The sequence below is a fragment of the Rhodoferax sp. RT4P68 genome (assembly GCF_056521305.1).
Genome location: NZ_JBWMBB010000020.1, coordinates 1 through 57671 on the forward strand (window position 1 = coordinate 1; position 57671 = coordinate 57671).

50 protein-coding genes and 1 tRNA gene (1 of these 51 running past the window's edge) are annotated in these 57671 nt (G+C 66.6%); 39 read left to right on the forward strand and 12 right to left on the reverse strand.

Going from position 1 to position 57671, the window contains the following annotated elements; translation table 11 throughout:
* Positions 1-328: aldehyde dehydrogenase family protein (locus tag AC099J_RS29345; protein WP_479618857.1), on the forward strand; the 328-nt coding region annotated here is incomplete at its 5' end.
* Positions 329-394: 66 nt separating this feature from the next.
* On the opposite strand, the gene AC099J_RS29350 is transcribed toward AC099J_RS29345, so the two are convergent.
* Positions 395-1945, reverse strand: a complete 1551-nt coding sequence (locus AC099J_RS29350) for a glycine betaine ABC transporter substrate-binding protein (RefSeq protein ID WP_479618858.1) — start codon at positions 1943-1945, stop codon at positions 395-397.
* A gap of 197 nt (positions 1946-2142) precedes the next feature.
* Between AC099J_RS29350 and AC099J_RS29355 the strand changes: the two genes are divergently transcribed.
* Positions 2143-3306, forward strand: coding sequence for an ROK family protein (locus AC099J_RS29355; RefSeq protein WP_479618859.1), 1164 nt, complete (start codon positions 2143-2145; stop codon positions 3304-3306).
* Between the two features lie 21 nt (positions 3307-3327).
* On the opposite strand, the gene AC099J_RS29360 is transcribed toward AC099J_RS29355, so the two are convergent.
* The 4 genes from AC099J_RS29360 to AC099J_RS29375 form a co-directional block, all read right to left on the reverse strand.
* Complete coding sequence (locus AC099J_RS29360) at positions 3328-6222, reverse strand: response regulator (RefSeq protein ID WP_479618860.1); 2895 nt, start codon at positions 6220-6222, stop codon at positions 3328-3330.
* Between the two features lie 211 nt (positions 6223-6433).
* Positions 6434-7759: an IS1182 family transposase gene (locus AC099J_RS29365; protein WP_479618861.1), complete on the reverse strand. Its 1326-nt coding sequence runs from the start codon at positions 7757-7759 to the stop codon at positions 6434-6436.
* An 11-nt stretch (positions 7760-7770) separates the two neighbouring features.
* Entirely contained in the window at positions 7771-9048 is a 1278-nt protein-coding gene (locus tag AC099J_RS29370; protein WP_479618862.1) for a cache domain-containing protein, read from the reverse strand.
* 144 nt (positions 9049-9192) lie between these two features.
* Positions 9193-9828: a GntR family transcriptional regulator gene (locus tag AC099J_RS29375; protein ID WP_479618863.1), complete on the reverse strand. Its 636-nt coding sequence runs from the start codon at positions 9826-9828 to the stop codon at positions 9193-9195.
* A 199-nt stretch (positions 9829-10027) separates the two neighbouring features.
* On the opposite strand from AC099J_RS29375, the gene scpA reads away from it, so the two are divergent.
* The 9 genes from scpA (at position 10028) to AC099J_RS29420 (ending at position 19688) form a co-directional block, all read left to right on the forward strand.
* On the forward strand, positions 10028-12193 hold the full coding sequence (scpA, locus tag AC099J_RS29380) for a methylmalonyl-CoA mutase (RefSeq protein ID WP_479618864.1): 2166 nt from the start codon (positions 10028-10030) through the stop codon (positions 12191-12193).
* A gap of 33 nt (positions 12194-12226) precedes the next feature.
* A complete protein-coding gene (locus AC099J_RS29385; protein ID WP_479618865.1) occupies positions 12227-12580 on the forward strand; it encodes a hypothetical protein in 354 nt (117 codons plus the stop codon).
* Positions 12577-12993: a type II toxin-antitoxin system VapC family toxin gene (locus AC099J_RS29390; RefSeq protein ID WP_479618866.1), complete on the forward strand. Its 417-nt coding sequence runs from the start codon at positions 12577-12579 to the stop codon at positions 12991-12993. The genes AC099J_RS29385 and AC099J_RS29390 overlap by 4 nt, the downstream gene beginning before the upstream one ends.
* A gap of 5 nt (positions 12994-12998) precedes the next feature.
* Positions 12999-14024 carry a methylmalonyl Co-A mutase-associated GTPase MeaB gene (gene meaB, locus AC099J_RS29395; RefSeq protein WP_479618935.1) on the forward strand — a complete coding sequence of 342 codons (1026 nt, stop codon included), beginning with the start codon at positions 12999-13001 and terminating at the stop codon, positions 14022-14024.
* 28 nt (positions 14025-14052) lie between these two features.
* Positions 14053-15585 carry an acyl-CoA carboxylase subunit beta gene (locus AC099J_RS29400; RefSeq protein ID WP_479618867.1) on the forward strand — a complete coding sequence of 511 codons (1533 nt, stop codon included), beginning with the start codon at positions 14053-14055 and terminating at the stop codon, positions 15583-15585.
* Between the two features lie 75 nt (positions 15586-15660).
* On the forward strand, positions 15661-15984 hold the full coding sequence (locus AC099J_RS29405; RefSeq protein WP_479618868.1) for a helix-turn-helix transcriptional regulator: 324 nt from the start codon (positions 15661-15663) through the stop codon (positions 15982-15984).
* Positions 15985-16097: 113 nt separating this feature from the next.
* A complete protein-coding gene (locus tag AC099J_RS29410) occupies positions 16098-18146 on the forward strand; it encodes an acetyl-CoA carboxylase biotin carboxylase subunit (protein WP_479618869.1) in 2049 nt (682 codons plus the stop codon).
* A gap of 10 nt (positions 18147-18156) precedes the next feature.
* A complete protein-coding gene (locus AC099J_RS29415; RefSeq protein ID WP_479618870.1) occupies positions 18157-19215 on the forward strand; it encodes an alkaline phosphatase D family protein in 1059 nt (352 codons plus the stop codon).
* The gene (locus tag AC099J_RS29420; protein ID WP_479618871.1) at positions 19212-19688 is read left to right on the forward strand and encodes a VOC family protein; all 477 of its coding nucleotides are present in this window, start codon (positions 19212-19214) and stop codon (positions 19686-19688) included. Before AC099J_RS29415 ends, AC099J_RS29420 begins: the two co-directional genes overlap by 4 nt.
* Here AC099J_RS29420 and AC099J_RS29425 read toward each other — a convergent pair whose 3' ends face one another.
* On the reverse strand, positions 19689-22658 hold the full coding sequence (locus AC099J_RS29425; RefSeq protein WP_479618872.1) for a hybrid sensor histidine kinase/response regulator: 2970 nt from the start codon (positions 22656-22658) through the stop codon (positions 19689-19691). It abuts the gene before it with no gap.
* A gap of 37 nt (positions 22659-22695) precedes the next feature.
* Positions 22696-23202: a putative pterin-binding protein gene (locus AC099J_RS29430; protein ID WP_479618873.1), complete on the reverse strand. Its 507-nt coding sequence runs from the start codon at positions 23200-23202 to the stop codon at positions 22696-22698.
* Between the two features lie 231 nt (positions 23203-23433).
* Here AC099J_RS29430 and AC099J_RS29435 point away from each other — a divergent pair, with 231 nt between their 5' ends.
* From AC099J_RS29435 to AC099J_RS29445, 3 genes are read left to right on the forward strand one after another with little or no spacing between them, the layout of a single operon-like run.
* Positions 23434-25260: an FAD-dependent oxidoreductase gene (locus AC099J_RS29435; protein WP_479618874.1), complete on the forward strand. Its 1827-nt coding sequence runs from the start codon at positions 23434-23436 to the stop codon at positions 25258-25260.
* Positions 25257-27167, forward strand: coding sequence for a 2-oxoacid:acceptor oxidoreductase subunit alpha (locus AC099J_RS29440; RefSeq protein ID WP_479618875.1), 1911 nt, complete (start codon positions 25257-25259; stop codon positions 27165-27167). Before AC099J_RS29435 ends, AC099J_RS29440 begins: the two co-directional genes overlap by 4 nt.
* Positions 27164-28219, forward strand: coding sequence for a 2-oxoacid:ferredoxin oxidoreductase subunit beta (locus AC099J_RS29445; protein WP_479618876.1), 1056 nt, complete (start codon positions 27164-27166; stop codon positions 28217-28219). The genes AC099J_RS29440 and AC099J_RS29445 overlap by 4 nt, the downstream gene beginning before the upstream one ends.
* A gap of 79 nt (positions 28220-28298) precedes the next feature.
* On the opposite strand, the gene AC099J_RS29450 is transcribed toward AC099J_RS29445, so the two are convergent.
* Both AC099J_RS29450 and AC099J_RS29455 read right to left on the reverse strand, forming a co-directional pair.
* A complete protein-coding gene (locus tag AC099J_RS29450) occupies positions 28299-28955 on the reverse strand; it encodes an RnfABCDGE type electron transport complex subunit B (protein WP_479618877.1) in 657 nt (218 codons plus the stop codon).
* 19 nt (positions 28956-28974) lie between these two features.
* On the reverse strand, positions 28975-30381 hold the full coding sequence (locus AC099J_RS29455) for a polyhydroxyalkanoate depolymerase (protein ID WP_479618878.1): 1407 nt from the start codon (positions 30379-30381) through the stop codon (positions 28975-28977).
* Between the two features lie 147 nt (positions 30382-30528).
* On the opposite strand from AC099J_RS29455, the gene AC099J_RS29460 reads away from it, so the two are divergent.
* Positions 30529-31758, forward strand: coding sequence for a nucleoside recognition domain-containing protein (locus AC099J_RS29460; RefSeq protein ID WP_479618879.1), 1230 nt, complete (start codon positions 30529-30531; stop codon positions 31756-31758).
* 48 nt (positions 31759-31806) lie between these two features.
* Here AC099J_RS29460 and AC099J_RS29465 read toward each other — a convergent pair whose 3' ends face one another.
* On the reverse strand, positions 31807-33003 hold the full coding sequence (locus tag AC099J_RS29465) for an amino acid aminotransferase (RefSeq protein WP_479618880.1): 1197 nt from the start codon (positions 33001-33003) through the stop codon (positions 31807-31809).
* Between the two features lie 140 nt (positions 33004-33143).
* On the opposite strand from AC099J_RS29465, the gene uvrB reads away from it, so the two are divergent.
* From uvrB to AC099J_RS29515, 10 genes are all read left to right on the forward strand, one after another.
* Positions 33144-35240 carry an excinuclease ABC subunit UvrB gene (uvrB, locus tag AC099J_RS29470; protein ID WP_479618881.1) on the forward strand — a complete coding sequence of 699 codons (2097 nt, stop codon included), beginning with the start codon at positions 33144-33146 and terminating at the stop codon, positions 35238-35240.
* A 212-nt stretch (positions 35241-35452) separates the two neighbouring features.
* Positions 35453-35989: a Fe-S cluster assembly transcriptional regulator IscR gene (gene iscR / locus AC099J_RS29475; RefSeq protein ID WP_479618882.1), complete on the forward strand. Its 537-nt coding sequence runs from the start codon at positions 35453-35455 to the stop codon at positions 35987-35989.
* A 37-nt stretch (positions 35990-36026) separates the two neighbouring features.
* Positions 36027-37247, forward strand: coding sequence for an IscS subfamily cysteine desulfurase (locus AC099J_RS29480; RefSeq protein ID WP_479618883.1), 1221 nt, complete (start codon positions 36027-36029; stop codon positions 37245-37247).
* A 30-nt stretch (positions 37248-37277) separates the two neighbouring features.
* Positions 37278-37691, forward strand: a complete 414-nt coding sequence (gene iscU / locus AC099J_RS29485; protein WP_479618936.1) for a Fe-S cluster assembly scaffold IscU — start codon at positions 37278-37280, stop codon at positions 37689-37691.
* Position 37692: 1 nt separating this feature from the next.
* The gene (gene iscA, locus AC099J_RS29490; protein ID WP_479618884.1) at positions 37693-38016 is read left to right on the forward strand and encodes an iron-sulfur cluster assembly protein IscA; all 324 of its coding nucleotides are present in this window, start codon (positions 37693-37695) and stop codon (positions 38014-38016) included.
* Positions 38017-38106: 90 nt separating this feature from the next.
* Entirely contained in the window at positions 38107-38652 is a 546-nt protein-coding gene (gene hscB, locus AC099J_RS29495; protein WP_479618885.1) for a Fe-S protein assembly co-chaperone HscB, read from the forward strand.
* Positions 38653-38656: 4 nt separating this feature from the next.
* The gene (hscA, locus tag AC099J_RS29500) at positions 38657-40531 is read left to right on the forward strand and encodes a Fe-S protein assembly chaperone HscA (RefSeq protein ID WP_479618886.1); all 1875 of its coding nucleotides are present in this window, start codon (positions 38657-38659) and stop codon (positions 40529-40531) included.
* On the forward strand, positions 40532-40870 hold the full coding sequence (fdx, locus tag AC099J_RS29505) for an ISC system 2Fe-2S type ferredoxin (RefSeq protein ID WP_479618887.1): 339 nt from the start codon (positions 40532-40534) through the stop codon (positions 40868-40870). It abuts the gene before it with no gap.
* Positions 40871-40872: 2 nt separating this feature from the next.
* A complete protein-coding gene (gene dnaQ / locus AC099J_RS29510) occupies positions 40873-41586 on the forward strand; it encodes a DNA polymerase III subunit epsilon (protein WP_479618888.1) in 714 nt (237 codons plus the stop codon).
* Positions 41587-41612: 26 nt separating this feature from the next.
* Positions 41613-41687 (forward strand) — tRNA-Val (locus AC099J_RS29515).
* Positions 41688-41764: 77 nt separating this feature from the next.
* Here AC099J_RS29515 and AC099J_RS29520 read toward each other — a convergent pair.
* Complete coding sequence (locus tag AC099J_RS29520) at positions 41765-42526, reverse strand: PP2C family protein-serine/threonine phosphatase (RefSeq protein WP_479618889.1); 762 nt, start codon at positions 42524-42526, stop codon at positions 41765-41767.
* A gap of 140 nt (positions 42527-42666) precedes the next feature.
* Between AC099J_RS29520 and AC099J_RS29525 the strand changes: the two genes are divergently transcribed.
* Both AC099J_RS29525 and AC099J_RS29530 read left to right on the forward strand, forming a co-directional pair.
* Positions 42667-42822: a YdcH family protein gene (locus AC099J_RS29525; protein WP_479618937.1), complete on the forward strand. Its 156-nt coding sequence runs from the start codon at positions 42667-42669 to the stop codon at positions 42820-42822.
* A 6-nt stretch (positions 42823-42828) separates the two neighbouring features.
* On the forward strand, positions 42829-44895 hold the full coding sequence (locus AC099J_RS29530; RefSeq protein ID WP_479618890.1) for an ATP-dependent DNA helicase: 2067 nt from the start codon (positions 42829-42831) through the stop codon (positions 44893-44895).
* Here AC099J_RS29530 and AC099J_RS29535 read toward each other — a convergent pair.
* The gene (locus tag AC099J_RS29535; protein ID WP_479618938.1) at positions 44858-45643 is read right to left on the reverse strand and encodes an outer membrane protein assembly factor BamD; all 786 of its coding nucleotides are present in this window, start codon (positions 45641-45643) and stop codon (positions 44858-44860) included. The two genes, AC099J_RS29530 and AC099J_RS29535, sit on opposite strands and share 38 nt — an antisense overlap.
* A gap of 35 nt (positions 45644-45678) precedes the next feature.
* Between AC099J_RS29535 and AC099J_RS29540 the strand changes: the two genes are divergently transcribed.
* The 12 genes from AC099J_RS29540 to der form a co-directional block, all read left to right on the forward strand.
* On the forward strand, positions 45679-46686 hold the full coding sequence (locus tag AC099J_RS29540) for an RluA family pseudouridine synthase (protein WP_479618891.1): 1008 nt from the start codon (positions 45679-45681) through the stop codon (positions 46684-46686).
* Positions 46687-46818: 132 nt separating this feature from the next.
* Complete coding sequence (scpB, locus tag AC099J_RS29545) at positions 46819-47544, forward strand: SMC-Scp complex subunit ScpB (protein WP_479618892.1); 726 nt, start codon at positions 46819-46821, stop codon at positions 47542-47544.
* A complete protein-coding gene (locus tag AC099J_RS29550) occupies positions 47541-49040 on the forward strand; it encodes a pseudouridine synthase (protein ID WP_479618893.1) in 1500 nt (499 codons plus the stop codon). Before scpB ends, AC099J_RS29550 begins: the two co-directional genes overlap by 4 nt.
* 153 nt (positions 49041-49193) lie before the next feature.
* Positions 49194-49619, forward strand: coding sequence for a nucleoside-diphosphate kinase (ndk, locus tag AC099J_RS29555; RefSeq protein ID WP_479618894.1), 426 nt, complete (start codon positions 49194-49196; stop codon positions 49617-49619).
* Between the two features lie 93 nt (positions 49620-49712).
* Positions 49713-50870 carry a dual-specificity RNA methyltransferase RlmN gene (rlmN, locus tag AC099J_RS29560; protein ID WP_479618895.1) on the forward strand — a complete coding sequence of 386 codons (1158 nt, stop codon included), beginning with the start codon at positions 49713-49715 and terminating at the stop codon, positions 50868-50870.
* A 3-nt stretch (positions 50871-50873) separates the two neighbouring features.
* The gene (gene pilW, locus AC099J_RS29565) at positions 50874-51710 is read left to right on the forward strand and encodes a type IV pilus biogenesis/stability protein PilW (RefSeq protein WP_479618896.1); all 837 of its coding nucleotides are present in this window, start codon (positions 50874-50876) and stop codon (positions 51708-51710) included.
* Positions 51703-52572: a helix-turn-helix domain-containing protein gene (locus AC099J_RS29570; RefSeq protein ID WP_479618897.1), complete on the forward strand. Its 870-nt coding sequence runs from the start codon at positions 51703-51705 to the stop codon at positions 52570-52572. The genes pilW and AC099J_RS29570 overlap by 8 nt, the downstream gene beginning before the upstream one ends.
* Before the next feature lie 2 nt (positions 52573-52574).
* Positions 52575-53861: a flavodoxin-dependent (E)-4-hydroxy-3-methylbut-2-enyl-diphosphate synthase gene (gene ispG / locus AC099J_RS29575; RefSeq protein ID WP_479618898.1), complete on the forward strand. Its 1287-nt coding sequence runs from the start codon at positions 52575-52577 to the stop codon at positions 53859-53861.
* 56 nt (positions 53862-53917) lie between these two features.
* Positions 53918-55204 carry a histidine--tRNA ligase gene (hisS, locus tag AC099J_RS29580; protein WP_479618939.1) on the forward strand — a complete coding sequence of 429 codons (1287 nt, stop codon included), beginning with the start codon at positions 53918-53920 and terminating at the stop codon, positions 55202-55204.
* Positions 55205-55218: 14 nt separating this feature from the next.
* A complete protein-coding gene (locus AC099J_RS29585; protein WP_479618899.1) occupies positions 55219-55881 on the forward strand; it encodes a YfgM family protein in 663 nt (220 codons plus the stop codon).
* On the forward strand, positions 55878-57008 hold the full coding sequence (gene bamB, locus AC099J_RS29590) for an outer membrane protein assembly factor BamB (protein ID WP_479618900.1): 1131 nt from the start codon (positions 55878-55880) through the stop codon (positions 57006-57008). The genes AC099J_RS29585 and bamB overlap by 4 nt, the downstream gene beginning before the upstream one ends.
* Positions 57009-57017: 9 nt before the next feature.
* On the forward strand, positions 57018-57671 hold the 5' portion of the coding sequence (gene der / locus AC099J_RS29595) for a ribosome biogenesis GTPase Der (RefSeq protein WP_479618901.1). The gene runs 684 nt beyond the window's last position; the window shows 654 of its 1338 coding nt (coding positions 1-654); its start codon is at positions 57018-57020; its stop codon lies beyond the right edge, outside the window.

Here is a 57671-nt window from a genome sequence, read left to right on the forward strand (position 1 = left end):
CGGCAAGGACATGCGCATCAACCGCGAAGAAATCTTCGGCCCGGTGGCCAGCGTGATCCGCGTGAAGGACTACGAAGAAGCGCTGGCCACGGCCAACGACACCGAGTTCGGCCTGTCCGCCGGCATCGCCACCACCAGCCTGAAGCACGCCACGCACTTCAAGCGCCATAGCCAGGCCGGCATGGTGATGGTGAACCTGCCGACGGCGGGGGTGGACTACCACGTGCCGTTCGGCGGGCGCAAGGGGTCAAGCTACGGCCCGCGCGAGCAGGGCAAGTACGCGCAGGAGTTCTTCACGACGGTGAAGACGGCTTACACGCTGGCCTGAGCAGGGATCGGCCATGCACGGCGCGGCTGCTTCGGCGGCCGCGCCGTTTTGCGTTGGTGCATACGCTCAGGTGCGCGTGGCGGACCGGGGTGGTGCCACACGGCGGCGCCGGCGCAGCGCGTATTCCAACAGCTCGAACACTGCCTCGCTGAGCAGCGCGAGCCCCGCAGCCGGCACGGCGCCGGCCAGCAGCAGCTGCTTGTCGTTCAGCGCCAAGCCGGTGACGATGCGCTCGCCGAAGCCGCCAGCACCGATGAAAGCCGCGATGGTCGCGGTGCCAATCGCAATCGTCGTGGCCGTGCGCACGCCGGCGATCAAGGTCGGCAGGGCCAGCGGCAGTTGCACCAGCTGCAGGTTCTGCCCGGGCGTCATGCCCAGCGCCGTGCCGGCCTGCTTCAAGCCGTCCGATACATCGGCCAGGCCCGTGACGGCGTTGCGCATGATGGGCAGTAGCGCATACAGCGTCAGCGCGATCAGCGCCGGCAGCGTGCCGATGGCGCCTAGCGCCGAGATCAGCACCGCCAGCAGCGCCAGCGAGGGCACGGTCTGCAGCAGGCCGGCCGCGCCCAGCACCAGCGCGCGCAGCCGCAGGTGCGGGAACACCGCGATGGCCAGTGGCACGCCGATCAGCGTGGCGATGCAGACCGAGGCCACCACCAGCAGCAGGTGCTGGCGCGCCAGGCGCCACAGGTCGTCGCCCAGCAAGCGGGCCAGGAAGCCGGCGCCAGCATCCGGCGCGTTGGCGCCGCCAGCCAGGAAGTCGCGCGCGATGCGGTCGAAGGGCTGGCTCTGCAGCTCGGCGCGCGCATTCATCGCGATCATGGCGCGCTCGTCGATGCGGCCTTCGAGCTTTCGCAGCGCGGCCCAGGCCTGCGGCAGGCGCTGCGGCAGATCGGCGCGGTGCAGCACGATGGCGTCATAGCGCGGAAAGTAGGCCTTGTCGTCCAGCAACACGCGCAGGCCCAGGTGGTCGATCTTGGCGTCCGTCGTGTAGATGTCGATCACGTCGATCTGCCTGGCCGTGATGGCGTCATAGGCCAGGCCGTGGTCCAGCCCGGTCGGCTGCTGCGGCAGGCCGTAGTGGGCCGCGGCACCGCGCCAGCCGTCGGCACGGCCGATGAACTCGTTGGACAGGCCGAGCTTGAGCGCAGGGTGGCGCGCCAGGTCGCTCAGGGTGCGCACGCCCAGGCGGTCGGCGTCGGCCGCGCGCATGGCGAAGGCATAGCCATCGTTGAAGCCCAGCGGTATGGCGGCGGCCAGGCCCAGTGGCGCCAGCTGCGTGTTCATCTCCGGCAGTGTCAGCGGCTTGGGGCTGCGCAGGATCTCCAGCGCGATGGTGCCGGTGTATTCGGCGTACAGGTCGATGGCGCCCGAGCGCAGCGCCTCGTAGACGATGGCCGTGTTGCCCAGGCCCTGGCGCACGGTGGGCGCGCTCTGCAGTTGCGGCGCAGCCGTTTGCGCCAGGATTTCCGCGAGGATGTAGGACTCGGTGAAGCGCTTGGAGCCGACACGCAGCGCGCCTTCGTCGGCGGCGGCCGCTTGGCCGATCCACAGGCAGCAGCAGGCGAGCGCAGCCCACAGCAGGCGGCCGAATGGGGTGCAGGGGTGGGGTCGCATCGGCGGCAGTGTAGGGCGGGCGTTCTGCGCGAGCGCGTGCGCCCCGGCCCGCATACGGCACCGTCCTACACGCAAATGCGCGGTGCACAGATGCCGGGCGCGCCTGCGGCCTTGCACACGCGCGGCCGATGCGGGGGGACGATGGCGCCATGCCAGCCCGCGCGACGCGGCCGTGCACCAACAGGAACGCCGCATCCATGACCAAGACATCCGCAGGCCACAAGAGCAACAAGCGAGGGGACGACAAGAAGGGCGCCACGCCGGCAGCGAAACGCAAGCCCAAGACACGCCACGCGCCCAGCGTGGTGGGGGCTCACCACGGTGTCCTGGAGCTGGCGGATGTGCACATCGCCGGCTACAACCTGGAGGTCAGCGACGAGGACGGCTTCGTCGGTGACCGCGCCAGCCAGACGGCCTTTCGGCGCCTGCTGGACGACTGGCGCAAGCACTACCGCGACGAGGGCCTGGCCGATCCGCTGGGCGATGTGCCTTCCCGTCAGCTCAGCAAGAAGGTGCTCGACCAGGCGCTGCGCGGCAAGTCGACACCCGAAGCGGGCGACCTGGTGCGCTCGACCATGGAGGAGTTCGCCATCGGGCTGGTCGAAGTTATCCAGCGCTTCATGCGACAGAAGGCCTGGGACGGTGTGCAGCGCATCGTCATCGGCGGTGGCTTTCCCGAGAGCGACGTGGGCGAGTGCGCCATCCTGCAGACGGCGGCGCTGTGCCATGTGGCCGAAATCCCGGTCGAGCTGGCGCGCCTGCGCCACGAGGTGGATGACGGTGGGCTCATCGGCTGGGTGCACCTGGCGCCGCCGCACTTCGTCGAGCATGCGGACGCACTGCTGGCGCTGGACATCGGTGGTACCAACGTGCGCTGCGGCATCGTCGAATTTCGCGCGGACAAGGCGCCCGACCTGTCGCGCGCCCGCGTGGTGCGCCGCACCAAGTGGCGCCATGCCGATGACGAGCCCAGTCGCACGGCGCTGGTCGCCGGCCTGGTCTCCATGCTGAGCGAGGCCATCGCCTGGGCCGAGCGCAGGAAGATCCGCCTGGCGCCCTTCATCGGCATCGCCTGCCCGGGCCTGATCCGCGAGGACGGCACGATCGCGCGCGGCGCGCAGAACCTGCCTGGCAACTGGGCGGCCGACACCTTCCACCTGCCAACGGCGCTGCGCGAGCAGCTGCCGGTGATCGGCCGCGAGGCGACCCAGGTCATGGTGCACAACGACGCGGTGGTGCAGGGCCTGTCCGAGCTGCCGTTCATGCGCGATGTGAAGCGCTGGGCCGTGCTGACCATCGGCACCGGCCTGGGCAACGCCAGCTACATCAACCGGCCTGCGCGCCCGCCGTCGAACGGTTGACGAGAGGCCTGGCGCAGCGCCTCAGGGCCCGGCCGCGCCCGCTGGCGCCGTGGCCTGCCGCAGCATCTGCAGTGCGGTGTCGAAATCGTAGTTGCCGATGGCGGCGTCGAACGCGCCGAAGCTCTCGCCAAAGGCCGCCTGCAACGCAGGCCGATGGGCGGTCAGCAGTTCGGCGGCCTCGGCATCGTCGTCCTGCAGCATGCGCGTCAGTTGCTGCAGCACCGCCGGATCGAGCGGCTGCGCTGCGTCGGCTGCCCCTGCGCTGCCGGGGCCTGCGGCGCCCGCGCCTGGGGCAGGCAGCTGCTGCCGCAGCGCGTGGACGATGGCTTCAAGGCGGACGCGCGTCTCCGCAAGCCGCGTCGCCACGGCCGGCAATGCCAGGCGCTCGCGCAAGGCTTGTTCCAGTTGGTCGGCAGATTGCTGCAAGGCCGTGGCGCCGATGCTGCCCGCAACGCCCTTGAGTGTGTGCGCCACCCGCTCGGCGGTGGCGGCGTCGCCAGCCAGCAGGGCCTGCTCCACACGTTCGGGTGCATCGTGCTGGCCGGCCACGAACTTGGTTAACAACGCGGTGTAGAGCGCTGGCCGGTTCAAGGTGCGCCGCAGGCCGGCGGCCATGTCCAGCCCCTCGATGGGTTGCAAGGCTACGGCAGCCGGTTCGGGTTGTGGTGCTTCGACCGCCCGAACCGGTTCGGCCATGTCGGCCCGTGGCTTGACCCAGCGCCCCAGGGCTTGCCACAGCGCATCGGGCTCGATCGGCTTGGTGACGAAATCCTGCATGCCTGCCTGCACGCAGCGTTCGCGGTCGGCCGGCATGGCGTTGGCGGTCATCGCCAGGATCGGCATGGCGTCATGCCGAGGGTCGGTGCGCAGCGCGCGCGCGGCCGTGACGCCATCCATCACCGGCATCTGCATGTCCATCAGCACCACGTCGTAGGCCGGCGTGCGTTGGCTGTGCGAGAGCACCAGGTCCAGCGCGACCTGGCCGTTGTCTGCCAGGTCGACGTCGAAGCCGGCGCCCTGCAGCAGCTCGGCGGCCACCTGCTGGTTCAGGTCGTTGTCTTCCACCAGCAGCACGTGGGCGCCGCGCAGGCCGCGCAAGGCGTCCAGTGCAGCGCTGCGCCGGCGCTCCTTGGCGGGTGGCGGGGTGGGGGGCGCAGGTTCGGCCAGGGCGATCTGGCCGGCCCGCATCATGGTGTCGAACAGCACCGAGGCGCTCACCGGCTTGAGCACCAGGTGGTCGATGCCGGCCTCGTGCGCGCCGCGGATCACTTCTTCACGGCCGTATGCGGTGACGATCACCATGGTGGGCGGGCGCTCCAGCCCCAGCGCGCGGATGCCGGCAGCGGCCTGCAGTCCATCCATGCCGGGCATGCGCCAGTCCAGCATGACGAAATCGAAGGGCCGGCCGTCGGCCGCCGCATCGCGCGTGGCAAGGATGGCCGCGCGGCCGGACGGCACGGACTGCACGGTCAGCGACATCGCCTGCAGCATCTCGGTCAGCACCTGGGCGGCGTGTTCGTTGTCGTCGGCCACCAGCGCGCTGCGTCCCCGCAGGTCGACCATCGGCGGCGGCACCCGCGCCCGGCGCTCGCCCAGCCCGAGCAGCGCGGTGAACCAGAAGGTCGAGCCCTGGCCGGGCACGCTGTGCACACCCACCTCACCACCCATCAGTTCGGCCAGCTGCTTGCTGATGGCCAGGCCCAGGCCGGTGCCGCCGTATTGCCGCGTGATGGAGCTGTCGGCCTGCTCGAAACTGCGGAATAGCCGGCTCACCTGCTCCTCGCTCATGCCGATGCCGGTGTCGCGCACTTCGAAGTGCAGCAGCACCCGCGGCCCCGGATGCGGCGCGTCGTCGGCAGGTGAATGGAAGCCTATCACCCGCACTTTGATGCCGATCTCGCCCTGGGCCGTGAACTTGATGGCGTTGCCGACGTAGTTGATCAGGATCTGCCCCAGCCGCATCGGGTCGCCGATCAGCTGCTGGGGCACATCGGCCGCCACGTCGAACACCAGCTCGAGGTTGGACGCCGTGGCCTTGTCGGCGATGACGTCGGAGACGGTGGCCATCATGGCGTCCAGTTCGAACGGCGTGTGCTCGATGTCCAGCTTGCCGGCCTCGACCTTGGAGAAGTCCAGGATGTCGTTGAGGATGCCCAGCAGGTGCTGGCCCGACTGCTGGATCTTCTGCACGTAATCGCGCTGGCGCGGGCTCAGATCGGTGCGCAGCGCCAGGTGCGACATGCCGATGATGGCGTTCATCGGCGTGCGGATCTCATGGCTCATGTTGGCCAGGAAATCGCTTTTGGCCTGGTTGGCGGCGTCGGCTTCGTCGCGCGCGCGCACCAGCGCCGTGATGTCCACGTGCACGCCGGTCACGTGCGCGGCGCGGCCGTCGGCACTGCGCCGGATGCGCCCCACTGTCTGCGCCACACGCAGGTTGCCATCGGGCAACACGATGCGGAACTCATCGCGGTGCGTGTCGACCGTGGGGTCGCTCAGCGCCTGCAGAAAGGCGGTGGCGGCGCGCTCGCGGTCGTCCGGGTGCAGCAGCGCGTTCCACTCGGAAAACTGCTTGATCTGGGTGCCGGGCTCGACGCCGTAGATGCGCTCCAGTTGCGGTGTCCAGTAGTGCACGCCGGTCTCGAAGTCCAGGTCGAAGAGGCCAATGCCACCGGCATCCTGCGCCACCTGCAAGCGCTCGCTGGCGTGCCGCAGCGCCTCTTGCGTGTGCTTGAGGGTGCTGACGTCCACGGTCACGCCGACCAGGCCGGCAACCTGGCCGTCGCGCCGCTTGACCGCACTGGCCGAGTACAGCGTGGTGTGCATCTTCCCGTCGGCGAACCGCAGGGGCTGCTCGCGCGTGAAGGTGCCGCCACTGTCGAGCAGGGCGAGCTGCTCGTCCTGCAGGTGGTCCATCAACGGCGCGTCGGCGGCGCTGACTTCTGGCGCACTGCGCCCTAGGAGTATGCGCGGCAGAAGCTTTTGACCCGGGATCTGGGCGCGGTGCCCAGTTCTTGGCCGAGTTGCGGCAGCGCCAAAACGTCAGCGTCTCGTTGGAGCAGTCCTTTGAGGCATCAAACAGCGCATAGGGGCTCCCATGGGGGCCGATGCGTGCCCCCCCTTGGCCTCATCTGGCCCTCAAGCCACTCATGCGCCGCAGGTTCAGCGCCAGGCACACGAGCTTGAACTCGGCCTGGACCTTCTCCAGCCCACGCAGGCTGAACTGCCTGAACCCCAGCACGTTCTTGATCCACCCGTTGGGCGCCTCCACGATCCACTTCCTCTTGCGGTAGGCCGCCTGGCCCTCAGGAGTTTTCAGCTTGGCATCCATCTGTGCCGTGTGCGGGTACTGCTTGGCGTCGATCTGCAGCTCCTGCTTGCCTTCGCGCCCCAGCGCCACGATCAGCTCACTCGGGCTGTCCTTGAGTTGCTCGAACACCGCCTCCGAACGGAAGCCCGCATCGGCCAACACCTGCCGTGCGTCTTCGCCAAGGTTCGCTTTCACCGCCACCAGCAGCACCGGCAGACGGTCACTGTCCGATGCGTTGTTGCTCAGCTCGGCCGCCACCACGATCTGCGCCGTCTCGTCCACTGCGGTATGGGCGTTGTAGCCGTAGTCAAAGCCTCCGCCGGCGCGCTTCATGATCCGGCTGTGCGTGTCGGTGAAGCTCTCCTGGGCGCTGTCCTTGGGAATGCCGAAGTCGCGCTTGTAGCGCCCCCCTTTGGGCTTGCCGTTCTTGTCGCGCGGCTTGCGTTCGTCGTCCTTGCTGCGCCCGCCAGCCACGTCGGCCTCTTGCTGGCGCTGCTCCAGCCGCAGCTTGGCAGCCGTGATCGCCGCCAGCCGGTCTTCTCTGCGCTTGATCTCGCCGGGGATGTCCAGCTCGGGCTCGTTCTTCTCCAGGTCGTCGGCAGCCTTGGCGCGGTTGAGCAATCCGTCGATCTGCTCCTTCAGTTCGGCCTCGGCCTTGACCATGCGCTCGTAGCTCATGGCCTTGTGGCGGCTGGCGTTGGCCTTGAGCTTGGTGCCATCGACGGCCACCGTGCCCAGCTTGACCAGGCCGCATTCACGCGCCAGGCGCACCACCTGCACGAACAAGTCCGCCAACTCCTGCAGGTGCAGCGCACGGAAGTCCGACAGCGTGCGATGCGCGGGATAGTTCTCCGCGGCCAGCACGCGCAGGGCCACGTCTTCGTGCAGCTTGGTGGCCAGCTTGCGCGAACTGAAGGTGCCCGTGGCGTAGCCATAGATCAGCACCTTGACCATCATGGCCGGGTGGAAGGGTTGGTTGCGCGGGCCGCCCTTGGCATACCGGGCGTGAAATGCGCGCAGGTCCAGGCTGTCTACGCTGTCGCTGATGAAGTACGCCAGGTGCCCCTCGGGCAACCAGTCTTGCAGTGCGTCGGGCAGCAGGCGTTGTTGTTGGGGCTCGTAGGGGAGGTAGCTGGCGGGCATGCCTGAATTTATCAAGCCCGCCCTCCGGCGTCACGCTCTGCCGCGCAGACTCCTAGCACCTGCTCGGGTCGCAGACCGAATACCTGCGCGAACGCTGTGTTGATGCCGAGAAAGCGCGCCTGCCGGTCCTTGTAGAAAAGGGGCATCGGCACGGCATCGATGACCGACTGCAGAAAGGCCGTGTGCTCCTCGCCGATGCGCAGCGCTTGCTGGCGGTGGTGCACCATTTGCGAGAGCGCGCGGCTGACCAGCAGGATCAGCAGCAAGCCGAGCAGGGCGACGACGCTGGTGACCACCGCGTGCAGGCTGCGCATGCCGGCCACGCCGTCCAGGGGTGCCAGCGCGATGAGCTGGTAGTTGCCCACTTGCAGCGGCTCGCGCTGCACGAGGTGAGGCTGTTCGTCGATGATCCAGTGGTTCGCGTGCAGCGCCTGCGCGGGTTGCCGGGCGGCGAGCTGCGGGCCAGCCGGGTTGGGCGGCGCCGTCGGCGCGCCGGCAGCTGGCTGGCTGAGAACATCGGCACGCAGCTGCATGAGCCGCGCCTCGGACGAGGCCAGCACCAGGCCGCGGTCGTCGACGATGAACGCCGTGCGCGGGCCCGACAGCAGTTGGTTGACTGCGGCCGTGTCGTGGCGGATCACCACCGCACCGGTGGCCCCGTCTGCCCCCTCGACACGCGCAGAGGCGTGCACGCCGGGCTTGTCGCCCTCCCGTCCGACGTAGAAGCGCCGGCTCTCGCCGCCGACCAGCACCTCGTAGAAGTACTCGCGGTCACCGTAGCTGGCACCGAGCAGGCTTTGCGGCGCGTTCGGCGCGTCGCTGCTGGCGACCACGGTGCCCGAGCGGCTGACCAGGAAGACCTGGCTGTAACCCAGGTCGCGCGTCAAGCGCTGCAGCCGCTCCCCGGCGCTGGTGACGAGCGGCCGGCTGGACAGGACGGCGGCGCGCTCGGCGGGCGTCTGGGCCGCGTCGAGAGCAGTGTCGTCCACGGCCTGCCGCGCGATCTCGATGACATCCGCCTGGTTCGCCACCATGCTGGCCAGGCTGGCGAGCTCGACGAACATGCGGTTGATGACCCGGGCGGTTGCAGCGGCGTCTCGCGCGGCAACGGTGGCCGTGCTCTCGACATGGTCGGAGACCAGCCTTTGCGACGCGAGCGTGCCCACCAGCGCGGCCGCCGCGAGCCACAGCAGCACGGCGACCACCGTCCAGATCCGCAAACGCCGCAGGCCGCGTTGGCCGGCATCAAGGGGAGCGGTATCTGGCGGGGTGCCGGGCACGATGGGCATCCCTTATTCTGCATGGTGTGGCGATGCGCACGATGCGCACGATGCCCGCGATGTGCGGCGGGGCTGCGCGCACTGCCGTGTGTCGGGAACCAGCGGCGCGGCCCGATGCGGCTGGTCCGCAGCCGTGCGTGACGTGCGGCCGCGCTACCTCGCCGCGTCGCGACCGTGGCGAAAGTGATCGTGCATGTGGGCGCGGGCCGCTTCGGGGTCGCGGCGCTGCAAGGCGTCCATGATCAGCCGGTGCTCATGCAACGAGGCCGCAATGCGGCCGCTCTTGTGCAGCGAGGTGATGCGCACCAGCTGCATCAGCTTGCGCAGGTCTGCCACCATCTGGTCGCGGCGGCGGTTGTTCGAAATCGCCAGCAGCCGCGCGTGAAAGCGCACGTTGACCGCGAAAAAGGCGTCGCCGCTGTCCTGGGCAGCTTCGAGCTCGGCGTGCAGGGCGCGCAGTTCGGCCAGTTGTTCTGGTGTAGCGTTGCGCGCGGCATCGGCCGCGGCGTCAGCCTCCAGCAGGCCCAGCAGGTGGTAGACCTCGTTGAGGTCGGCTTCTGACACCTCGGTCACGTAGGCGCCGCGCCGCACCTTCATGGTGACCAGGCCCTCGGCGGCCAGCACCTTCAAGGCCTCGCGCAAAGGCGTGCGGCTGATGCCGTATTGCTCGGCCAGGCGCAACTCGTCGATCCAGCTGCCAGCGGCCAGTTCGCCGCTGCAGATGCGCTGACGCAGCGCCTCGGCCACGTCTTCGTAGAGCGCGCGCGGGGTCAGGGTGACAACGTTCATGCAGTCGTGCCGGATCGGATGGGAAGATGTCGAACGAAAAAACTTTGCATCAATAATTATGAATCATATAATCTTTGCGCTGTGTGTCCATCCGGTGACGCCTCGGTCGACGACGGCTGCCTAGCATCTCGGCGTCTTCTTCCGGTGGCTCCCGCCTGCCACCTCTGTGCCGCCCTTGATCTCTAAACGGTTGACGTCCATGCCTTCTGAATCGCCCTCGTTCGCCCCCGCTTCCCTGGAAGCCTGGGGCCGTGCTGCTGCCAAGTCGGCCCCTGGTGGCGATGTCGCCGCGTTGAACTGGCTGACACCCGACGGCATCGCCGTCAAACCGCTCTACACCGCTGCCGACCTGAAAGGCCTGCAGTACACCGACACCTTGCCCGGGTTCGAGCCCTACATCCGCGGCCCGCAGGCCACGATGTACGCGGTGCGGCCCTGGACGATTCGGCAATACGCGGGCTTCTCCACGGCGGAGGAATCCAACGCGTTCTACCGCAAGGCGCTGGCCGCCGGCGGGCAGGGCGTGAGCGTGGCGTTCGACCTGGCCACGCACCGGGGCTACGACAGCGACCACCCGCGTGTCACGGGCGATGTGGGCAAGGCCGGCGTGGCGATCGACTCGGTGGAGGACATGAAGATCCTGTTCGACCAGATCCCGCTGGACAAGGTCAGCGTCTCCATGACCATGAACGGCGCCGTGCTGCCCGTGCTGGCGGGCTACGTGGTGGCGGCGGAAGAGCAGGGCGTGAGCCAGGACCAATTGAGCGGAACCATCCAGAACGACATCCTGAAGGAGTTCATGGTCCGCAACACCTACATCTTCCCGCCCGAGCCGAGCATGCGGATCATCGGCGACATCATTGCGTACACCTCGCAGCACATGCCGAAGTTCAACTCGATCTCGATATCGGGTTACCACATGCAGGAGGCCGGTGCGAACCAGGCGCTGGAACTCGCCTTCACGCTTGCCGACGGCAAGGAATACGTGAAGACCGCGCTGGCCAAGGGCCTGAACGTGGACGACTTTGCCGGCCGTTTGAGCTTCTTCTGGGCCATCGGCATGAACTTCTATCTCGAAGTGGCCAAGATGCGTGCGGCGCGCCTGCTGTGGTGCCGCATCATGAAAGAGTTCGAGCCCAGGAACCCCAAGAGCCTGATGCTGCGCACGCACTGCCAGACCTCTGGCTGGAGCCTGACGGAGCAGGACCCGTACAACAACGTGGTGCGCACCACCATCGAAGCCATGGCGGCCGTGTTCGGCGGCACGCAGAGCCTGCACACCAACGCGCTGGACGAAGCCATCGCGCTGCCCACCGAGTTCAGCTCGCGCATCGCGCGCAACACGCAGCTCATCATCCAGGAAGAGACCCACATCACCAGCGTGATCGACCCCTGGGCCGGCAGCTACATGATGGAAAAGCTGACCCAGGACATGGCCGACAAGGCCTGGGAAATCATCGAAGAAGTCGAAGCCATGGGCGGCATGACGCGCGCCGTGGACTCGGGCTGGGCCAAGCTCAAGATCGAGGCCGCGGCGGCCGACAAACAGGCGCGCATCGATTCGGGCAAGGACGTGATCGTGGGCGTCAACAAGTACAAGCTCAAGACCGAGGACGCCATCGACAGCTTGTCGATTGACAACGTGAAGGTGCGCGACGGCCAGATCGCGCGGCTGAAGAGCATCCGCGAGAAGCGCGATGCGGCCCAGGTGCAGCTCACGCTGGATGCGTTGACGGCTGCGGCCGAGAGCAACACGGGCAACCTGTTGGCGCTGTCGATCGACGCGGTGCGCGCCCGCGCCACGGTCGGCGAGATCAGCGACGCGCTGGAGAAAATCTTCGGCCGCCACCGCGCCGACACGCAGAAAGTGACCGGTGTGTACGCCGCAGCCTACGACTCGGCCGAAGGCTGGGATGCGCTTAAAAAAGAGATCGACGACTTCGCCGAAGCGCAGGGCCGCCGCCCGCGCGTGATGATCTCCAAGCTGGGGCAGGACGGGCACGACCGTGGAGCCAAGGTGGTGGCAACGGCTTTCGCCGACCTGGGCTTCGACGTCGACATGGGGCCGCTGTTTCAGACGCCCGAGGAATGCGCGCGCCAGGCCATCGAGAACGACGTGCATGCGGTGGGCGTCTCCACGCTGGCGGCAGGCCATAAGACGCTGGTGCCCGCCATCATCGAAGAGCTGAAGAAGCAGGGCGCGGACGACATCATCGTGTTCGTGGGCGGCGTGATCCCGCGGCAGGATTACGAGATGCTGTACGAGGCGGGCGTGAAGGGCATCTATGGCCCGGGGACGCCGATTCCGGCCAGCGCGAAGGATGTGCTGGAACAGATTCGCAAGGCGACGGCGGGCGTGGTGTAATTCGGTAATACCGTATTTCACCAGGAGCTGACCATGGCCGTTTCTGTTCGGATGGACCCCTTGATGGAGAAGGAACTGGAGCTTGCCGCCAAGCGCAAGGGAATCACCAAGTCGCAGTTCATCATCGATGCGGTCGAGCGTGCGCTGGGGCGCAAGGATCCGTTGGCATTGCTGCACCAGGTCAAGGAAGAGTTTGCGCCCTACCGGGTGGAGCAGGCCGCACGAACCACCGCTGTCGGCGCCGAAGAAGCGTCTGATGCCAATGGCGGCGATCCAATGCGCGGGAGGTTGCGCGCGAAGTTGCGCGCGCAATACGCGGCGCACCAGGAAGACTACGCAGCCTATTTGGCGGCCAAGGCGGCGGGTCAGGAGCCACCCATCCCATGACGCCGGTGTTGCTGGATGCCGGTCCCTTGATCGCCCTGTTCGACGAGGGTGATCCTTTTCACCCGCACTACCGGACGCTGCTGGGTGATGCGAGCCGACCGCTGAACCTGTACACGACCTGGCCCTGCGTGGTCGAGGCCAGTCACATGCTGGGCGACGTGGAGCGGCTGGAAATGCTCAAGTGGGTGGGCTTGGGTGGCGCGCAGGTGTTTCCTTTCGATGCGCCCGCCGTCTTGGACATGGTGGGGTGGATGCTGCGCTATACCGAGACGCCACGCACACGGATGGACTTGGCCGATGCGTCGCTCTTTTGGCTTGCGCATGAAAGCGGCGTGACCACGATCTTGACTGTCGACGTCCGCGACTTCTCGCGCTACCGCCTGCCCGACGGGCGCGCCTTCGAGATCCTGTGAGCCGCATGCCCGTCGCCATTCCCTGGGCTGAGGCCCTGCTGCACGGCACCGGTAGCGTGCAGCGCCGCGCCATCGCCAAGGCCATCACGCTACTGGAGTCGACGCGCACCGACCATCGTGCGCAAGCCGACGCGCTGCTCACCACCTTGCTGCCGCACACGGGCCGCGCGTTCCGCCTCGGCGTCTCCGGCGTGCCCGGCGTGGGCAAGAGCACCTTCATCGAGGCGCTGGGCCTGTACCTGATCGGCCGGGGCCACCGCGTGGCCGTGCTGACCATCGACCCATCCTCCACCGTCTCGGGTGGCTCCATCCTGGGCGACAAGACGCGCATGGAGCACTTGTCGGTGCACGAGCGCGCCTACATCCGGCCCAGCCCATCGTCGGGCACTCTGGGTGGCGTGGCCGAGAAGACGCGCGAGGCCATGCTGGTCTGCGAAGCCGCAGGCTACGACATCGTCATCGTCGAGACCGTGGGCGTCGGCCAGAGCGAAACGGCGGTCGCCGCCATGACCGACATGTTCGTGCTGCTGCAACTGCCCAATGCCGGGGACGAACTGCAGGCCATCAAGAAGGGCGTGATGGAGATCGCCGATCTGGTCGTCATCAACAAGGCCGACATCGACCCCGACGCCGCCACGCGCGCACAGGCGCAGATCATCTCGTCGCTGCGGCTGCTGGGCATGCACGGCAGCGCCGGCCATGCGCAGCACGACGAAACGCTGTGGCACCCCAAGGCCATGCAGCTCAGCGCCTTGCGCAACGAGGGCGTGGACCGCTTCTGGGACAAGGTCGAGACCTTTCGCGCTTTGCAGACGGCCAATGGCCGGCTGCAGACGCGGCGCCAGAAGCAATCCCTGGCCTGGATGTGGGAACGCATCGAGACCGGGTTGAAGCAGGCCTTTCGCAGCCACCCGCACGTGCGCGAGCAGCTGCCGGCGATGGTGGCAGCCGTCACCGAAGGCCGCGTCGCCGCATCCACCGCCGCGCGCGCCCTGCTGGCCGCGCAGACGGCAGACACCGCCCCCATCTGAAGAACACCGAGCACTGGAGAGCAAGCACATGCAGGACATCCTGGAACAACTGGAACAGAAGCGCGCCCAAGCCCGCCTGGGCGGTGGCGAGAAGCGCATTGCCGCGCAGCACAAGAAGGGCAAGCTGACCGCGCGCGAGCGGCTCGAGCTATTGCTGGACGAAGGCACTTTTGAAGAGTGGGACATGTTCGTCGAGCACCGCTCGGTGGACTTCGGCATGGCCGAGCAGAAGATCCCCGGCGACGGCGTGGTCACCGGCTACGGCATGATCAACGGGCGCCTGGTGTTCGTGTTCAGCCAGGACTTCACCGTCTTCGGCGGCGCGCTGTCCGAGGCCCACGCCGAGAAGATCTGCAAGGTGATGGACCAGGCGATGAAGGTCGGCGCACCGGTGATTGGGCTCAACGATTCGGGCGGCGCTCGCATCCAGGAAGGCGTGGCGTCCCTGGGCGGCTATGCCGACGTGTTCCAGCGCAACGTGATGGCCTCGGGCGTGGTGCCGCAGATCAGCATGATCATGGGCCCCTGCGCCGGTGGTGCCGTTTACTCGCCGGCCATGACCGACTTCATCTTCATGGTGAAGGATTCGAGCTACATGTTCGTCACCGGCCCCGAGGTCGTGAAGACCGTGACGCACGAAGAAGTCACGGCCGAAGAGCTGGGCGGCGGCATCACGCACACCACGCGCAGCGGTGTGGCCGACCTGGCGTTCGAGAACGATGTCGAGGCGCTGATGATGCTGCGCCGGCTCTACAACTACCTGCCGCTGAACAACCGCGAGAAGCCGCCCGTGCGCATGTCTGGCGACCCGGCCGATCGCCAGGACATGAGCCTGGACACGCTGGTGCCCGAGAACGCGAACAAGCCCTACGACATGAAGGAGCTGATCACCAAGACGGTGGACGATGGCGACTTCTTCGAGATCCAGCCCGAGTACGCCAAGAACATCGTGGTGGGCTTTGCGCGCATGGAAGGCCAGACGGTCGGCATCGTCGCCAACCAGCCACTGGTGCTGGCCGGCTGCCTGGACATCAAGAGCTCGATCAAGGCGGCACGCTTCGTGCGCTTTTGCGATGCGTTCAACATCCCGGTGGTCACCTTCGTCGACGTGCCGGGCTTCATGCCGGGCACCAGCCAGGAGTACGGCGGCATCATCAAGCACGGCGCCAAGCTGCTGTACGCATATGCCGAGTGCACGGTGCCCAAGATCACGGTCATCACGCGCAAGGCCTACGGCGGCGCCTACGACGTGATGAGCTCCAAGCACCTGCGCGGCGACGTGAACTTTGCCTGGCCCAATGCCGAGATCGCGGTCATGGGCGCCAAAGGTGCGGTGGAGATCATCTTCCGCGAAGACAAGAGCGACCCCGTCAAACTGGCTGCGCGCGAGGCCGAGTACAAGGCCCGCTTTGCCAACCCGTTCGTGGCTGGCGCGCGCGGCTTCATCGACGACGTGATCCTGCCGCACGAGACGCGCCGGCGCATCTGCCGATCGCTGGTAATGCTGCGCGACAAGAAGCTGGAAAACCCGTGGCGCAAGCACGGAAACATCCCGCTGTGACCACCAACCCAATTGTTCTTGCTTGAACCATCAAACCAGTTTTAGAGGTTTAATTGTTCTTTTGGGAGCCATTGATTGCTGGAGCTTCAGTCCCCCGAAGCGATCTGCCGCATGCTGGGCGAGCGCATCCGTGCGCTGCGCCTGGCGCGCAATATTTCACAACAGGAACTGGCGCAGATGAGCGGCGTATCGCTGTCCACCGTGCGTCGGTTGGAAGCCAGCGGGCAGGGCAGTCTGCAGTTGGTGGTGCAGGCCGCGCAGGCCCTGCATGCCACGCAAGGGATGGAGCATCTCTTCGCAATGCCGGCGCGCAGCATCGCCGAGGCCGAGGCCGCCGTGCAGCTGACGACTCGCCAGCGCGCGCGCAAGCCGCGCCAGGCGCAGCGCTCGGGCGGGTGACGCAGATGGCCGGCATCACGCGACGTTCCCATCCGGCAGTCCACGCTGCGCAGCCTGCGGGCACGTGTCTGCGTGTCTGGCAAGGACTTTGATTCTTTCAAGAAGAGGTAAGCATGTTCAAGAAGATCCTGATCGCGAACCGTGGGGAGATCGCTTGCAGAGTGATCAAGACCGCCAAGAAGATGGGCATCCTGACGGTGGCCGTCTACTCCGACGCCGACCGCTACGCCCGCCACGTGGAGTTGGCCGACGAGGCCGTGCACATCGGCGCTGCGCCGTCGCGTGAGAGCTACCTGCTGGCCGACAAGATCATCGCCGCGTGCAAGCAGACCGGCGCCGAGGCCGTTCACCCGGGCTACGGCTTCCTGTCCGAGAACGAAGCCTTCTCCAAGCGTGTGGAGGAAGAAGGCATCACCTTCATCGGCCCCAAGCACTATTCGATCGCGGCCATGGGCGACAAGATCGCCTCCAAGAAGCTGGCGAACGAGGCCAAGGTCAACACCATCCCGGGCTGGAACGACGCGATCGCCTCGGCCGAGCGCGCGGTGCAGATCGCCAAGGACATCGGCTACCCGGTCATGATCAAGGCCAGCGCGGGCGGCGGTGGCAAGGGCCTGCGCGTGGCCTTCAACGACAGGGAGGCGCTGGACGGCTTCACCGCCTGCCAGAACGAGGCGCGCAACAGCTTTGGCGACGACCGCATCTTCATCGAGAAGTTCGTCGAGCAGCCGCGCCACATCGAGATCCAGGTGCTGGGCGACAGCCACGGCAACGTGATCTACCTGAACGAGCGTGAATGCTCGATCCAGCGCCGCCACCAGAAGGTCATCGAAGAGGCGCCGTCGCCCTTCATCAGTGACGCCACACGCAAGGCCATGGGCGAACAGGCTGTGGCGCTGGCCAAGGCCGTGCGGTACCAGAGCGCGGGCACGGTCGAGTTCGTGGTCGGCAAGAACCAGGACTTTTATTTCCTGGAGATGAACACGCGGCTGCAGGTGGAGCACCCCGTGACCGAGTGCATCACCGGCGTGGACCTGGTGGAGCTGATGATCCGCGTGGCGGCCGGCGAGAAGCTGCCGCTCACGCAGGCCGATGTGAAGCGCGATGGCTGGGCCATCGAATGCCGCATCAATGCCGAAGACCCGTTCCGCAACTTCCTGCCATCCACCGGCCGGCTGGTGCGCTTCGCGCCGCCGCAGGAGACCATGTTCGCCGCCGACACCGAGCACCTGCAAGGCGTGCGCGTGGACACCGGCGTGCAGGACGGCGGAGAGATCCCCATGTTCTACGACTCGATGATCGCCAAGCTCATCGTGCACGGGAGGGACCGCAATGAAGCCATCGCCAAGATGCGCGAGGCGCTGAACGGTTTCATCATTCGCGGCATCAGCAGCAACATTCCGTTCCAGGCGGCGCTGCTGGCGCACCCGAAGTTCGTGGCGGGTGACTTCAACACGGGCTTCATTGCCGAGCAGTACGCCAAGGGCTTCCATGCCGAAGACGTGCCGCACGACGATCGCGATTTTCTGGTGGCGCTGGCGGCATTCGCGCACCGCCGCTACCGGGGCCGCGCCAGTGGCATCACGGGCCAGATGGCGGGACACGGCATCAAGGTCGGTGAAGAGTTCGTCGTCGTCGCGCTGGGTGCCGATGGCCACCACCAGTCCACGCCTGTGCGCGTGAGCGGCTTCGATGAGGAAACGCGCGCCAGCACCGTGCAGGTCGGCGCGCGCACGTACCAGCTGTCCAGCGATGCGCGCCTGGGCGCAGTGCGGCTGACCGGCACCAGCAATGGCGAGCCTTTCAGCGCGCAGGTGGAGCGCGGCGCGCAGAAGAACCCGCTGGCCATCCGCGTGTCGCACAACGGCACGCAGCTCGACGCCCTGGTGCTGTCGCCACGCGCGGCCGAGCTGTTCACGCTGATGCCCTACAAGGCGCCGCCGGACATGAGCCGCTATGTGCTCTCGCCCATGCCGGGCCTGCTGGTCGACGTGGCGGTGCAGGTCGGCCAGAAGGTGCAGGCCGGCGAACGCGTGGCCGTCATCGAGGCCATGAAGATGGAAAACGTGCTGTTCGCCGCGGCCGACGGCGTGGTCGGCAAGGTGCTGGCCGCCAAGGGCGAGAGCCTGACGGTGGACCAGCCCATCGTCGAATTCGTCTGAGGTCGGGCGCGTGAGCCTGCTTCGCCGTGACGTGCTGGCGCTCGGCGCGGCCGCCGCGCTGCCGCTGGCGCCAGCATGGGCGCAGCAGAGCGCGCCCGCGCCCTTGCGCCGCATCGGCTTTGCATCGTGCATCCACCAGGAGCGGCCGCAGGACGTGGTGGACCATCTGGCTGGCCAGCGCTTCGACCTGTTCTTGTTCGGCGGCGACAACGTGTATTGCGACGCCCCGTACACCCGCGACAAACTGCACGCGGCCTACCAGAAGGCGGCGGCCCAGCCGGGCTATGCGGCCCTGCGTCGCAACACTGCCCACCTGGCCGTCTGGGACGACAACGACTACAGCCCGCGCGATACCGGCGCGGACTTCCCGTTCAAGCATGATTCCAAGGAAGAGTTTCTGGCGTTCTGGCAACTGCCGCAGGACGACCCGCGCCGCAGCCGGCCCGGCCTGTACCACGCGCAGACGTTCGGCCCGCCGGGACAGCGGGTGCAGGTGATCCTGCTGGACACACGCTGGTACCGCTCGCGCATCGAGCGCGCGGCGCGGGTGCAGCGTCTGCTGGGCGATGGCGGCTATGTGCCCGACCCCGATCCGGCCAAAACCATGTTGGGCGATGTGCAGTGGGACTGGCTGGAGGAGCAGCTGCACCAGCCGGCCGAGCTGCGCCTGATCGTCTCCAGCGTGCAGGTGCTGGCCGAGGGCCATCGCTGGGAGTCCTGGGCCAACCTGCCCACCGAACGCGAGCGCCTGCTGCGCCTGATCGGCACGACGCGTGCCAACGGTGTCGTGCTGCTGTCCGGCGACCGCCATTTCGCCGCGCTGTACCGGCGCCGGGAGGGCGCGCCCTATGCGCTGACCGAGCTCACGGCCAGCGGCGTCACACACAGCTGGGCCGAACCGACGGACCAGCCCGGCAACCGCATCGGCGAGCCCTTCACCGGAATGAACTACGGCCTGCTCACCATCGACTGGGGCGCACGCAGCGTGCGCCTGGCCGCGCACGACGGCCAGGGCGCGGAGCGCCTGGGCCAGACCCTGTTCTTCGACCAACTCAAGGCTTCCACATGAACCGTCCCTTCCAGGTATTGGGTATCCAGCAGATCGCCATCGGCGGGCCGGACAAGACCCGGCTGCGCACGCTCTGGGTGGACATGCTGGGCCTCTCGGTCACGGGCAACTTTCGCAGCGAGCGCGAGAACGTGGACGAAGACATCTGCGCCATCGGCGCCGGCCCGCACAAGGTCGAGGTCGACCTGATGCAGCCGCTCGACCCGGACAAGAAGCCTGCGGTGCACACCACGCCGCTGAACCACGTGGGCCTGTGGATCGACGATCTGCCGCGTGCCGTGGAGTGGCTGACGGCCCAGGGCGTGCGCTTTGCGCCGGGCGGCATCCGTCAGGGCGCAGCGGGCTACGACATCTGCTTCCTGCATCCCAAAGCCAACGAGGCGTTTCCCATTGCAGGCGAGGGCGTGTTGATCGAACTGGTGCAGGCACCGCCCGAGGTGGTGGCGGCGCTGGCGCTGGGCGCTGCGGTCTGATCAGGCAGCCACGGCGGCGCGCAGCAGCGTCGCCGCGCGGCTGAAGTCATAGGCATGGATCGCCGAGGCAATGTCGGCGCGCGCCTCGCCCAGCACAGAGTGCAACACAGCGTCGGACCGCTTGAACAGGTCGATCGCCTCGGCATCGTCCTGGGCGAGCAGGCTTTCCAGCCGCGCGAGCAGGTCGCGCACGGTCTGTCTGTCTTCGACCAACGGGGCTTCGGTGACCCGTGCGGGCGGCGCCAGCACCGGACGCAGTGCCTGCAGCAGGGCGTCGCACGTGTCTTCACAGGCCTGTAGCAGGGCTTGCTCGTGCGCAGCGTCTTCCTGCGGCGCTTCCAACGCCGTTTCCACCTCCTGCGCGCAGTGGGCCACGGCGTCTGCGCCAATGGTGGCGGCCGTGCCCCGCAGCGTGTGCATCAGCCGGCGCGCTTCGGTGCGCTGGCCGGCCGCCAGCGCGGCGCGGGTGGCCCGCACGGCACTGCCCTGGCCATCGACGAACCGCTGCAGCAGGCCCTCGTAGGTCGTGCGCTTGTGCAGTACCCGGCGCAGACCGCTGGCGGCATCCAGGCCGGGCACTGCTGCCAGTGGATCGTCCAGCTGCAACTGCACGACGGGCACCGGCGTCACGACGGCCGACGCCGGGCTGCGCGGGGCCAGCCACAGCAGCATCTGGCCGAACAGTTCGGCCGGGTCGATGGGCTTGGCAATGTGGCTGTTCATGCCGGCGTCCAGACAGCGCTCGCGGTCCCTGGCCATGGCGTTGGCGGTCATCGCCAGCACTGGCAGCCTGCCCCACCGCGCTTCGCGGCGAATGGCGCGCGTGGCGTCCAGGCCGTCCATGACGGGCATCTGCATGTCCATCAGCACCAGGTCGTAGGCCTGGGCGTTCAGGCGGTCCAACGCGATGCGGCCGTCTTCGGCGGTGTCCACGATCACGCCGACGGCCTCCAGCAGTTCGGTGCCCACCTGGCGGTTGAGGTCGTTGTCGTCCACCAGCAGCACGCGTGCGCCGCGCAGGCGCGCGAGCTCGCCGTCGTCCGTCAACCGTGCGTGGACCGGCGTCTCGCGGGCGGGCAGATCGGTGGACAGCGCGCGCATGGCGGTGTCGAACAGCATCGAGGGGTTCACCGGCTTGAGCAACAGCAGCTCCACGCCGGCGCTCTGTGCGGCCACGACCAGTTCGTTGCGTCCGGGTGCCGCCACGATCACCGGCTTGGGCGGATCGGCCAGGGCGCCCAGGGCAACTGCGGTGGCCACGCCATCCATGCCGGGCATCTGCCAGTCCACGAAGGCGATGTCGAATGCCTGGCCGGCGGTGGCGGCCCCGCGGGCCAGTGCCACGGCGCTCTCGCCGCTGTCGGCTTCGGTCACCACGAAGCTCATGCGGCGCAGCATCTCGCACAGCACCGCGCGCGCTGCGGCGTTGTCGTCCACGACCAGCATGCGCCGACCGCGCAGATCGGGTGTCGGCACCAGCGACAGTGGGGCGTGCAGGCGAACACCCACGCGCGCGGTGAACCAGAACACGCTGCCCTGGCCTGGCGCGCTGCTCACGCCGACTTCGCCGCCCATCAGCTCGGCCAGGCGTTTGGAGATGGCCAGCCCCAGCCCGGTGCCCCCGTGCTTGCGTGTGGTCGAAGGGTCGGCCTGGTGGAACGACTGGAACAGCCGCTTGAGCTGCGCCTCGGTCATGCCGACGCCGGAGTCCCGCACTTCGATGCGCAGCAGCACCGAGCTGGCGTCGATGGGCGTGTGCCGTACGCGCACCACGACCTCGCCCTGCTCGGTGAACTTGACGGCGTTGCTGGCGTAGTTGATGAGGATCTGCCCCAGGCGCAGCGGGTCGCCGCGCAAGGCCGCCGGCAGTGTCGCGGGGCCAGGGTCGAAGACCAGCTCCAGACCTTTGGCGGCAGCCTTCTCGCCGATCAGGTCGGCGACACTGTCCAGCACCGTCTGCAGGTCGAAATCAACGGTCTCCACTTCCAGCTTGCCGGCCTCGATCTTGCTGAAGTCCAGGATGTCGTTGATCAGCGCCAGCAGGTGCTGGCCTGAGCGCTGGATCTTGCGCGCGTAGTCGCGCTGGCGCGTGGTCAGCTCGGTGCTGAGCATCAGATGGCTCATGCCGATGACGGCGTTCATCGGCGTGCGGATTTCGTGGCTCATGTTGGCCAGAAAATCCGATTTCATCTGCGAGGCCGCTTCTGCGCGTGTCTGTGCGGCGCGCAGCTCGGCCTCCTGTGCGAGCAGCGTCGCGTTGACGGTCGCCAGTTCGGCGGTGCGTGCCTCGACCCGTGCCTCCAGCGCTTCTTCGCTGCGTTTGAGCGATGCCAGCAGGCTGGACTGTGTCTGCAGGGCCTGCGCGTTGGCCCGCGTGCGCTGGGTGAACTGGCGACCCATCGCGACGGCCAGCAGCAGCGTCAGCAAGGCCTGAAACACCGTGAGGCCGACCGCCTGCACCGTCTGGCGCCGAATCTCGGAGTTGCGGTGGTCGGCCAATTTGGACGAGGCGCGCGCGGCTGCCAACGACAGCTCGCGCACGGTGTGACGCAGCGACCGGAACTGATCCTGCAGTGCGAGCAGGCTTGCACTGCCGACGTCGGGTGGCGTGGCGGCCAGCAGCTGGACGTCGCCTGCTGTCACGAATGCATGCAGCTCCTGCAGGGAAGTGGTGTAACTGGGGTCGGCCTGCATCAGGTTGCGCGATGTACCGGACTCGGCATCGCGGATGCGGCTCACAAACAAGTCATAGCGCAGCTGCAGCTGGGCGTGGGGAGTGTCCGGCAAGCGCAACAGGTAGGCGTTCAGCGCACTGTCCAGGCGCTCATACTCCACGTTGAGTTGCACGAATGCCCACAGCGCACTGAAGTCGCCGCGTCGGCTGACCTCGGAGAGATCGCGGTACTGGCGGTATTGGACGACGCCGATGGCAAGGTAGACCAGCGCCAGGCTGGCGATCAGCAGGCGCAACAGGTGCTTGCTGCGGGGCGTACGAATGGCCGGACTCCTAGTGCACCTGCATCTGGATCAGCTGCCAGGCGGCGCGGCCGTAGTACAGCTCGGTCCTCAGCTCGGCGTTGGAGTCGAATGGGTAGACGATGCACAGCGGGCCCTTGTCACGCACCGTCATGGGCTTGCCGTTCATCAGGCGTGCGGCGATCACGTCGTGCTTCGACACGTCGGCGAACGGGATTTCCGTGCGGTAGTCGTTCAGCGCGATGGCCAAGATCGTGGTGCCGCTGGCACCGGCGGCGGCCAGCACGTCGCGCAGCAGGGGGCCGGTCACGCGCACCGGCTCGCTGAACCATGGCAGGCGCGTCGTGAAGGTGTGCTGCGGCAGGTGTTCGAGCATCGCCATGTCAAAGACTGCACGCGCCCCCACGTTCGGTTTGGAGACCTTGCCGCTGACCGTCAGCACCACCTCGCCCGAGGGCACCGTCTGTGCCGCGGCAAGACCGAAGGCCAGGCACAACAGCACAACGAGCGAGCGCCGTGCAGACAAGGGGTTGGACATCGGTTTCTCCCGCGCTGGACAAGTCTGTCTACCACTCGGTGGACAAATTTCCGCAACTTTGTGGACTATATCGACTCGACGCGTCCTGTGGGAGCCCGCATCCCCTAGTGCGTGTGAGGCGCTAGCGCGGATGCGGGATTCACCGTAGCGGGCACCGCGCAGGCCCGCATAGACTGGTCTGACCAGTAGGCCACATCAACAGACCCTTGGCTGCTGGGCAAGGAGAGCAGATTGCAGCCAACGCGAGAAGTCAGTCCGTCTTATTTCCATCAAGTTGTCGACTGCCAGTGGGCCTGCCCCGCCCATACCCCCGTCCCGGAATACATCCGGCTGATTGGCCAGGGTCGCTATGCCGACGCCTACATGGTCAACTGGGTGTCCAACGTCTTTCCCGGCATCCTCGGTCGCACCTGCGATCGGCCCTGCGAGCCTGCGTGTCGCCGAGGCCGGGTCGAGCAGGGCGCGGCCGGCACACCCGAGCCGGTGGCGATCTGCCGCTTGAAGCGCGTGGCCGCCGATATGAAGGGTGACGTGGCGCAGCGCATGCCGGCGGTGGCGCCGCCCAACGGCAAGCGCGTGGCCTGCATCGGCGCCGGTCCGGCGTCGCTGACGGTGGCGCGCGACCTGGCCCCGTTGGGCTACGAGGTGACGCTGTTCGATGCCGAGGCCAAGGCCGGCGGCTTCATCCGCTCGCAGATCCCACGCTTTCGGCTGCCCGAGGAGGTGATCGATGAGGAGACCGGCTATGTGCTGGACCTCGGTGTGCGCTTGCGCAGTGGTGAGCGCATCGATTCGATGGGCGCCCTGCTGGCGCAGGGGTACGACGCGGTCTTCGTCGGCTGCGGCGCGCCGCGCGGGCGGGATCTGGATCTGCCGGGCCGGCGCGAGGCGGCAGCGCAGATCCACCTGGGCATCGACTGGCTGGCTTCGGTCTCGTTCGGGCACGTCACCCGGATCGGCAAGCGGGTCATCGTGCTGGGCGGCGGCAACACGGCGATGGACTGCTGCCGCTCCGCGCGCCGCCTGGGCGGCGAGGACGTGATGGTGGTCGTGCGTAGCGGCTTTGAAGAGATGAAGGCCTCGCCCTGGGAAAAGGAGGACGCGCAGCATGAAGGCATTCCGTTCCTGAATTTCCACGTGCCCAAGGCGTTCGAACACGAGGCGGGCCGACTGACCGGCATGCTGTTCGAGCGCGTGCGCGCCGAGCGCGACGGCCAGGGCCGGCGCCACCTGGTGCCCACTGGCGAGCCAGACGTGCGCATCGCGTGCGACGAGGTGCTGATCGCCGTGGGCCAGGAGAACGCCTTTCCATGGATCGAGCGTGACTGCGGTATTGCGTTCGATCGCCATGGCCTGCCGGTGCTGCATGGCGACAGCCTGCAGTCCAGCCTGCCGCGCGTGTTCTTTGGCGGCGACGCGGCGCACGGGCCCAAGAACATCATCACGGCCGTGGCGCATGGCCATGCGGCGGCGGTCTCGATCGACCGCTTTCTTCATGGCGAGGATGTGCAGCGCCGCCCGGCGGCGGTCGGCAACCTGGTGTCGGCCAAGATGGGCATCCACGAATGGAGCTATGACAACGCCACATCGCACGAGCGGCGCTTCCCGGTGCCATGGGAACGGGCGGAGGTGGCGCTGGCCAGCATTCGGGTGGAGGTGGAACTGGGCTTCGATGCTGCCACCGCATTCAAAGAGGCCAGCCGCTGCCTCAACTGCGATGTGCAGACCGTGTTCACCCAGGAGGCCTGCATCGAATGCGATGCCTGCATGGATGTCTGCCCGATGGACTCCATCAGCTTCACCGCCCCGGGTGACGAGGCGGACCTGCGCACGCGGCTGAAAGCACCGGCGTTGAACCTGGCGCAGGACTTGTACGTCTCGGCACCACTGAAGACCGGGCGCGTCATGGCCAAGGACGAGGACCTGTGCCTGCACTGCGGGCTGTGCGCCGAACGCTGTCCGACCGGCGCCTGGGACATGCAGAAGTTCGTGCTGCAAACGCCCCCGGCCGGCGCCGGCTGTCGCGATGCGGCGATGCCGCAGGCGGAGGCGGCATGACGCAGCAACACACGGCGCAGCAACTCACGGCGCAGCAACACACGGCGCAGCACCACACGGCCCCGCGCATCGAGGCGGTGAACGATTTCGTCGTGAAGTTCGCCAACGTGAACGGGTCGGGCTCGGCATCGGCCAACGAACTGTTCGCCAAGGCCATCCTGCGGATGGGCGTGCCGGTCAGCCCGCGCAACATCTTTCCCAGCAACATCCAGGGCCTGCCGACCTGGTATGAGGTGCGCGTGAGCGAGGCCGGGCACCTGGGTCGGCGCGGTGGCATCGATCTGATGGTGGCGATGAACCCCCAGACCTGGGACGACGATGTGGCCGAGATCGAACCGGGCGGCTATCTGTTCTACGACAGCACGCGGCCGCAACCGGCCGACAAGTGGCGCAGCGACATTTCGGTCATCGGCATGCCGCTGACCGAGATCGCCAACGCCGTGTACGCCGATCCGCGCCAGCGCCAGTTGTTCAAGAACATCATCTACGTGGGGGCGCTGTCGGTGCTGCTGGGCATCGAGGCCGAGGTCATCGAGCAACTGTTCGTCGAGCAGTACAAGGGCAAGGAAAAGCTGCTCGACTCGAACAAGCGCGCCTTGCACCTGGGCCGTGACTTCGCGCGCGAGCACCTGGAAGCGCCGCTGCCAATCTGCGTGCGCCGCGCCGACCAGGTGGGCCAGCGCATCTTCGTGGATGGCAACAGCGCCGCGGCGCTGGGCTGCGTGTATGGCGGGGCGACGGTCGCGGCCTGGTACCCGATCACGCCGTCGTCATCGGTTGCCGAGGCTTTCCAGAGTTACTGCGCGCAATACCGCGTGGAGGCCGAGACCGGCTTGCACCGTTACGCGATCGTGCAGGCCGAGGACGAGATCGCCTCGATCGGCATGGCGGTGGGCGCCGGGTGGAACGGCGCGCGCGCCTTCACCGCTACGTCTGGCCCCGGCATCTCGCTGATGACCGAGTTCATCGGCCTGGCCTACTTCGCCGAGATCCCGGTGACCATCATCAACGTGCAGCGCGGCGGCCCTTCCACCGGCATGCCCACGCGCACGCAGCAGGCTGACATCCTGGCCTGCGCCTATGCCTCGCACGGCGATACCCGGCACGTGCTGCTGCTGCCGCAAGACCCGACCGAGTGCTTCGAGCACGCGGCGGCCGCGCTGGATCTGGCAGACCGTCTGCAGACCCCGGTGTTCGTCATGAGCGATCTGGACATCGGCATGAACCAGCGGCTGTGCCAGCCCTTCGCCTGGGACGACGCGCGGGTGTACGACCGCGGCAAGGTGATGACGGCGCAAGAGCTCGAAGCCGGCCGCGACTTCGGCCGCTACAAGGACGTGGACGGCGACGGTATCGCCTGGCGCACCTTGCCCGGCACGCACGCGAGCCGAGGCAGCTACTTCACGCGGGGCACGACGCGCGACGCCTATGCGCGCTATTCCGAACTCGGGCCGGATTACATCTACAACGTCGAGCGGCTGCAGCGCAAGTTCCGCACAGCGGCCAACCTGGTGCCCGCGCCGGTGGAGCGGCCGGCCGCGGAGGCGACGCGGTTCGGCGTGCTGTATTACGGCTCGACCAGCCCCGCCATGGACGAGGCGCTGCAGGTGATGGCGGCCCAGGGCGTGCACGTGGATGCCATGCGGCTGCGGGCCTACCCGTTTGCGGACAGCGTGGCGCAGTTCATCGCGGCGCACGACCAGGTATTTGTCGTGGAGCAGAACCGCGACGCGCAGATGCGCAGCCTGCTGGTCGACGCCTTCGACATCGACCCGGCGCGGCTGGTGCGCGTGTTGCACTTCGATGGCACGCCGATCACTGCCCGCTTCATCGTCAGCGCGGTCACCGGGCGCCTGCCGCGCCATGGCGCCGCCACGTTGCCCCATGGGTCGGAGGCTTGCGCATGACCTACCTGGCCAAACCCCGGCTGCACCACCCCAGCCTGGCGAAGAACAAGGTCGGCTTCACGCGCCGCGACTACGAGGGCAAGATCTCCACGCTGTGCGCCGGCTGCGGTCACGATTCGGTGTCGGCGGCGATCATCCAAGCCTGCTGGGAGCTCGACATCGCGCCGCACCGGGTGGCCAAGCTGTCGGGCATCGGCTGCAGTTCCAAGACGCCGGACTATTTTCTCGGCGCTTCGCATGGCTTCAACACCGTGCACGGGCGCATGCCCTCGGTGTTGACGGGCGCCAACTTGGCCAACCGCGAGCTGCTGTACCTGGGGGTGTCAGGCGACGGCGATTCCGCCTCCATCGGCCTGGGTCAGTTCGCCCACGCCATGCGACGTGGCGTGAACATGGTCTACATCGTCGAGAACAACGGGGTCTACGGGCTGACGAAGGGCCAGTTCTCCGCAACGGCTGACGCCGGTTCGCGCAGCAAGAAGGGCGCGGTCAACCAGGACAGTGCGATCGATCTCGTTGGGCTGGCGCTGCAATTGGGCGCATCCTATGTCGGGCGCGGCTTCTCGGGCGACAAGGCGCAGCTGGTGCCGTTGATCAAGGGGGCGATCGGCCACCGCGGAGCAGCCTTCATCGACGTGGTGAGTCCCTGCGTGGCGTTCAACAACCACGCGGGCAGCACCAAGAGCTACGACTACGTGCGCGAGCACAACGAGGCGGTCAGCCGCATCGACTTCATCGCACCGCAGGCCATGACGCATGCCGAGCCGGCACCCGGTGAGCTGCTGCGGCTGCCGCAGCCGGATGGCTCGACGCTGCAGTTGCGCAAGCTGCACGCTGACTACAACCCGCGTGACCGGGTCGCCGCTCTGCATGCGGTGCTGGCGCGCCAGGCCGACGGTGAGTTGCTGACGGGCTTGCTATACGCCGAGGCCGATGGTGCAGAGCTGCACGACATGCACCACACGGTGTCCGCTCCGCTCAATGCTCTGGACGCGCGCAGTTTGTGCCCCGGGGCGGCAGTGCTGGGCGGCATCAACGCGGCGTTGCGCTGAGGGTCGGCGCGTCAGGCGCCGGTGGAGTCGCCGGAGGGCTCACGCGAAGGCGCCGGTTCAGGTGCACCCCGGGACGTCCTCAGCGCGGTGTGGAACGCGCGCGTGCCCGGGTCATGGCGGCCTCGACGACTGCCCGCCGCGCGGCAGCACGGTCAGGCACGGCCTCCTTTGCCGCAAGCGCCGGCAATGCGGCACCGGAGAAGGCTGGCTCCGAGCGGGCCTCGGCGTTGCCGTGGGGCGCTGTGTGCAGCCTTTGCTGGTGAATGGCATAGCGGGCACGTGCGTGATCCGCCTGTTGGGCCGACCAGGCAGCCCATCCGGAATGCCCGCCCGAGACGGGTTCCATGACGATGCAGTCGACAGGGCAGGCCGGCAGGCACAGGGCGCAGCCCGTGCAATGCACCTCAATCACGGTGTGCATGCGCTTGGCGCTGCCGATGATGGCGTCGGTGGGGCAGGCATTCAGGCACAGGGTGCAGCCGATGCACCAGTCCTCGTCGATGAACGCGACCTGGCGCGGCTCTTCACGGCCGCAACTGGGGTCAAGCGCAAGCAGCGCCTCGCCCGTCAGCGCCGCCAGCCGGGCAATGCCCTCAGCACCGCCGGGAGGGCAGCGATTGATGGCGGCCTGGCGCGTCGCAACGGCCGAAGCGTATGCGGCGCAATCGGGGTAGCCGCAACGCGTGCACTGCGTCTGCGGCAGAGCGTCGAGGATGCGCTCGTCCAGCGTTCGCATGGGCGCGCGCAAAACGCGCTCAGGCGTTTGCTGCGGTCTTCTTGGCGCTGGCCGTGGCGCGGGGCCTGGCCTGCCGGACCTTGGCAGCCGCAGGGGCGAGTGCAGGTGCGGCTGCTGCCGTCTTGGCGATGGCCGGGCGCCGGGCCGTGGAAGGCTTTGCACCCTCGTTGTGCGCCAGGATGAAGGAACGCACCTTGGGGTAGACCATGTCGCGCCAACGGCGGCCACTGAAGATGCCGTAGTGGCCTGCACCCGCGACTTCGTAGTGCTCCTGGTCAGCCTTGTCGATCCCGGTGCACAGGCCGTGGGCGGCGGCGGTCTGGCCAGATCCAGAGATGTCGTCCAGTTCGCCTTCGATCGTCAGCAGGGCGCAACCCTGGATGTCCTGCGGTTGCACCAGTTCGTACGTGCCCTTGGGGCTGCGCACTTGCCAGGTGCCGCGCACCAGCTTGAACTCCTGGAACACGGTGGAGATGGTTTCGAGGTAGTAATGCGCGTCCATGTCGAGGACGGCGTTGTACTCGTCGTAGAACTTGCGATGGCTCTCGGCGCTAACGTCGTCGCCCTGCAACAGGTGCTCAAAATAGTCGTAGTGGCTTTTCGCGTGGTGATCGGGGTTCATGGCCACGAAGCCGGCGTGCTGCAGGAACCCGGGGTAGACGCGACGGCCCGCGCCCGGGAAGCCCTGCGGCACCCGGTAGATGACGTTGTTCTCGAACCAGTCGTAGCCCTTGTTCATGGCCAGGTTGTTGACCGCAGTCGGCGACTTGGTCGCGTCGATGGGGCCGCCCATCATGGTCATGGACAGCGGCAACTGCTCGCCGCGCGAGGCCATCAGCGAGACAGCAGCCAGCACTGGCACCGTGGGCTGGCAGACACTGATCACATGGCAGTCGCCATAGATGCCCTGCAGGTGGCGGATGAACTCCTGCACGTAGTTGACGTAGTCGTCCAGGTGGAATTCGCCTTCGGACAACGGCACGAGGCGCGCGTTCTTCCAGTCGGTGACGTAGACCTTGTGGTCACCCAACATGGTCTTGACGGTGTCGCGCAGCAGGGTGGCGTAGTGGCCCGACAGCGGCGCCACGATCAGCACAGGCGGCTGGCCCTTCAACTTGGACAGCGTGCCGGCGTCGTCGGTGAAACGCTTGAAGCGCCGCAACTCGCAGAACGGCTTGTCGAGCTCGACGCGCTCGTGGATGGCCACTTCGACGCCATCGACGCTGACCGTTCTCAGCCCGAAGCTTGGCTTCTCATAGTCCTTGCCCAGTCGATAGAGCAGGTCGTAGGCCGCAGCAACGCGCTGCGCGAAGGGGTTTCTGCCCAGCGGCGACGCCGGGCTACCGAACATCTTTGAGGTGGCGTTCGCGAATTCCGCAAAGGGCTCCATCAGAGAGCGCTGGGTTTCGTAGATCTGGTAGAGCATCGCAGCGTTGTAAATTGGTTATGTTGCAGTGCAGCAATATAGCAGCTGCACGTTGAGTTGGCATGCATGAATACACCGACAACCGGTGCTTCCTACGGCCGGTGTATCCCGCCGCCTACACTGCGCCCCCATGAACGCACAAGCTGCATGCTAAACGGTCTCTGGCTTGGTTTTTTCGTGGCGGCTGCAGCCTGCGCGTTCTGGCGCTGGCTGGTCGGGGGTGATGCCACGGTGTTCGCCGCCATGGTGGAAGCCCTGTTTGCCATGGCGCGGCTGTCGGTCGAGGTCATGGTGCTGCTGTTCGGCACATTGACGCTCTGGCTGGGCTTTCTGCGCATTGCCGAGCAGGCCGGGCTGGTGGCCTGGCTGGCCAGGCTGCTGGGGCCCTTGCTGTGCCGGCTGATGCCGCAGGTGCCGCCGGGTCACCCGGCGCTGGGGCTCATCACGCTGAACTTTGCCGCGAACGCACTGGGTTTAGACAACGCTGCCACGCCGATTGGCCTGAAGGCCATGCGCTCGCTGCAGGAACTCAACCCCAGCACCACAGTGGCCAGCAACGCGCAGATCCTGTTCCTGGTGTTGAACGCCTCGGCGCTCACGCTATTGCCGGTCAGCATCTTCATGTACCGCGCGCAGCAGGGCGCGCCGGACCCTACGCTGGTGTTCCTGCCGATCCTGCTGGCCAACGCGGTGGGCACGCTGGCGGCGTTGCTGGCGGTGGCCTTTGCGCAGCGCATACGCCTGTGGGACCCGGTGGTGCTGGCCTACCTGCTGCCCGGCTGCCTGCTGTTCGGCGGCTTCGTCGCACTGCTGGCGGGGCTGTCCGCGGCGGCGCTGGCGAGTTTGTCCTCGCTACTGGGCAACCTGACGATGTTTTCGCTGGTGCTGTTGTTCATCGTGGCCGGTGCCGTGCGGCGTGTGCCGGTGTACGAGGCGTTCGTCGACGGCGCCAAGGAAGGTTTTGATGTCGCCCGCAGCCTGTTGCCCTATCTGGTCGCCATGCTGTGTGCCGTAGGCGTGTTGCGTGCTTCGGGTGCGCTGGACGTGGTGCTCGATGGCCTGCGCTGGCTGGTCGGTCTGGCGGGGTGGGACACGCGCTTTGTCGACGCCATGCCGACGGCCTTGGTCAAGCCGTTCTCTGGCAGCGCGGCGCGCGCACTGCTGATCGAGACCATGCAGACCTCGGGCGTGGACAGCTTCGCGTCTCTGTTGGCCGCCACGGTGCAGGGCAGCACCGAGACGACGTTCTACGTGCTGGCGGTGTATTTCGGCGCGGTGGGCATTCAGCGCGCGCGGCACACCGTGGCGTGCGCCGTGTTCGCCGACCTGGCCGGAATCCTGGCCTCGATCGGCGTGTGCTACTGGTTCTTCGGCTGAAACAACAACGCCGCGTCAAAGCGCGGCGTTCAGGAGGGTGAGGCGGGGTCAGACCACCTTGGCGATCGCTGCGCAGACGTAGTCGATGTTCTTGCTGTTCAATGCGGCCACGCACATGCGTCCGGTGTCGGTGCCGTACACGCCGAATTCGCTGCGCAAGCGCACCATCTGGTCTTTGCTGAGGCCAGAGTAGCTGAACATGCCGACCTGGGTGGTGATGAAGCCCATGTCCTGCTGCACGCCGGCGCTCTTGAGCTTCTCGACCAGCAGGCCGCGCATCTGCTTGATGCGCACGCGCATGCCGGCCAGTTCTTCTTCCCACAGCGCACGCAGCTCGGGCGTGTTGAGCACGGCAGCGACCACGGTCCCACCATGGATTGGCGGGTTGCTGTAGTTGGTGCGGATCATGATCTTGAGTTGGCTCAGCACGCGGGCGGCCTCTTCCTTGTCCTGGCACAGCACCGACAACGCGCCCACGCGCTCGCCGTACAGGCTGAAGCTCTTGCTGAACGAGGTCGACACGAAGAACGACAGCCCCGCGGCGACGCACTTGGCGACGGCAGCGCCGTCTTCGGTGATGCCTTCGCCGAAGCCCTGGTAGGCCATGTCCAGAAAGGGCACGAGCTGGCCGGCCTTGAGCACGTCGATGACCTGGTCCCATTGCGCGGACGAGAGCTCGTAGCCGGTCGGGTTGTGACAGCAGGCGTGCAGCACGATGACGGTGCCGGGCGCCGCCGCCTTCAAGTCGGCCAGCATGCCGTCGAAGTTGACGCCGCGGTTGGCTGCGTCGTAGTACGCATAGGTTTCGACCACGAAGCCGGCCTGCGTGAACAGCGCGCGGTGGTTTTCCCAGCTCGGGTCGCTGATCAGCACCTTGGCACCGGGCTTCAGGTGTTTCAGGAAGTCGGCGCCGATTTTCAAGCCGCCTGTGCCGCCGATCGCCTGGATGGTGGCGACGCGACCGCTCTTGACGGGCTCGCTATCGGCCCCAAATACAAGGTTTTTCACTGCGCTGTCATACGCGGCGATGCCATCGATGGGCAGGTAGCCGCGGGCCTTGGGCGCTTCCATCATGGCCTTTTCGGCCTTCTGCACGCATTCGAGCAAGGGCAGCTTGCCGGCATCATCGTAGTAGACGCCGACGCCAAGGTTGACCTTGTTGGGGTTGGTGTCGGCGGCGAACTGCTCGTTGAGGCCCAGGATCGGGTCGCGCGGTGCCATCTCGACGGCGGTGAACAAAGACATGAGGGTTCCTGAAGAGGGTTGTCGCTAGCGGGGAGGGCCGGGCTGCGCTAGCCTATCGGGCTGCCCTAGCGTGGCTGTCGAACGGCGGGCCACGGCCTTGCGTCAAATTTTAAGCACTACTGTCACAAGATCGGATTCATATGTCGGAACTCCACGCGGCGCCAACGGAAGAGAAAAAGGGCGAGTTCATCCGCTTTCCGGATTCCCCGTTCGAGCTGTTCATGCCGTATCCGCCTGCCGGCGACCAGCCCGAGGCCATCGCACAGCTCGTGGAAGGCTTGCGCGACGGTGAGGTGTTTCAGACGCTGCTGGGCGTGACGGGTTCGGGCAAGACCTTCACCATGGCCAACGTGATCGCCCGTATGGGGCGGCCGGCCATTGTGTTTGCGCCCAACAAGACGCTGGCCGCGCAGCTGTACAGCGAGTTCCGCGAGTTCTTTCCGCACAACGCGGTGGAATACTTCGTCAGCTACTACGACTACTACCAGCCCGAGGCCTACGTGCCGCAGCGCGATCTGTTCATCGAGAAAGACTCGGCGATCAACGAGCACATCGAGCAGATGCGCCTGTCGTGCACGAAAAGCATTCTGGAGCGGCGCGATGTGCTGATCGTGGCCACGGTGTCGGCCATCTACGGCATCGGCGAGCCGGAGAGCTACCACCGCATGATCATGACGCTGCGCGCCGGCGACAAGTTGGGGCAGCGCGAGGTGATCGGCCAGTTGATCCGCATGCAGTACCAGCGCAACGACCAGGACTTTTCGCGCGGCAAGTTTCGGGTGCGCGGCGACACCATCGACGTCTTTCCGGCCGAGCATTCCGAGGTGGCGATCCGCATCGAGCTGTTCGACGACGAGATCGAGTCGCTGCAACTGTTCGACCCGCTGACGGGGCGCATCAAGCAGAAGATTCCGCGGTTCACCGTGTACCCCAGCAGCCACTACGTGACGCCGCGCGACAAGGTGCTGACGGCGGTCGAGACCATCAAGCTCGAACTGGCCGATCGGCTCAAGGAGCTCGTCGGCATGGGTAAGCTGGTCGAGGCCCAGCGGCTGGAGCAGCGCACGCGTTTTGACCTGGAGATGCTGAGCGAAGTCGGCCATTGCAAGGGCATCGAGAACTACACGCGGCATTTGTCGGCCTCGTCCCCAGGCGATCCACCGTCGACGCTGACCGACTATCTGCCCAAGGACGCGCTGATGTTTCTGGACGAGAGCCATGTGCTGATCGGCCAGCTTGGCGCCATGTACAACGGCGACCGTTCGCGCAAGACCACGTTGGTGGAATACGGCTTTCGCCTGCCCAGCGCGCTGGACAACCGGCCGCTCAAGTTCGAGGAGTTCGAGCAGCGCATGCGCCAGGTGGTGTTCGTCTCCGCCACGCCAGCCGACTACGAGAAGACCCACGCCGGGCAGGTGGTGGAGCAGGTGGTGCGCCCGACCGGCCTGGTCGACCCGCAGGTCGAGGTGCGGCCCGCCGTGCACCAGGTCGACGATGTGCTGCAGGAGATCCGGCTGCGCGTGGAGCGCAACGAGCGCGTGCTGATCACGACGCTGACCAAGCGCATGGCCGAGCAGCTGACCGACTACCTGGCGGACAACGGCGTCAAGGTGCGCTACCTGCATTCGGACATCGACACGGTGGAGCGCGTGGAAATTCTGCGTGACCTGCGGCTGGGCAGCTTCGACGTGCTGGTGGGCATCAACCTGCTGCGCGAGGGGCTGGACATTCCCGAGGTGTCGCTGGTCGCCATCCTGGACGCGGACAAGGAGGGCTTTCTGCGGTCCGAGCGTTCGCTGATCCAGACCATCGGGCGCGCAGCGCGCAACCTGGAGGGCCGGGCCATCCTGTACGCCGATCGCATCACGGACTCGATGCACAGGGCCATCGGCGAGACCGAGCGGCGCCGGACCAAGCAGGTCGCCCACAACCTGGCGCAGGGCATCACGCCGCGCAGCATCGTCAAACAGGTGCGCGACCTGATCGATGGCGTCTACAGCGAAAAGAGCGGCCGCGAGGCGGAGCGGCTGGAGCAGGCCGCCACACAGCGCGCCAAGGTCGAGGACATGAGCGAGAAAGACATTGCCCGGGAAATCAAGCGGCTTGAAAAGGCGATGTTGGAGCATGCCCGCAACCTGGAATTCGAGAAGGCCGCGCGGGTGCGTGACGAGCTGACGAAGTTCAAGACGCAGGCGTTCGGGGCGGGCGGCGGTGACAACCTGCCGGCTGCCGCATGACCTTTGTCCAGGGAGTACCCGACGAAATCAATCGGGATTACTGCTATACTTGAGTTAATTTATCGGGAACAAAAAGCGCATCAAGAAGTCCATCGGTTGAGGGCTCAAGCCGCTGACCATCGAAGGTTGGAAGCAGGTGAAAAGCGCGTCGGTCACTGGTTCGACCCGGGGCTGGCTTCAACGGTAGGTCAAAGCAGATTAAGGAGCTTGTGATGCGTCTCACGACCAAAGGCCGCTTTGCGGTGACAGCCATGATCGACCTGGCCCTGCGCCAGAACAATGGGCCGGTGACGTTGGCGGCGATCAGCCAACGCCAGCAGATTTCCTTGTCGTATCTGGAGCAGCTGTTCGGCAAGCTGCGCCGCCACGATCTGGTCGAGTCGACCCGTGGCCCTGGTGGTGGCTACACCCTGGGCCGCAAGGCGGCAGACATCACGGTGGCAGACATCATCGTCTCTGTGGACGAGCCGATCGACGCGACGCATTGCGGGGGCAAGGAGAATTGCCTGGGCGATGCCGGCCGTTGCATGACGCACGAATTGTGGGCATCTTTGAACGCCCGCATGGTCGAGTTTCTCGATTCCGTCACCTTGCAGAAACTGGTCGAAGACCAGTTGGCCAAGGGTGTGCAGGTCGAGAGCAAGCCCATGATCAAGCGTGCCATTTCGCCTGTGCCCGTGGTCAAGCCGATCCGTGTCAACGCACCGAATTCGGTGTTTGCCCTGGGCAACGTGTTTGCCAAGTCCTGAAACTACTTCGAAGCCAGCCGCCACTGAGAGCTAGCCAATGGATACCACGCCCCACTTTCCCATCTACATGGACTACAGCGCCACCAATCCCTGCGACGAGCGGGTGGTGGACGCCATGATTCCCTGGCTGCGCGAGCATTTCGGTAACCCTGCGTCGCGTAGCCATGCCTGGGGCTGGGAGGCGGAGGCCGCCGTCGAGAAGGCGCGCGAGCATGTCGCAGCGCTGGTCGGGGCCGACCCGCGCGAGATCGTATGGACGTCGGGTGCGACGGAATCCAACAATCTGGCGCTCAAGGGGGCCGCGCAGTTTTATAAGGGAAAAGGTCGCCACATCATCACGGCGAAGACCGAGCACAAGGCCGTGCTGGATACCTGCCGTGAGTTGGAGCGCCAAGGCTTCGAGGTCACTTATTTGGACGTGCAAGAGGACGGTCTGCTGGATCTGGCGGTCTTCGAGCAAAGCATCCGCCCGGACACGATCTTGGCCAGCGTGATGTTCGTGAACAACGAGATCGGTGTGATCCAGGACATCGCCGCGATCGGTGAAATCTGCCGTGCCAAGGGCGTGGTGTTTCACGTCGATGCGGCGCAGGCGACGGGCAGGGTGGACATCGACCTGGCAGCGCTGAAGGTCGACCTGATGAGCCTGACTTCGCACAAAACCTATGGCCCCAAAGGCATCGGGGCGCTCTACGTACGCCGCAAGCCGCGCATCCGCATCGAGGCGCAGATGCACGGTGGTGGCCACGAGCGTGGCATGCGTTCGGGCACGTTGCCCACGCACCAGATCGTCGGCATGGGCGAGGCCTACCGCATCGCCAAGCTGGAGATGGCCGAGGAAAACAAGCGCATCAAGGCTTTGCATGACCGCATGCTGGATGGCCTGAAAGACATCGAGCAGGTGTTCATCAATGGACACGCCGACAAGCGGGTGCCGCACAACCTGAACATGAGCTTCAATTTCGTCGAGGGCGAGTCGCTGATCATGGGCATCAAAGGTTTGGCTGTGTCCAGTGGTTCAGCCTGTACCTCGGCCAGCCTGGAGCCCAGCTACGTGCTGCGCGCGCTCGGCCGCAGTGACGAGTTGGCGCACAGCAGCCTGCGCATGACGATCGGCCGCTGGACGACCGAGGCCGAGATCGACTACGCCGTGCAGACCATTCGCCACAACGTGAACAAGCTGCGCGAACTCAGCCCACTTTGGGAAATGTTCCAGGACGGCGTGGACATTGCTTCGATTCAGTGGACGGCGCACTGACGCCGCCTCGACAGACAGGAGTTGGAAATCATGGCTTATTCTGAAAAAGTGGTAGACCACTACGAGAACCCGCGCAATGTGGGTTCGTTCGACAAGGGTGACGAGACCGTCGGCACCGGCATGGTGGGTGCGCCTGCCTGCGGTGATGTGATGAAGCTGCAGATCAAAGTGAACCCGGAGACCGGCGTCATCGAGGACGCACGCTTCAAGACCTACGGCTGCGGCTCGGCCATCGCCTCGTCGTCGCTCGTGACCGAGTGGGTCAAGGGAAAAACGCTGGCCGAAGCGGCCTCGCTGAAGAACAGCCAGATCGCCGAAGAACTGGCGTTGCCGCCGGTCAAGATCCACTGCTCGATCCTGGCCGAGGACGCTATCAAGGCGGCGGTCGACGATTACCGTAAGAAGCACGGAGCCGATCAAGCTCAGGAAGCCCAGGTGCATTGAGATGGGTGTGACCCTGACCGAGGCCGCCGCACGTCATGTCAGTCGCTACATCGCCAAACGTGGCAAAGGCGTTGGCGTGCGCCTGGGTGTCAAGACCACGGGCTGCTCGGGGTTGGCCTACAAGCTCGAATACGTCGACGAGCCGGAGCCGCAGGACGTGGTGTTCGAAGACCACGGCGTGAAGGTTCTGGTCGACCCGAAGAGCCTGGCCTACATCGATGGGACCAAGCTGGACTTCGTTCGCGAAGGATTGAACGAAGGCTTTCGCTTCGAGAATCCGAATGAGCGCGACAAATGCGGCTGCGGAGAGAGCTTCCGCGTCTGACGCGCCGCGCCCCCACCCGGACCGCCAGGCCGCAACATGTTGCGGATTGGCGGTTTTTTCTTGTGCCGACCCGCTTGCGCGCCATTCACCATGAATCTTCAGTCCAACGATTTCGAGCTGTTCGACGTGCCGCCGTCTTTCGAGCAGGACGTGGCAGTGTTGCAAGAGCGCTGGAAGGCGCTGCAGCGCGAAGCCCATCCTGATCGGTTCTCGGCGCAGGGCGCGGCCGCGCAGCGCGTCGCCATGCAGTGGTCGGTACGCATCAATGAAGCCTGGCAACGCCTGCGCGATCCGCTGCGGCGCGCCGCCTACCTGTGCGAGCTGAACGGCGTGCCGGTCGACAAGCATGGCAACACCAAGATGCCGCCAGAGTTCCTGATGCGCCAGATGGCCTGGCATGAGCAGCTGGACGAAGCTTCAAGCGTGTCCGACTGCGACACCCTCGCCCAAGAACTCGCCTCCGTACGCGACGACCTGTTGCAGCGCACGGCGCAGTTGCTCGACGTGGCCGGCGACCACGCCGGCGCGGCCGAGCAGGTGCGCGCCTTGATGTTCATCGAGCGTTTAGGCGATGCTGTGGACGACAAGCGCGATGCCTGCCCCGCCGTGGGGGGCATGGCTTCCGAAGGACAATGAAGACATGGCCTTATTGCAGATTTCCGAGCCCGGGTTTTCGCCCGATCCGCACCAGCGTCGCATTGCCGTCGGCATCGACTTGGGCACCACGCATTCGCTGGTCGCCGCCGTGCGCAACGGGGTGGCCGAGTGCCTGCCCGATGCCCAGGGCCGGGTGATTCTTCCGTCCGTCGTGCGCTACCTGGCACCGTCGGCCGGCGGTTCCGGACGCCAGATCGGGCACGAGGCCCTGGCCGCCATGACGGCCGATCCCGAGAACACCATCGCCTCCGTTAAGCGCCTGATGGGACGTGGGCCGGCCGACATCGACCGCGCGCACCTGGCTTACCGCGTGGCGGATGCAGACGGCGCCTTGGGCATGGTCCGCATCGACACCGCGGCCGGGCCCAAGACCCCGGTGGAGGTCAGCGCGGAGATTCTGGCCACCTTGCGCTTTCGTGCCGAGGACAGCTTCGACGGCGACCTGCACGGTGCCGTGATCACAGTGCCGGCCTATTTCGACGACGCACAGCGCCAAGCCACCAAAGACGCGGCGCAGCTGGCCGGCATCCACGTGCTGCGCCTGATCAACGAGCCTACGGCGGCCGCCATTGCCTATGGCCTGGACAACGGCAGCGAAGGCATCTACGCCGTCTATGACCTGGGCGGCGGCACTTTCGACATCTCTATTCTGCGCCTGAGCCAGGGCGTGTTCGAAGTGATCGCGGCCGGTGGCGATTCGGCGTTGGGCGGTGACGACTACGACCGCGCGCTGGCCGATTGGGCATTGCAGGCCACGGGTTTACGCGTCGACAGCGCTGCTGACCGCGTGGCCTTGCAGCGAGCGGCTCGTGCGGCCAAGGAGGCGTTGACGGACCAGGCCAGCGTGGTGCTGCAGGTGGCGCTGGGCAGACAGGCTTTGTCGGTGCAGATCACGCGTGAAGCCTTCGATGCGTGCACGGCCGCGCTCACGACACGCACCATCGCTGCCGTGCGCAAGGCCATGCGCGACGCCCGTTTGACCATCGGCGACGTGCAAGGCACGGTGCTGGTGGGCGGCGCCACGCGCATGCCGCAGATCCGCCAGGCCGTGCACTCTTTCTTCGACAAGGCGCCGCTGACCAACTTGAACCCGGACGAGGTCGTGGCCCTGGGCGCCGCGATCCAGGCCGACCAGCTGGCCGGCAACAGCGGCGCGGCCGATCTGCTACTGCTCGACGTGATCCCGCTGTCGCTGGGCATCGAGACCATGGGCGGCCTGGTGGAGCGCATCGTGCCGCGCAACCAGACCATTCCCACGGCGATGGCGCAGGACTTCACGACCTACCAGAACGGCCAGACCGCCCTGGCGCTGCACGTGGTGCAGGGCGAGCGCGATCTCGTGGCCGACTGCCGCAGCCTCGCGCGATTCGAGTTGCGCGGCATCCCACCGATGGCGGCGGGCGCAGCGCGCATCCGCGTGACGTTCACGGTCGATGCCGATGGCCTGTTGACCGTCAGTGCGCAGGAACAGGGCAGCGGCGTGGAGGCGCGCGTCGACGTCAAGCCGTCCTACGGCCTCAGCGATGAGGAGATCGCCCGCATGCTGCAAGAGAGTTTCTCGACCGCCGGCCAGGACATGCAGGCCCGCGCGCAGGCCGAGGCCCGCGTCGAGCTGGACCGCATGGTGTTGGCCACGCGCAGCGCGCTGCAGGCCGATGGTTCGCTGCTGTCCATCGACGAGCGAGCCGATCTGGACGCGTTGATCGCTGCGGCCGAACAGGCACGCACTGCAGACGACACCCAGGCCATGACCCAGACCACCGAACAACTGGGCAAGGGCACGGAGGCGTTCGCCGCCCTGCGCATGAACCAGGGCATCCGCCAGGCACTGTCCGGCAAGAACATCGAGGCTGTCTGAATGCCCATCATCAAGGTATTGCCCCATCCCGAATACTGCCCTGCAGGCGCCGAGCTGCGGGCCGCGACCGGCACGTCGATCTGCGAGGCGTTGCTGGATCACGGCATCGCCATCGAGCATGCCTGCGATATGAGCTGCGCCTGCACCACCTGCCACGTGGTCGTGCGCCAGGGTTTTGCGTCGCTCAATGAATTGGAAGAGGCCGAGGAAGACCTGCTCGACCGTGCCTGGGGTCTGGAGCCACAGTCGCGGCTGTCGTGCCAGGCACTGCTGGCGCAGCAGGATGTGACGGTAGAGATCCCCAAGTACTCGATCAACCACGCCAAGGAAAATCACTAGCCATGCGCCAGATCGTTCTGGACACTGAGACAACAGGCCTGTCAGCGGCCAACGGAGACCGGATCATCGAGATCGGCTGCGTGGAACTGGTCCAGCGCAAGCTGACCGGCAACAACAAGCATTTCTACCTGAACCCCGAGCGCGACAGCCATGAAGACGCGCTCAAGGTGCACGGGATCAGCAACGAGTTCCTGCGCGACAAGCCCAAGTTCGCCGCCATCGCAGATGAATTGCTCGACTACCTGCAGGGGGCGGACGTCATCATCCACAACGCGCCGTTCGACGTCAGTTTTTTGAACCGCGAACTGGAGCTGGTGGGCCGGGGCAGGTTGGCTGGCATCGTCGCCAGCGTGACCGACACGCTCGTCATGGCCAAGGAAATGTTCCCGGGCAAGCGCAATTCGCTGGATGCGCTGTGCAGTCGCCTGGACGTAGACAACTCAGGTCGCACACTGCATGGCGCCTTGCTGGACGCCGAGCTGCTGGCGGATGTCTACATCAACATGACGCGAGGACAGGACGCGTTGCTGATCGACGTGGAGCCGACCGAGGTTGCCGTGGCCGAGGTGCCGCGCGTGGACCTGTCGACGTTCGCGCTCACGGTGTTGATCGCCTGCGCGGACGAGTTGGATGATCACGAAGCGGTGTTGGCGCAACTCGACAAATCGAGCGGCGGCAAAACGGTCTGGCGGATGATGGAAGAAGCTGTGGCATAATCACAGGCTTTCCTGAACACGATTCAGGGCGGTTAGCTCAGGGGTAGAGCACTGCCTTCACACGGCAGGGGTCGGAGGTTCGAAGCCTCCACCGCCCACCAAAGCAAAAGGACTTGGCAGCAGTGCCAAGTCCTTTTTTGTTGTCCGGGGCCATCACATGTGCCGCCCGGCGGTGGCATCAATCTGCCAGCTGGCCGATGCTGACCACTGCCAGCGACAGGTTGTCCCCGACGCCGCGCGCACGAAGACGTGCCTTTTCGATGATGAACTCGGTCGCCTCACGCGGCGACAGTGTGGCCAGCATGGCGCCCATCTCGTCGTCGAGAAAGTAGTGCCACACACCGTCACTGCAGGCCATGATCACGTCGCCCGGTTGCACCTGTCCAATGCGGTGCACGGCGACCGGTGGGTCGGCTTCGGTTCCCAGGCAACCCAACAGGATGTTGGCGTCCGGATGGTTGTGGGCCTGATCGGCCGTGATTTCTCCGCGATCGACCAGCGTCTGCACGTACGAGTGGTCGAGGGTGCGCTTGCGCAGGCGGCCGTTGTGAAAGTGGTAGATGCGAGAGTCGCCGACGTGAATCCAGTGGCAGTCGCCCGCTGGATTGAGAACGAACGCGGCGATGGTGCTGTGCGGCTCCTGCTCTGAGGCGATCGCGGTGAGTTTGATCACCATGTGTGCTTCGTACACCACGTTGCGCAGCAGCTCCAATGCGTCGTCTGTTGTCGGGTCGTAACGTTCGAACAGCTGGTGTGCGGTCAGCATGACCTGGTTGGATGCCTTGCGCCCGCCACTGCGCCCGCCCATACCATCTGCTACAACGCCCATCACGCACCCGGCCGTGCGTGCGTGGCTGATCAGCGCGACCTGATCCTGCTGGTAGTCTCGGTCACCCTTGTGGATGCCTGTCGCCGCGCTGATCCGATAGCCTTTGCCCATGGTCGGTGTGATGCCCTCGGGCGTTAGGTGATGGTGCAGCAATTATCATCAAGTTTCCTGGCGCGCCGCCTGTTGCGGCGCAGCCTCGCAATGTGCTTTTGAACCATCATTCCCCCGAACGGCAGTTGATCGAACTGCGCATGGAACACGCCGATCTGAACGCGGCCGTGGACCGGCTGGCGTCGAACAGCGCGCGTGATGACCTGCTGCTGCAACGCCTCAAAAAGCGGCGCCTGGCGTTGCGCGACAAGATCTCGCAGCTGGAGATGCAACTGGAACCCAAGGAGCCTGCCTAGGCAACGATGAGCAGCCCACTGGACGAGGGCGTCACAGCGCTGCAGGCGCAGGTGCGTGCCGTGTTCGATGCAGGCGGACCGCTTGCCCGCGCGCAAGCTCGCTTCAAGCCCCGCACCGGCCAGCTCGACATGGCGCTGGCGGTCGCCCGGACGATCGTCGCCGGCGGTGCCCTGGTGGTCGAAGCGGGTACGGGTGTGGGCAAGACGTTTGCCTATCTGGTGCCTGCGTTGCTGAGTGGGGAACGCGTGCTGCTGTCCACGGCAACCAAGACCCTGCAGGACCAGCTGTTCAGCCGTGATCTTCCGCAGTTGCTGGCTGAGCTCGGCTTGCCCGCCCGTGCAGCGCTGCTGAAAGGCCGCAGCAGCTACCTGTGCCTGCACCGCATGTCGATCGCGCGGTTCTCCCTTGGCGACGGCGACGACCGGCATCTGCGCGCCCTGGCCGAGGTCGAGCGCTGGGCGCAGGTGACCCGCACAGGCGATATGGCGGAGCTTGAGGCGCTCGACGAGCGCTCGCCCGTCGTCCCATGGGTGACGTCGACGCGCGAGAACTGCCTGGGCGCGCAGTGTCCGCAGTTCCGCGCCTGTCACGTGAATCTGGCCCGCCGTGAGGCGATGGCGGCCGATGTGGTCGTGGTCAACCACCATCTGTTCTTCGCGGATCTCGCAGTGCGTGAGTCCGGCATGGCCGAGCTGCTGCCGTCGGTGCGCGTCGCCATCTTCGATGAAGCGCACCAGCTCAACGAGATCGGCGTGCAGTTCCTGGGCGCGCAGATGGGTACCGGTCAACTGCTGGACTTCGCGCGGGATGTACTGGCCACAGGGGTGCAGGCTGCGCGCGGCCTTGTCGACTGGAACGAAAGCGTGGCCGACCTGGAGCGCGCGGCGCGCGACCTGCGCATGCTGGCCGGCCCATCGGTGCCAGGCACCAGGCTACGCTGGCTGGGTGTGGCGCCAGAGGGCCTGCACGCCGATGACTGGGTGGCAGCCCTGGACGCGTTGGTCGCGGCCTTGGCAGAGGTGCTGCGCCGGCTGCAATTGGTGGCCGACATGTCGCCGGACTTTGCGCGACTGCACGACCGCGCACGGACGTTGCAAGCGCGCGTGGTGCAGTTTGCTTCGGCGTGCGCAAGCGAAAGCGTGCGCTGGGTCGACGTCGGCACACAGCTTCGCCTGGTCGAAGCGCCGCTCGATATCGCCCGCACTGTGCGAACGCGCTTGCTGCAATCCGAGGATTCTGACGCGCCGACAGCCGCCGGCGGGCGGGCATGGATCTTCACATCCGCAACGCTCGGTGACGATGCGCGCCTGCGATGGTTCACAGAGCCCTGCGGTCTGCAGGATGCGGAAGTCCTGCGCGTCGAAAGCCCGTTCGACTACGCGCGGCAGGCGGCGCTCTACGTGCCGGCGCACCTGCCCAAGCCGGCCGACGCGCGTCACAGTGAAGCGGTCGCCCGGCTGGTCGTGGACGCGGTGCGGAGGTTGGGCGGCCGCACCTTGGTGCTGACCACGAGCCTGCGTGCATTGCGCGCGATCGGCTCGCAGTTGCAGGGCCACTTCGGCGTCGCCGGGCCGCTGCAGGTGCTGGTGCAAGGGCAGATGGCCAAGAGCCGGATCCTGGAGCGGTTTCGTGCAGGCGGCGCTGGCCTTCACGCCGGTTGCGTGCTCGTCGCGTCGGTCTCGTTCTGGGAGGGGGTGGACGTGCCAGGCGATGCTCTGCAGCTGGTGGTGATCGACAAGCTGCCGTTTCCTGTGCCGAGCGACCCGCTGGTCGAGGCACGGACACAGCGTATCCAACTGGAGGGCGGCAATCCGTTCAAGGACTACTTCATTGCCGAGACGGCCGTGGCGTTGAAGCAGGGTGCGGGCCGCCTGATTCGCAGCGAGTCGGACGCCGGCGTGCTGGTGGTGTGTGATGTGCGCCTGACCCAGATGGGCTATGGCCGTCGGCTGCGGGCGGCGCTGCCGCCGATGCGGACGCTGAAGACCCAGGACGAATTCGTCGAGCTGCTGGATGCGCTGGGCGCGAGTGCTGCTACCAGACTTTCCACCACGGCGAGTCTTTCGGCCTGAAGCCGCGCGCCACATACTCGCTCTTGGGGTAATTGGTCTCCAGCACACGGCGGGCGTCATCGCGCAGCTGTGTCATGCCCAACGCTTCGTAGCTCTTGTAGACGATGTACAGGGCTTCCTCAAGAGCCGGCACTTCGCGGTAGTCGGCCAATGCGATCTGCGCCCGGTTGATCGCCGCGACATAGGCGCCCCGCGAGTAGTAGTAGCGCGCCACATGCACTTCGTACTGCGCCAACGAATTGACGATGTAGTTCATGCGCTGGCGGGCGTCGGGCGTGTAGCGCGAATCCGGGAAACGCGCCGCGAGCTCGCGGAAGGATTCGAACGACTCCTTGGCGGCTTTCTGGTCGCGCTCTGACAAGTCCTGCTTGGTCAGAAACGCAAACATGCCCAGGTTGTCGTTGAAGTTGACGATGCCTTTGAGGTACAGCGCGTAGTCCAGCGCGGGGCTGGCGGGGTGCAGCTTAATGAAGCGATCCAGCGTGGCGATGGCCTGCGCCGGTTCGTTCGAGCGGTGGTACGCGTAGGCCTTTTCCAGTTGAGCCTGCTGCGCCAGCGGGGTGCCGGCGGCACGGCCTTCGAGCTTCTCCAACAGGGGGATCGCGCGCTCATAGCCACCCGAGTCCAACTCCTCCTTCGCTTCGGTGAAGATGCGATTGGAACTCCAGCCCTCGGTTTCATCCTTGGGTGTGGATGAGCACCCCGCGAGCACGGCCACGCTGCCGGCGACCAGCAACGAAGCAAGCATCGATAATTTGGAGTGATGAAACACGGACTTTTCCCTTGAAAGAAGCGACGCCGATTATATCGGCCGACCCCTCGGCAGACGCCCTGGACGAGGTCGCCGGCCTGGAGCCGGACGCTGAGACGCGCACATTGCAGATCGATGCGGGCCTGCATGGCCAGCGGCTGGACCGGGCGCTGGTGGCCCTCTTGCCCGAGTTTTCGCGCAGCTTTCTGCAGCAACTGATCGACACGGCGGCGGTGCAGGTGAACCGGCAGCCGGCGCGCAAGTCGGCGGCGCGCGTGCGTGTGGGCGACGCCGTGTCGGTCGAGTTGCGCCCGACCCTGCAAAGCCAGGCTTTCGTGGCGCAAGCCATGGACTTGCGGGTGGTGTACGAAGACGAGCATCTTCGCGTCATCGACAAGCCAGCCGGGCTCGTCGTGCACCCCGCACCGGGCAACTGGAGCGGCACGCTGCTCAACGGCCTGCTGGCCATGGACGCAGGGGCCGCCACCCTGCCGCGGGCGGGAATCGTCCACCGGCTCGACAAGGACACCAGCGGGCTGATGGTCGTGGCCCGAACGCGCGCCACCATGGATGCCTTGGTGAAGCTGATCGCGCAGCGCGAGGTGCACCGGCAATATCTGGCTCTGGCCCATCGCCCGTGGACGGGGCCTGCGCAGCGCACGGTGCAGGCGCCGGTGGGCCGCGACCCGCGCAACCGGCTGCGCATGGCCGTGGTGGACTTGGCGCGTGATGCCGGCAAGCCCGCGCGAACCGACATCGAATGCCTGGACCGTGTCGACGCCGGCTGTTGGCTGCGGTGTACGTTGCACACCGGGCGCACGCATCAGATCCGCGTGCATGCGGCGTCCATCGGGCATCCCTTGGTTGGGGACACGCTCTATGGCGGCGCAGCAGCGGCCGGCCTCACGCGGCAAGCCCTGCACGCCTTCAGGCTGGCGTTTCGGCATCCGGTGACCGGTGCGGATCTGGACCTGCGCTCGACGCTGCCCGACGACATCCGCGAAGGGCTTGCGCAGTGGGGGCTGCGCTACAATCCGTGACCGCGTGCAGACGGCCCGAACTCAGGGCTACGACGCCATCGCCTGATGCGCTCGCCTTGGCTGCAGCCAGCCTTGCCCCGCGCATCCGAGCCCGCACCGTCACGGTGCCAACCCCGGAACCGTACAGCCAACATGAATTCGGCAGAGGCCAAGCATGTCCTCGAAGCGGCCCTGATGTGTTCGCCTCAGCCCTTGCCAGTGCGCGACTTGCGCGTGTTGTTTGATGATGCCTTGGGGGCAGACAGCATCAAGGCGTTGCTGGCCGAGCTGCAGGACGACTGGGCCCAGCGCGGCCTGGAGTTGGTGGGCGTGTCCTCCGGCTGGCGCTTCCAGAGCCGACCCGCCATGCGGCCCTATCTGGACCGCCTGCATCCGGAGAAGCCACCGCGGTACACGCGAGCGGCTTTGGAAACATTGGCCATCATCGCCTACCGCCAGCCGGCGACGCGGGGTGACATGGAGGACATCCGCGGGGTCAGCATCAACGCGCTCGTGCTCAAGCAGTTGGAGGACCGTGGCTGGGTCGAGGTCATCGGGCACCGCGAAACCGTCGGCCGGCCTGCCTTGTTCGCCACGACGCGCCAATTCCTGGATGATTTGGGCCTGGAGTCCCTCGACCAACTGCCCACCGCCGACGACCCGGAGCAACGTGCGGCCTTGTTGGCGTCGCTGGCTCGCACCCACGACCCGGCGCAAGCGGCACTGCCGATGGATGCCGCTGCCGATGCTGCGCCCGAGCCGGTCGACACCTCCCTGGTCGAAGTCTGTACCCCTGGCGATGCGTCGTCAGCTGAATCCTCTCCGTCAACCGAGGAGGCGCCCCGCGTCACCTCCGAGCCAGCAGATCCTTCCCTATGAACGACACCCATGGCAGCGCTCCCGCAACCGACGAGAACGGCATCCCGGACGATGCTCCCGAGCCCGTGACGTTGCCCGACCAATCTGCGGCGCCGGCTGACCAATCTGCAGCGCCCGTGGCGCCGACGGCGCCGGAGCCGCCGGCAGGCGTGGTCGACCGTTTCGCCGACGTCGTGTCGGGCCGGTTCGACGCCGAAGAGACGTTGGCAGAACTGGCACCGCCCAAGCGCGTGTTGCCACCGCAGCCGGAGACGCCCAAGCTGCACAAGATCCTGGCGCAGGCCGGGCTTGGCTCGCGGCTGGAGATGGAGCAGTTGATCACCGAAGGCCGCATCTCGGTCAACAACGAGCCGGCGCACATTGGTCAGCGAATCCAGTTCGGCGACCAGGTCAAGGTCAATGGCAAGTCCATCCGCGTGCGCATCGATGCGCCGCCGCCGCGGGTGATCGCCTACCACAAGCCTGTCGGCGAAGTCGTCACGCACGACGATCCGCAGAACCGGCCGACGGTGTTCCGCAAGCTGCCCAAGTTGTTCCAGGGCAAATGGCAGTCGGTCGGGCGGCTGGACCTCAACACCGAGGGCTTGCTGCTGTTCACGAACTCTGGCGAACTGGCCAACCAGCTGATGCACCCGCGTTTCGGCTTGGAGCGTGAGTACGCGGTGCGCGTGCTGGGTGCTTTGAGCAACGAGGAAAAGCAGCGTCTGCTCGATGGCGTCAGGCTGGACGATGGCATGGCGCAGTTCGGCAGCATCGAGGACGGTGGCGGCGAGGGCTCGAACTGCTGGTACAAGGTCACGATCTCAGAAGGGCGCAACCGCGAGGTTCGCCGCATGCTGGAGGCTGTGGGCCACGCCGTCAGCCGGCTGATCCGCATTCGCTATGGCGCCATGCTGCTGCCGCGCGGCCTCAAGCGCGGCGCCTCACTGGAATTGGACAATCGCGACATCCAAGCCTTGATGCACGCAGCCGGTGCGTCGCAGGACGGTGCCAATGGCGGTCGCCGCGATGAACGACGAGGCCCCCCTGGTGGTGGCGAGAACCAGGGCCAGCCGCGCGGTGCCGCTCCCGGGCGCGGCAAGCAGCGTGGCGGGCGCAACGCCAGTGGTGGCCGCCCGCCGGGCGCTGGCAATGCCGGTGGCCCCAGGCGAGATGCGGGTCGCGACATGGGCCGCGATGCGGGGCGGGACGGCGGACGCGGGGAAGGACCGATCCCCAATCCGCTGGGGACCAGCACCCTGGGCGGCGGTGCTCCGGGCCAGCGGCGCGGCAACCGCGATGACCGGGCAGACCGGGGGCCTGTGGGTGGTCAGCCCGATCCGATGAAAACGTCGTTCGGCTACATCGGCGCCGACAGTTTCACGCGCCAGCGCCAGGGCCCCGGCCAGCCGCGTCGTGGTAGTGGCGGTGGCGGTGGCGGTGGAGGAGCCGGCGGAGGAGGCGGTGGTGGCGGCGGTGGCCGTCCACCCCAGCGGCGGGGCGGCCGCGGCCGCTAAGCCCGTGTGTGGGTGGGTCAAGACCCTGACCCCGGTAAGCTTTCAAAGCGCGTCATAGGCCATGGCTAAAATGGCAGGCTTTGCGTGCGCATGTGCATCGTGAAAAATCCTTTGTCTTCATCGACTTCCCGCAATCACCAGGACTCCAGAAAAATGGCTTTCGAACGCACCCTTTCCATCATCAAGCCCGACGCTGTCGCCAAGAACGTGATCGGCCAGATTTACGCCCGTTTCGAGGCTGCAGGCCTGAAGGTCGTTGCGGCCCGCATGGTGCACCTGTCGCGTGGCGAGGCTGAGCAGTTCTACGGAGTCCACAAGGAGCGCCCCTTCTTCAAGGACCTGGTCGAGTTCATGATCTCCGGCCCCGTCATGATCCAGGCGCTGGAAGGCGAGAACGCCATCCTCAAAAACCGCGATCTGATGGGCGCGACCGATCCCAAGAAGGCTGCCGCCGGCACCATCCGCGCCGACTTCGCCGACAGCATCGATGCCAATGCCGTGCACGGTTCGGATGCCGCTGAGACCGCCCAGGTCGAGATCGCGTTCTTCTTCCCTGGCATGAACGTCTATTCGCGCTGACATGCGTAGCCCCGCGCGTTGCCGCCTCGTCGTGGCGCCACCGATCGCGCGGGGTGTGAGTGTGCCCGTCCCGCGGCACGCCTGAGGCTGTTCATGCAAGCCTCCACCAATCTGCTGGACTTCGACCTTGACGGGCTCGCGGCATTCTGTGAGACGCTGGGCGAGAAGCGCTTTCGCGCAACGCAATTGTTCCGCTGGATCCACCAGCGCGGCGCCTCCGACTTCGCGCTCATGAGCGATCTGGCTAAGTCCCTGCGCAGCAAGCTGCAGGCTTGTGCGCACGTGACAGCGCTTCCGGTTCTGACCCAGAACATCTCGGCAGACGGCACCATCAAGTGGCTGTTCGACGTCGGGGCGGGCGATGCGGTCGAGGCCGTGTTCATCCCGGAAGATGACCGCGGCACGCTGTGCATTTCCTCGCAAGCTGGCTGTGCGGTGGGCTGCCGCTTCTGCTCGACTGGGCACCAGGGATTCAGCCGGAATCTGACGACTGGCGAGATCCTGGCCCAGCTGTGGTTTGCCGAGCATTTCCTGCGCCAGCGCTTCGGGACCGATGAGCGCGTCATCTCCAACGTCGTCATGATGGGGATGGGCGAGCCCCTGCAGAACTACACCGCTCTTGTACCGGCCCTGCGCGCCATGCTGGACGACCACGGCTATGGGCTGTCACGCCGGCGCGTGACCGTGTCCACTTCAGGCGTGGTCCCCATGATGGACCGCCTAGGCGCCGACTGCCCGGTAGCGTTGGCTGTTTCGCTGCACGCGCCGCACGACGAACTGCGAGACCAGCTGGTGCCATTGAACCGCAAGTACCCGTTGGCCGAATTGATGGCCGCCTGCAAGCGCTACCTGGCGCACGCGCCGCGCGACTTCATCACCTTCGAATACTGCATGCTGGACGGCGTCAACGATCAGCCCGAGCACGCCCGTGCGCTCATCGCACTGGTGGAGCAGCACCGTGATGGCGGCGTCTGGTGCAAGTTCAACCTGATTCCGTTCAACCCGTTCCCGGCGTCCGGGCTGGTGCGCTCCAGCGCGCCGCGCGTGGCGGCGTTTGCCAAGATGCTGTCGGATGCCGGCCTTGTCACCACCGTGCGCAAGACCCGCGGTGACGACATCGACGCCGCCTGCGGCCAACTGGCGGGTGACGTGAAGGACCGTACGCGCGTGGGCCAGCGCATCGCGCAGCAACGCACGGTGGTCTGGCACGGTGCGGGCGCGCCGCGCGCCGTAGCGCCCGAAGGGACCTGAGGCATGTGGCATTCGTTGCGGCGGCGCCTGTGCAGTGCGCGTTGGTGGGCATCAAGCGGTGTGGTCGTGCTCGCTGCGCTGCAGTTGCAGGCTTGCGCCGTGCCGCCGGGTGGCTTGCACACATCATCGACGCGTGATGACCTGCTGACCCCGTCGGATGAGCCCGAGACGCGCCGGCGCGCGCGCGTCCGGCTGCAGCTGGCGTCGGGCTATTTCGACCAGGGGCAGACCACCGTAGCACTGGACGAATTGAAGCAGGCATTGGCGATCGACCCGTCGTTCGCGGACGCCTTCAATTTGCGCGGCCTGATCTTCATGCGGCTGAACGACGTGCAGCTGGCCGAAGATAGTTTTCGCCGCGCCCTGGCCTTGAATCCGCGTGAACCTTACACGGCGCACAACTATGGCTGGCTGTTGTGTCAGCTCACGCGGTTCGGCGAGGCCGATCTCCAGTTCGGCCACGCACTTGCACACCCCAGCTATACGGGCAAGGCCAAGACCTACCTGGCCCAGGGCATGTGCCAGCAACGCGCCAATCAGGTGGCCCTGGCCGAGCGCAGTTTCAGTCGCTCGTATGAGTTGGACCCCGGCAACCCCATCACTGGCTACAACCTGGCGCTGCTGCTCTACCAGCGGGGGGACTATCCGCGTGCCCAGTTTTACATCCGGCGCATCAACAACACCGAGTACGCCAACGCCGAATCGTTGTGGCTGGGCATCAAGGTCGAGCAGCGTGCAGGGGACCAGGAAGCGTTCGAGCAATTGAGCGCTCAACTGAGAAAACGTTTTGCGCAGTCGCGCGAGTATCTGGCACTGGAGCGCAGGGCTTTCGATGAGTGACGTCACCCAATCCCCTGGGCCGTTGGACGGCAAGGCGCCCTCTGCAGAAGCCGCTGGCGCCATGCTGCGCAAGGCGCGCGAGGCAGCCGGCCTACATGTCGCGGCCCTGGCTGTCGCGCTGAAGGTGCCCGTCAACAAGCTGGAAGCGCTGGAAGCCGGCCGCATCGACCTGTTGCCGGACGCCACGTTTGCGCGCGGGCTCGCAGCCAGTATCTGCCGTGGCCTGAAGATCGATCCGAAGCCGGTGCTGGACTTGATGCCGGGCATCGGAAATTCGCGGCTGGGCACAACGCCGCCCATCAATGAACGCTTCGAACCGGCGGGCTCGTCATCCGGGGCGACTTGGCGGCAGCTCCCCAGTCCCGTGGTGTTCGCCGTGCTGCTGTTGCTGCTCGGCGCACTGGCCATGTATTTCTACCCGCTCGCTCCGGCGGAACCAGACCCTTCTGCAGACGCTGCGACGCCGGCGCCCGGAACGGTGCAGATGACAGTGCCCAGTGAGGCGGTGGCGCCCGTCGCGCCGGCTTCGATGGCGCTGCCCGCGCCGCAGGCCATGCTGGCCCAGCCCGGCGTGAGCGCCGCGGTCGCAACCGCACCCGTGCCTGCCGCGTCGACCCCCGAGGGCGATGGCCTGATGGTGTTCACTGCCAAGGGAGAGTCCTGGGTCCAGGTCACCGATGCCAACGGCGTGGTCATCTTGCGCCGCACCATGCAGGCCAATGAGCGTGCGACTGCCACGGGCGCCTTGCCACTGGCTGTGGTGGTCGGTCGCATCGACGTCGTGGACGTACAACTGCGCGGCAAGGTCATGGACTTGCGATCGATTGCCAAGACCAACGTCGCGCGCTTCGAGGTGAAATGACCATGCAGCAACCCCCATCGTTCCAGACTCCGATTGCGCCCATCGCCCCCGCCGCGCGCCAGTCCATGCAGGCCCTGGTGCGCTGGCAAGGGCGCGAGGTCGGCATTGGCGGCGACGCTCCCGTGCGCGTGCAGTCCATGACCAACACCGACACGGCGGACGCGATCGGCACTGCCATCCAGGTCAAGGAGCTGGCGCTGGCCGGCTCCGAGCTGGTGCGCATCACAGTCAACACGCCAGAGGCCGCTGCGGCCGTGCCACACATCCGCGACCAGCTAGACCGCATGGGCATCGACGTGCCCCTGATCGGCGACTTCCACTACAACGGCCATCGGCTGTTGACCGACTATCCGGCCTGCGCCGAAGCCCTGTCCAAGTACCGCATCAACCCCGGCAACGTGGGCAAGGGCGACAAGCACGACCGGCAGTTCGGCCAGATGATCGAGGTGGCAATGCGCTGGAACAAGCCGGTGCGCATCGGCGTGAACTGGGGCAGCCTCGATCAGGAGCTGCTGGTCAGCATGATGGACGAGAACAGCCGGCGCGCCCAGCCGTGGGAGGCCAAGCAGGTGATGTACGAGGCGTTGATCACCTCTGCCATCACCTCGGCCCAGCGTGCCGAAGAAATGGGCATGCCCGGCCACCAGGTCATCCTGTCGTGCAAGGTCAGCGGCGTGCAGGACCTGATCACCGTCTACGGCGAACTCGCACGTCGCTGCCGCTACCCCTTGCACCTGGGCTTGACCGAGGCCGGCATGGGCACCAAGGGCACAGTGGCCTCGGCTGTCGCTCTGTCCGTGCTGCTGCAGCAGGGCATTGGCGACACGATCCGCGTTTCGCTCACGCCGCAGCCCGGCGAGGCAAGGACGCAGGAAGTCGTCGTCGCCTCCGAGATCCTGCAGGCGCTGGGGTTGCGCAGCTTCGTGCCCAGCGTCACGGCCTGCCCTGGCTGCGGCCGCACGACCAGCACCACGTTCCAGGAACTGACCAAGCAGATCGACGATTTCCTGCGTGCACAGATGCCAGTCTGGCGCGACCGCTACCCCGGAGTCGACCAGTTGCGCGTGGCCGTCATGGGCTGCATCGTCAACGGCCCGGGCGAGAGCAAGCACGCCGACATCGGCATCAGCCTGCCCGGCACTGGCGAGGCCCCGGCCGCGCCGGTCTTCATCGATGGTGAGAAGGCCATGACGCTGCGCGGTGACGGTATCGCGCAGGAGTTCCAGAAGATCGTCGAGAACTACATCGAGAAGCGCTTCGGCACGCCTGCCGCGACCGAAGCAGCCTGACATCCATGCAAGACCAAGCACCTGCCGCCGCTGCGGCCCGCCCCGCCATGGCCAAGCTGGAGAAGCTCAGCGCCGTGAAGGGCATGAACGACATCCTGCCGCCGGACTCTGCGCGCTGGGAATGGCTGGAAGACAAGATCCGCGCGCGCATGGCGAGCTTTGCCTACCGCAACATTCGCACGCCGATCGTCGAGCCCACAGCGCTGTTCGTGCGCGGCACCGGCGAGACGACCGACATCGTCGAGAAGGAGATGTATTCCTTCGAAGACCGGCTCAACGGCGAGGCCCTGACGCTGCGGCCCGAGAACACGCCCGGCGTGGCGCGCGCCGCCATCGAGCACAACCTGACGTATGACGGCGGCAAGCGGCTCTACTACATGGGCCCGATGTTCCGCCACGAGCGCCCGCAACGAGGCCGCTACCGGCAGTTCCACCAGCTCGGCGCCGAGGCTCTGGGCTTTGCCGGCCCCGAGGTCGACGCCGAACTCATGCTGCTGGTGCACCAGCTGTTCGCCGACCTGGGCCTGCGCAATGTGCGCGTGGAACTGAACAGCCTGGGTGTACCGGCCGAGCGCCAGGCGCACCGCGCGGCGCTGATCGCGCACTTCCAGCAGCACGCCGACCTCCTGGACGCCGACGCCCAGCGCCGGCTGCAGACCAATCCGCTGCGCATCCTGGACACAAAGAACCCTGCCATGCAAGAGCTGGTGCAGGGCGCGCCGCAGTTGCTGAGTTACCTGGGTGAGGCATCGCTGAAGCACTTGCAGACCGTGCAGCAATTGCTGACGGCCTGCGGGGTCTCGTGGCGTGTCAACCCGCGTCTGGTGCGTGGGCTCGACTACTACAGCCACACCGTGTTCGAGTTCATCACCGATGAGCTCGGCGCGCAGGGCACGCTGTGCGGCGGTGGCCGCTACGACGGGCTGTTCGAGCTGCTGGGTGGCAAGCCGACCCCGGCCGTGGGCTGGGGCATGGGGCTGGAGCGTGTGTTGGAGCTGGTGCGCGCGCAGAGCGAGGCCTCGGCGCTGCCGGTGCCTGATGTCTATGCCGTCGTGCCCGACGCGGTCGCACTGCCGCGCGTGCTACCGGTCCTGCAGACCCTGCGCGCGTTGGGCGTGCAGGTGCAAATGCACGCTGGCAGCGGCGAAGGGCAGGGCAGCATGAAGACGCAGTTCAAAAAGGCGGACGTCAGCGGCGCTCGCTTTGCGCTGGTCTTCGGTGCCGATGAACTGGCCCAGGACAGCGTGACCGTGAAGACCTTGCGCGATGGCCAGGGTGAGCAGCGCCTGCAGCCGCTGGCGAACCTGGCCAGCTGGGGGCCGACCCTACAATCGCGCGCTTAAAATTTGGGCAATCCATGGCACAACATCTCGATCTCGAAGAACAAGAACAGCTCGACCAGTTCAAGCATTTCTGGCAGCGCTACGGCAATGCCATCACCTGGCTGTTGATCGTGGTCCTGGCGGGCTTCGCCGGGTGGAACGGCTGGCAGTATTGGCAGCGCAACCAGTCGGCCCAGGCGTCGGCACTCTATGACGAGGTGGACCGCGCAGCCAAGGCGGGTGACGTCACGCGCCTTGAACGTGCCTTCGGCGACATCCGTGACAACTACGCCGGCACGCTGTACGCACAGCAAGCCGGGCTGCTTGCCGGCAAGACGCTGCATGACAAGGGCAACCTGGATGCCGCCAAGGCGGCGCTGGGCTGGGTGGCCGACAAGGCGTCCGACCCCGCCTACCAGGCCATGGCACGCCTGCGACTGGCTGGCATGCACCTGGATGCCAAGTCCTACGATGCGGCGATGGCCCAACTCTCGGGCAGCTTTCCGGGCGAGTTCGCGGCGCTGGCATCGGACCGCCGGGGTGACGTCCTGCTGGCACAAGGGAAGAAGGCCGAAGCCTTGACCGAATACGGCAAAGCCTTTGCAGGCCTGGAAGAGCGCATGGAGTACCGCCGCATGGTCGAGGTCAAGCTCAATGCCATGGGTGTCGATCCGACGGCCGCAGGGGCCGGCAAGTGAGCCCGGCCCTGTGGAGCCGTCGCCGGCTGGCCGTCTGCGGCATGGCACTTGCCTTGCTGGGGGGCTGCGCCAGTTCCAGCAAACCCAAGCCTGCGGAGTTGGGACCCAACCCGGGCCTGCTCGGCGTTCGCCAGGTCTGGAGCGCCCAGCTTGGCGACGTGGCGTTCCCGTTGGAAGTACAAGTCGTTGGCAGCCAGATCGCCATGGCCAGCAGTGACGGCATGGTGGTGGCGCTGGACGCGCGAAGTGGGCGCGAATTGTGGCGCGCCTCGACCAAGAGCCGCGTCTCCGCAGGGGTGGGCAGCGATGGCAAGTTGGTCGCCGTGGCAACCCGGGGCAATGAAATCGTGGCGTTCGAAGGCGGACGTGAGCTCTGGCGCCAGCGCATGGCCAGCCAGGTGCTGACTTCGCCCCTAGTCGCAGGCGGCCGCGTGTTCGTGCTCGCGGGCGATCGTTCGGTCACGGCGCTGGACGGCGCCAGTGGGCGCAGGCTGTGGAACCAGCAGCGCCCTGGCGAAGCTCTGGTGTTGCGCCAGCCGGGCGTGATCCTGGCCGTTGGCGACACGCTGGTGGTCGGCTCGTCCGGTCGCCTGGTCGGGTTGAACCCGGCGAACGGTTCGGTCCGCTGGGATGCCCCCATTGCTACACCCCGTGGCACCAATGACGTCGAACGCCTGGTCGACCTGGTTGGCCGCGTCAGCCGGGTCGGCGATTCGGTCTGCACGCGCGCCTTCCAGGCTGCTGTCGGATGTGTGAACACCGCGGGCGGTAGCGTCGCCTGGACCAAGCCATCGCCCGGCTACCAGGGGGTGCATGGCGATGACAAGCTGGTGTTCGGCCCCGAGCGTGACGGCAAGGTCGTGGCGTGGCGCCGTGCCGACGGCGAGCGCGCCTGGGTCAGCGAACGCCTGCGCTATCGCGAATTGACCGCGCCACTGGCGCTGGGGCGCTCAGTCGTTCTCGGCGACGAGTCCGGCATCGTGCATTTCCTGTCGCGCGAGGACGGCACCCCGCTTGCCCGCGTGACCACCGACGGCTCGGCCATCGTTGCCGCGCCGGTCGTGGCCGATGACACGCTGATCGTGGTCACCCGCAAGGGTGGCGTATTCGGCTTCGCGCCGGAGTAATCGAGCGACATGAAACCTGTCATTGCCCTGGTGGGCCGGCCCAACGTCGGCAAGTCCACGCTCTTCAACCGGTTGACGCGTTCGCGCGACGCCATCGTGGCCGACTTCGCTGGCCTGACGCGTGACCGTCACTACGGCAATGGCAAGCACGGCAAGCAGGAGTACATCGTCATCGACACCGGCGGCTTCGAGCCGACGGCCGAGAGTGGCATCTACAAGGAGATGGCCAAACAGACGCGCCAGGCGGTTGCTGAAGCGGACGTGGTGATCTTCGTGGTCGACGCGCGGGGCGGTGTGTCCGCGCAGGACCACGACATCGCCAACTACCTGCGGCGCCTCGGCAAACCCTGTGTGCTGGCGGCCAACAAGGCCGAAGGCATGACCGAGAGCCACCAGACCAGCGACTTCTACGAGCTGGGCCTGGGGGAGGTGCATGCAGTCTCCGCCGCGCACGGCCAGGGCATTCGCACGCTGCTGGATCTGGCGCTTGCGCCACTGCAACTGCCAGAGGTGGGCGAAGACGAGGAGGGCGCCGACCCCGGCGTGATCCGTCTGGCGGTCGCAGGGCGGCCCAACGTCGGTAAGTCGACGTTGATCAACACCTGGCTGGGCGAAGAGCGCCTGGTGGCATTCGATCTGCCAGGAACCACGCGCGACGCGATC

Coding starts and splice junctions, on each gene's coding strand:
- AC099J_RS29350 (WP_479618858.1), bottom strand. CDS start 1,945: ATGCGACCCCACCCCTGCACCCCATTCGGCCGCCTGCTGTGGGCTGCG.
- AC099J_RS29355 (WP_479618859.1), top strand. CDS start 2,143: ATGACCAAGACATCCGCAGGCCACAAGAGCAACAAGCGAGGGGACGAC.
- AC099J_RS29360 (WP_479618860.1), bottom strand. CDS start 6,222: ATGGACCACCTGCAGGACGAGCAGCTCGCCCTGCTCGACAGTGGCGGC.
- AC099J_RS29365 (WP_479618861.1), bottom strand. CDS start 7,759: ATGCCCGCCAGCTACCTCCCCTACGAGCCCCAACAACAACGCCTGCTG.
- AC099J_RS29370 (WP_479618862.1), bottom strand. CDS start 9,048: ATGCCCATCGTGCCCGGCACCCCGCCAGATACCGCTCCCCTTGATGCC.
- AC099J_RS29375 (WP_479618863.1), bottom strand. CDS start 9,828: ATGAACGTTGTCACCCTGACCCCGCGCGCGCTCTACGAAGACGTGGCC.
- scpA (WP_479618864.1), top strand. CDS start 10,028: ATGCCTTCTGAATCGCCCTCGTTCGCCCCCGCTTCCCTGGAAGCCTGG.
- AC099J_RS29385 (WP_479618865.1), top strand. CDS start 12,227: ATGGCCGTTTCTGTTCGGATGGACCCCTTGATGGAGAAGGAACTGGAG.
- AC099J_RS29390 (WP_479618866.1), top strand. CDS start 12,577: ATGACGCCGGTGTTGCTGGATGCCGGTCCCTTGATCGCCCTGTTCGAC.
- meaB (WP_479618935.1), top strand. CDS start 12,999: ATGCCCGTCGCCATTCCCTGGGCTGAGGCCCTGCTGCACGGCACCGGT.
- AC099J_RS29400 (WP_479618867.1), top strand. CDS start 14,053: ATGCAGGACATCCTGGAACAACTGGAACAGAAGCGCGCCCAAGCCCGC.
- AC099J_RS29410 (WP_479618869.1), top strand. CDS start 16,098: ATGTTCAAGAAGATCCTGATCGCGAACCGTGGGGAGATCGCTTGCAGA.
- AC099J_RS29420 (WP_479618871.1), top strand. CDS start 19,212: ATGAACCGTCCCTTCCAGGTATTGGGTATCCAGCAGATCGCCATCGGC.
- AC099J_RS29430 (WP_479618873.1), bottom strand. CDS start 23,202: ATGTCCAACCCCTTGTCTGCACGGCGCTCGCTCGTTGTGCTGTTGTGC.
- AC099J_RS29440 (WP_479618875.1), top strand. CDS start 25,257: ATGACGCAGCAACACACGGCGCAGCAACTCACGGCGCAGCAACACACG.
- AC099J_RS29445 (WP_479618876.1), top strand. CDS start 27,164: ATGACCTACCTGGCCAAACCCCGGCTGCACCACCCCAGCCTGGCGAAG.
- AC099J_RS29450 (WP_479618877.1), bottom strand. CDS start 28,955: ATGCGAACGCTGGACGAGCGCATCCTCGACGCTCTGCCGCAGACGCAG.
- AC099J_RS29455 (WP_479618878.1), bottom strand. CDS start 30,381: ATGCTCTACCAGATCTACGAAACCCAGCGCTCTCTGATGGAGCCCTTT.
- AC099J_RS29460 (WP_479618879.1), top strand. CDS start 30,529: ATGCTAAACGGTCTCTGGCTTGGTTTTTTCGTGGCGGCTGCAGCCTGC.
- AC099J_RS29465 (WP_479618880.1), bottom strand. CDS start 33,003: ATGTCTTTGTTCACCGCCGTCGAGATGGCACCGCGCGACCCGATCCTG.
- uvrB (WP_479618881.1), top strand. CDS start 33,144: ATGTCGGAACTCCACGCGGCGCCAACGGAAGAGAAAAAGGGCGAGTTC.
- iscR (WP_479618882.1), top strand. CDS start 35,453: ATGCGTCTCACGACCAAAGGCCGCTTTGCGGTGACAGCCATGATCGAC.
- AC099J_RS29480 (WP_479618883.1), top strand. CDS start 36,027: ATGGATACCACGCCCCACTTTCCCATCTACATGGACTACAGCGCCACC.
- iscU (WP_479618936.1), top strand. CDS start 37,278: ATGGCTTATTCTGAAAAAGTGGTAGACCACTACGAGAACCCGCGCAAT.
- iscA (WP_479618884.1), top strand. CDS start 37,693: ATGGGTGTGACCCTGACCGAGGCCGCCGCACGTCATGTCAGTCGCTAC.
- hscB (WP_479618885.1), top strand. CDS start 38,107: ATGAATCTTCAGTCCAACGATTTCGAGCTGTTCGACGTGCCGCCGTCT.
- hscA (WP_479618886.1), top strand. CDS start 38,657: ATGGCCTTATTGCAGATTTCCGAGCCCGGGTTTTCGCCCGATCCGCAC.
- fdx (WP_479618887.1), top strand. CDS start 40,532: ATGCCCATCATCAAGGTATTGCCCCATCCCGAATACTGCCCTGCAGGC.
- dnaQ (WP_479618888.1), top strand. CDS start 40,873: ATGCGCCAGATCGTTCTGGACACTGAGACAACAGGCCTGTCAGCGGCC.
- AC099J_RS29520 (WP_479618889.1), bottom strand. CDS start 42,526: ATGGGCAAAGGCTATCGGATCAGCGCGGCGACAGGCATCCACAAGGGT.
- AC099J_RS29525 (WP_479618937.1), top strand. CDS start 42,667: ATGGAACACGCCGATCTGAACGCGGCCGTGGACCGGCTGGCGTCGAAC.
- AC099J_RS29530 (WP_479618890.1), top strand. CDS start 42,829: ATGAGCAGCCCACTGGACGAGGGCGTCACAGCGCTGCAGGCGCAGGTG.
- AC099J_RS29535 (WP_479618938.1), bottom strand. CDS start 45,643: ATGCTTGCTTCGTTGCTGGTCGCCGGCAGCGTGGCCGTGCTCGCGGGG.
- scpB (WP_479618892.1), top strand. CDS start 46,819: ATGAATTCGGCAGAGGCCAAGCATGTCCTCGAAGCGGCCCTGATGTGT.
- AC099J_RS29550 (WP_479618893.1), top strand. CDS start 47,541: ATGAACGACACCCATGGCAGCGCTCCCGCAACCGACGAGAACGGCATC.
- ndk (WP_479618894.1), top strand. CDS start 49,194: ATGGCTTTCGAACGCACCCTTTCCATCATCAAGCCCGACGCTGTCGCC.
- rlmN (WP_479618895.1), top strand. CDS start 49,713: ATGCAAGCCTCCACCAATCTGCTGGACTTCGACCTTGACGGGCTCGCG.
- pilW (WP_479618896.1), top strand. CDS start 50,874: ATGTGGCATTCGTTGCGGCGGCGCCTGTGCAGTGCGCGTTGGTGGGCA.
- AC099J_RS29570 (WP_479618897.1), top strand. CDS start 51,703: ATGAGTGACGTCACCCAATCCCCTGGGCCGTTGGACGGCAAGGCGCCC.
- ispG (WP_479618898.1), top strand. CDS start 52,575: ATGCAGCAACCCCCATCGTTCCAGACTCCGATTGCGCCCATCGCCCCC.
- AC099J_RS29585 (WP_479618899.1), top strand. CDS start 55,219: ATGGCACAACATCTCGATCTCGAAGAACAAGAACAGCTCGACCAGTTC.